Source organism: Pseudolabrys sp. Root1462 (genome assembly GCF_001426945.1).
In the GTDB taxonomy this organism is placed as follows: Bacteria; Pseudomonadota; Alphaproteobacteria; order Rhizobiales; family Xanthobacteraceae; genus Pseudolabrys.
Map to the genome: position 1 here is coordinate 1,515,741 of NZ_LMFS01000001.1, position 56,422 is coordinate 1,572,162.

At 64.4% G+C, this 56,422-nt stretch carries 53 protein-coding genes and 1 pseudogene (1 of these 54 running past the window's edge); 27 read left to right on the forward strand and 27 right to left on the reverse strand.

The features are described 5' to 3' along the window. The 7 genes and pseudogenes from ASD45_RS23980 to ASD45_RS07410 all read right to left on the reverse strand — a co-directional run. Positions 1–218: pseudogene (locus tag ASD45_RS23980) on the reverse strand (acetyl-CoA carboxylase, biotin carboxyl carrier protein); the annotation flags it as partial. A gap of 66 nt (positions 219–284) precedes the next feature. Next, on the reverse strand, positions 285–737 hold the full coding sequence (gene aroQ / locus ASD45_RS07385; RefSeq protein ID WP_056910891.1) for a type II 3-dehydroquinate dehydratase: 453 nt from the start codon (positions 735–737) through the stop codon (positions 285–287). Positions 738–883: 146 nt separating this feature from the next. Continuing rightward, positions 884–1,945, reverse strand: a complete 1,062-nt coding sequence (locus tag ASD45_RS07390) for a hypothetical protein (protein ID WP_056910892.1) — start codon at positions 1,943–1,945, stop codon at positions 884–886. Positions 1,946–2,068: 123 nt separating this feature from the next. Beyond that, on the reverse strand, positions 2,069–3,205 hold the full coding sequence (locus ASD45_RS07395) for a carboxylate-amine ligase (protein ID WP_056910893.1): 1,137 nt from the start codon (positions 3,203–3,205) through the stop codon (positions 2,069–2,071). Between the two features lie 60 nt (positions 3,206–3,265). Continuing rightward, on the reverse strand, positions 3,266–4,075 hold the full coding sequence (locus tag ASD45_RS07400; RefSeq protein ID WP_056912649.1) for a class I SAM-dependent methyltransferase: 810 nt from the start codon (positions 4,073–4,075) through the stop codon (positions 3,266–3,268). 159 nt (positions 4,076–4,234) lie between these two features. Beyond that, positions 4,235–4,957, reverse strand: a complete 723-nt coding sequence (locus tag ASD45_RS07405) for a DsbA family protein (protein ID WP_244485441.1) — start codon at positions 4,955–4,957, stop codon at positions 4,235–4,237. A 64-nt stretch (positions 4,958–5,021) separates the two neighbouring features. Then, entirely contained in the window at positions 5,022–6,344 is a 1,323-nt protein-coding gene (locus ASD45_RS07410) for a M48 family metalloprotease (protein ID WP_244485442.1), read from the reverse strand. Between the two features lie 329 nt (positions 6,345–6,673). Between ASD45_RS07410 and ASD45_RS07415 the strand changes: the two genes are divergently transcribed. Further along, entirely contained in the window at positions 6,674–7,846 is a 1,173-nt protein-coding gene (locus ASD45_RS07415; RefSeq protein WP_056910896.1) for an aminotransferase class I/II-fold pyridoxal phosphate-dependent enzyme, read from the forward strand. A 30-nt stretch (positions 7,847–7,876) separates the two neighbouring features. Here the strand turns inward: ASD45_RS07415 and ASD45_RS07420 are convergent, their stop codons facing one another. Beyond that, positions 7,877–8,548: a glutathione S-transferase family protein gene (locus tag ASD45_RS07420; RefSeq protein WP_056910897.1), complete on the reverse strand. Its 672-nt coding sequence runs from the start codon at positions 8,546–8,548 to the stop codon at positions 7,877–7,879. A 191-nt stretch (positions 8,549–8,739) separates the two neighbouring features. Between ASD45_RS07420 and phaZ the strand changes: the two genes are divergently transcribed. After that, positions 8,740–9,957, forward strand: coding sequence for a polyhydroxyalkanoate depolymerase (phaZ, locus tag ASD45_RS07425; protein WP_056910898.1), 1,218 nt, complete (start codon positions 8,740–8,742; stop codon positions 9,955–9,957). A 7-nt stretch (positions 9,958–9,964) separates the two neighbouring features. Here the strand turns inward: phaZ and ASD45_RS07430 are convergent, their stop codons facing one another. From ASD45_RS07430 to ASD45_RS07450, 5 genes are all read right to left on the reverse strand, one after another. After that, positions 9,965–10,222 carry a hypothetical protein gene (locus ASD45_RS07430; protein WP_056910899.1) on the reverse strand — a complete coding sequence of 86 codons (258 nt, stop codon included), beginning with the start codon at positions 10,220–10,222 and terminating at the stop codon, positions 9,965–9,967. A 30-nt stretch (positions 10,223–10,252) separates the two neighbouring features. After that, on the reverse strand, positions 10,253–10,699 hold the full coding sequence (locus ASD45_RS07435; RefSeq protein ID WP_056910900.1) for a hypothetical protein: 447 nt from the start codon (positions 10,697–10,699) through the stop codon (positions 10,253–10,255). A gap of 244 nt (positions 10,700–10,943) precedes the next feature. Beyond that, the gene (locus ASD45_RS07440; RefSeq protein WP_082540937.1) at positions 10,944–11,888 is read right to left on the reverse strand and encodes a hypothetical protein; all 945 of its coding nucleotides are present in this window, start codon (positions 11,886–11,888) and stop codon (positions 10,944–10,946) included. 139 nt (positions 11,889–12,027) lie between these two features. Next, positions 12,028–12,453, reverse strand: a complete 426-nt coding sequence (locus ASD45_RS07445) for a hypothetical protein (RefSeq protein ID WP_156380745.1) — start codon at positions 12,451–12,453, stop codon at positions 12,028–12,030. A gap of 122 nt (positions 12,454–12,575) precedes the next feature. Beyond that, positions 12,576–14,258, reverse strand: a complete 1,683-nt coding sequence (locus ASD45_RS07450; protein ID WP_056910903.1) for a methyl-accepting chemotaxis protein — start codon at positions 14,256–14,258, stop codon at positions 12,576–12,578. 237 nt (positions 14,259–14,495) lie between these two features. On the opposite strand from ASD45_RS07450, the gene ASD45_RS07455 reads away from it, so the two are divergent. After that, complete coding sequence (locus ASD45_RS07455; RefSeq protein WP_056910904.1) at positions 14,496–15,530, forward strand: trypsin-like peptidase domain-containing protein; 1,035 nt, start codon at positions 14,496–14,498, stop codon at positions 15,528–15,530. A 2-nt stretch (positions 15,531–15,532) separates the two neighbouring features. Here ASD45_RS07455 and ASD45_RS07460 read toward each other — a convergent pair whose 3' ends face one another. The 3 genes from ASD45_RS07460 to ASD45_RS07470 form a co-directional block, all read right to left on the reverse strand. After that, a complete protein-coding gene (locus tag ASD45_RS07460; protein WP_056910905.1) occupies positions 15,533–16,063 on the reverse strand; it encodes a hypothetical protein in 531 nt (176 codons plus the stop codon). Positions 16,064–16,122: 59 nt separating this feature from the next. Continuing rightward, entirely contained in the window at positions 16,123–16,431 is a 309-nt protein-coding gene (locus tag ASD45_RS07465; protein WP_056910906.1) for a PsiF family protein, read from the reverse strand. A gap of 135 nt (positions 16,432–16,566) precedes the next feature. Beyond that, positions 16,567–19,605 (reverse strand): Rne/Rng family ribonuclease, encoded by a 3,039-nt coding sequence (locus tag ASD45_RS07470; protein ID WP_056910907.1) that lies wholly within the window; start codon positions 19,603–19,605, stop codon positions 16,567–16,569. 671 nt (positions 19,606–20,276) lie between these two features. On the opposite strand from ASD45_RS07470, the gene ASD45_RS07475 reads away from it, so the two are divergent. Next, the gene (locus ASD45_RS07475; protein ID WP_056910908.1) at positions 20,277–21,521 is read left to right on the forward strand and encodes an N-acetylmuramoyl-L-alanine amidase; all 1,245 of its coding nucleotides are present in this window, start codon (positions 20,277–20,279) and stop codon (positions 21,519–21,521) included. Between the two features lie 127 nt (positions 21,522–21,648). After that, the gene (locus tag ASD45_RS07480) at positions 21,649–24,141 is read left to right on the forward strand and encodes a penicillin-binding protein 1A (RefSeq protein ID WP_056910909.1); all 2,493 of its coding nucleotides are present in this window, start codon (positions 21,649–21,651) and stop codon (positions 24,139–24,141) included. A 50-nt stretch (positions 24,142–24,191) separates the two neighbouring features. Here ASD45_RS07480 and ASD45_RS07485 read toward each other — a convergent pair whose 3' ends face one another. Beyond that, positions 24,192–25,259 (reverse strand): hypothetical protein, encoded by a 1,068-nt coding sequence (locus ASD45_RS07485; RefSeq protein ID WP_156380746.1) that lies wholly within the window; start codon positions 25,257–25,259, stop codon positions 24,192–24,194. Here ASD45_RS07485 and ASD45_RS23375 point away from each other — a divergent pair. Further along, entirely contained in the window at positions 25,254–25,667 is a 414-nt protein-coding gene (locus tag ASD45_RS23375) for a hypothetical protein (protein ID WP_156380747.1), read from the forward strand. The two genes, ASD45_RS07485 and ASD45_RS23375, sit on opposite strands and share 6 nt — an antisense overlap. A gap of 96 nt (positions 25,668–25,763) precedes the next feature. On the opposite strand, the gene ASD45_RS07490 is transcribed toward ASD45_RS23375, so the two are convergent. From ASD45_RS07490 to ASD45_RS07500, 3 genes are all read right to left on the reverse strand, one after another. After that, positions 25,764–26,030, reverse strand: coding sequence for a hypothetical protein (locus ASD45_RS07490; RefSeq protein ID WP_056910911.1), 267 nt, complete (start codon positions 26,028–26,030; stop codon positions 25,764–25,766). Between the two features lie 14 nt (positions 26,031–26,044). After that, the gene (locus tag ASD45_RS07495) at positions 26,045–26,578 is read right to left on the reverse strand and encodes an RNase A-like domain-containing protein (protein WP_056910912.1); all 534 of its coding nucleotides are present in this window, start codon (positions 26,576–26,578) and stop codon (positions 26,045–26,047) included. Positions 26,579–26,705: 127 nt separating this feature from the next. Beyond that, the gene (locus ASD45_RS07500) at positions 26,706–27,326 is read right to left on the reverse strand and encodes a hypothetical protein (RefSeq protein ID WP_056910913.1); all 621 of its coding nucleotides are present in this window, start codon (positions 27,324–27,326) and stop codon (positions 26,706–26,708) included. 335 nt (positions 27,327–27,661) lie between these two features. Here ASD45_RS07500 and ASD45_RS07505 point away from each other — a divergent pair, with 335 nt between their 5' ends. From ASD45_RS07505 to ASD45_RS07515, 3 genes are all read left to right on the forward strand, one after another. Then, entirely contained in the window at positions 27,662–28,225 is a 564-nt protein-coding gene (locus ASD45_RS07505) for a recombinase family protein (RefSeq protein ID WP_056910914.1), read from the forward strand. An 81-nt stretch (positions 28,226–28,306) separates the two neighbouring features. Further along, a protein-coding gene (gene prfB, locus ASD45_RS07510) for a peptide chain release factor 2 (RefSeq protein ID WP_156380749.1) occupies positions 28,307–29,438 on the forward strand; the annotation gives its coding sequence in 2 pieces (ribosomal slippage) (positions 28,307–28,375 and positions 28,377–29,438; 1,131 coding nt in all). 305 nt (positions 29,439–29,743) lie between these two features. Continuing rightward, positions 29,744–29,959, forward strand: a complete 216-nt coding sequence (locus ASD45_RS07515; RefSeq protein WP_156380750.1) for a hypothetical protein — start codon at positions 29,744–29,746, stop codon at positions 29,957–29,959. A gap of 67 nt (positions 29,960–30,026) precedes the next feature. On the opposite strand, the gene ASD45_RS07520 is transcribed toward ASD45_RS07515, so the two are convergent. Both ASD45_RS07520 and ASD45_RS07525 read right to left on the reverse strand, forming a co-directional pair. Further along, positions 30,027–31,379, reverse strand: a complete 1,353-nt coding sequence (locus tag ASD45_RS07520; RefSeq protein WP_156380751.1) for a M23 family metallopeptidase — start codon at positions 31,377–31,379, stop codon at positions 30,027–30,029. A gap of 187 nt (positions 31,380–31,566) precedes the next feature. Next, positions 31,567–32,103 (reverse strand): peroxiredoxin, encoded by a 537-nt coding sequence (locus tag ASD45_RS07525; RefSeq protein ID WP_082540706.1) that lies wholly within the window; start codon positions 32,101–32,103, stop codon positions 31,567–31,569. 467 nt (positions 32,104–32,570) lie between these two features. Between ASD45_RS07525 and ASD45_RS07530 the strand changes: the two genes are divergently transcribed. Next, positions 32,571–35,969, forward strand: coding sequence for an AsmA-like C-terminal region-containing protein (locus tag ASD45_RS07530; RefSeq protein WP_162249393.1), 3,399 nt, complete (start codon positions 32,571–32,573; stop codon positions 35,967–35,969). Between the two features lie 39 nt (positions 35,970–36,008). Here the strand turns inward: ASD45_RS07530 and tyrS are convergent, their stop codons facing one another. Further along, on the reverse strand, positions 36,009–37,265 hold the full coding sequence (gene tyrS, locus ASD45_RS07535) for a tyrosine--tRNA ligase (protein ID WP_056910918.1): 1,257 nt from the start codon (positions 37,263–37,265) through the stop codon (positions 36,009–36,011). A 68-nt stretch (positions 37,266–37,333) separates the two neighbouring features. On the opposite strand from tyrS, the gene ASD45_RS07540 reads away from it, so the two are divergent. The 3 genes from ASD45_RS07540 to ASD45_RS07550 all read left to right on the forward strand — a co-directional run bounded on the left by ASD45_RS07540 (position 37,334) and on the right by ASD45_RS07550 (position 40,741). Further along, positions 37,334–38,440, forward strand: coding sequence for an anhydro-N-acetylmuramic acid kinase (locus ASD45_RS07540; protein ID WP_056910919.1), 1,107 nt, complete (start codon positions 37,334–37,336; stop codon positions 38,438–38,440). 84 nt (positions 38,441–38,524) lie between these two features. After that, positions 38,525–39,679, forward strand: coding sequence for a hypothetical protein (locus ASD45_RS07545; protein WP_056910920.1), 1,155 nt, complete (start codon positions 38,525–38,527; stop codon positions 39,677–39,679). Positions 39,680–39,691: 12 nt separating this feature from the next. Continuing rightward, positions 39,692–40,741, forward strand: a complete 1,050-nt coding sequence (locus ASD45_RS07550; protein ID WP_056910921.1) for a hypothetical protein — start codon at positions 39,692–39,694, stop codon at positions 40,739–40,741. 15 nt (positions 40,742–40,756) lie between these two features. Here the strand turns inward: ASD45_RS07550 and ASD45_RS07555 are convergent, their stop codons facing one another. Then, positions 40,757–41,419: an alpha/beta hydrolase gene (locus tag ASD45_RS07555; RefSeq protein ID WP_056910922.1), complete on the reverse strand. Its 663-nt coding sequence runs from the start codon at positions 41,417–41,419 to the stop codon at positions 40,757–40,759. A gap of 247 nt (positions 41,420–41,666) precedes the next feature. Here ASD45_RS07555 and ASD45_RS07560 point away from each other — a divergent pair, with 247 nt between their 5' ends. The 11 genes from ASD45_RS07560 to ASD45_RS07610 all read left to right on the forward strand — a co-directional run bounded on the left by ASD45_RS07560 (position 41,667) and on the right by ASD45_RS07610 (position 51,290). Continuing rightward, positions 41,667–42,824 (forward strand): cysteine desulfurase family protein, encoded by a 1,158-nt coding sequence (locus ASD45_RS07560; RefSeq protein ID WP_056910923.1) that lies wholly within the window; start codon positions 41,667–41,669, stop codon positions 42,822–42,824. Positions 42,825–42,920: 96 nt separating this feature from the next. After that, the gene (gene sufB, locus ASD45_RS07565; RefSeq protein WP_056910924.1) at positions 42,921–44,444 is read left to right on the forward strand and encodes a Fe-S cluster assembly protein SufB; all 1,524 of its coding nucleotides are present in this window, start codon (positions 42,921–42,923) and stop codon (positions 44,442–44,444) included. Further along, positions 44,444–44,743 (forward strand): hypothetical protein, encoded by a 300-nt coding sequence (locus tag ASD45_RS07570; protein ID WP_056910925.1) that lies wholly within the window; start codon positions 44,444–44,446, stop codon positions 44,741–44,743. The genes sufB and ASD45_RS07570 overlap by 1 nt, the downstream gene beginning before the upstream one ends. 23 nt (positions 44,744–44,766) lie before the next feature. Continuing rightward, on the forward strand, positions 44,767–45,528 hold the full coding sequence (sufC, locus tag ASD45_RS07575) for a Fe-S cluster assembly ATPase SufC (protein ID WP_056910926.1): 762 nt from the start codon (positions 44,767–44,769) through the stop codon (positions 45,526–45,528). Positions 45,529–45,537: 9 nt separating this feature from the next. After that, on the forward strand, positions 45,538–46,851 hold the full coding sequence (sufD, locus tag ASD45_RS07580) for a Fe-S cluster assembly protein SufD (RefSeq protein ID WP_056910927.1): 1,314 nt from the start codon (positions 45,538–45,540) through the stop codon (positions 46,849–46,851). Between the two features lie 2 nt (positions 46,852–46,853). Continuing rightward, positions 46,854–48,095, forward strand: coding sequence for a cysteine desulfurase (locus tag ASD45_RS07585; protein ID WP_056910928.1), 1,242 nt, complete (start codon positions 46,854–46,856; stop codon positions 48,093–48,095). A 50-nt stretch (positions 48,096–48,145) separates the two neighbouring features. Next, entirely contained in the window at positions 48,146–48,526 is a 381-nt protein-coding gene (locus tag ASD45_RS07590; RefSeq protein WP_244485444.1) for an SUF system Fe-S cluster assembly protein, read from the forward strand. Positions 48,527–48,531: 5 nt separating this feature from the next. Next, positions 48,532–48,948 carry a VOC family protein gene (locus tag ASD45_RS07595; RefSeq protein WP_056910929.1) on the forward strand — a complete coding sequence of 139 codons (417 nt, stop codon included), beginning with the start codon at positions 48,532–48,534 and terminating at the stop codon, positions 48,946–48,948. 98 nt (positions 48,949–49,046) lie between these two features. Next, positions 49,047–49,436: a Fe-S cluster assembly scaffold SufA gene (gene sufA, locus ASD45_RS07600; protein WP_056910930.1), complete on the forward strand. Its 390-nt coding sequence runs from the start codon at positions 49,047–49,049 to the stop codon at positions 49,434–49,436. A 14-nt stretch (positions 49,437–49,450) separates the two neighbouring features. Continuing rightward, entirely contained in the window at positions 49,451–49,930 is a 480-nt protein-coding gene (locus ASD45_RS07605; protein ID WP_056910931.1) for a TfoX/Sxy family protein, read from the forward strand. A 73-nt stretch (positions 49,931–50,003) separates the two neighbouring features. Then, positions 50,004–51,290: a hypothetical protein gene (locus ASD45_RS07610; RefSeq protein WP_156380753.1), complete on the forward strand. Its 1,287-nt coding sequence runs from the start codon at positions 50,004–50,006 to the stop codon at positions 51,288–51,290. Positions 51,291–51,311: 21 nt separating this feature from the next. On the opposite strand, the gene ASD45_RS07615 is transcribed toward ASD45_RS07610, so the two are convergent. Further along, positions 51,312–52,376: a GGDEF domain-containing protein gene (locus tag ASD45_RS07615; RefSeq protein ID WP_056910933.1), complete on the reverse strand. Its 1,065-nt coding sequence runs from the start codon at positions 52,374–52,376 to the stop codon at positions 51,312–51,314. Between the two features lie 175 nt (positions 52,377–52,551). After that, complete coding sequence (locus tag ASD45_RS07620) at positions 52,552–53,955, reverse strand: DEAD/DEAH box helicase (RefSeq protein WP_056910934.1); 1,404 nt, start codon at positions 53,953–53,955, stop codon at positions 52,552–52,554. Between the two features lie 217 nt (positions 53,956–54,172). Between ASD45_RS07620 and ASD45_RS07625 the strand changes: the two genes are divergently transcribed. The 3 genes from ASD45_RS07625 to ASD45_RS07635 all read left to right on the forward strand — a co-directional run bounded on the left by ASD45_RS07625 (position 54,173) and on the right by ASD45_RS07635 (position 55,986). Beyond that, positions 54,173–54,874, forward strand: a complete 702-nt coding sequence (locus ASD45_RS07625) for an alpha/beta fold hydrolase (RefSeq protein WP_056910935.1) — start codon at positions 54,173–54,175, stop codon at positions 54,872–54,874. Continuing rightward, the gene (locus tag ASD45_RS07630; RefSeq protein WP_082540939.1) at positions 54,843–55,361 is read left to right on the forward strand and encodes an isoprenylcysteine carboxylmethyltransferase family protein; all 519 of its coding nucleotides are present in this window, start codon (positions 54,843–54,845) and stop codon (positions 55,359–55,361) included. Before ASD45_RS07625 ends, ASD45_RS07630 begins: the two co-directional genes overlap by 32 nt. A 109-nt stretch (positions 55,362–55,470) precedes the next feature. After that, a complete protein-coding gene (locus ASD45_RS07635) occupies positions 55,471–55,986 on the forward strand; it encodes a hypothetical protein (RefSeq protein WP_156380754.1) in 516 nt (171 codons plus the stop codon). Between the two features lie 113 nt (positions 55,987–56,099). Here ASD45_RS07635 and parE read toward each other — a convergent pair whose 3' ends face one another. Continuing rightward, a protein-coding gene (parE, locus tag ASD45_RS07640) for a DNA topoisomerase IV subunit B (protein WP_056910938.1) crosses the window boundary here: on the reverse strand, positions 56,100–56,422 show its end. Its footprint extends 1,747 nt past the window's final position; the window shows 323 of its 2,070 coding nt (coding positions 1,748–2,070); its start codon lies off the right edge, out of view; its stop codon occupies positions 56,100–56,102.

Below are 56,422 nucleotides of genomic sequence, written 5' to 3' on the forward strand. Positions count from 1 at the left end.
TCAAGCGGCGCGGCAATGGATTCCGCGATCGGCTGCGGCGCGGCGGCGCGCGGGACCGGGGCCGGCGCGGCGGCAACGGCGACGCTGCCGCGAGCAACGCGGATGCGCTGGCCGTCCTGTTCGATTTCGATCTCGGTCAGTCCCGTCTCGTCGAGGAGCTTGGAAAGCTCCTGAATGAGTTCGCGGTCGACCAGTGTAGTTTTCGGCGGTTTTGCCATTCAAACGGTTCCGACGTTGTGTGCGATGCCGGCGCGGCGCCGGGCAGACGCATAGCTTGGGATATCTTACTTTTCTTTTGCGCCGATGATGCCGGCGAGACCCTGGATCGCCAGCGCGTAGCCCTGAATACCGAAGCCCGCCATGACGGCCTTCGCAGCCTTCGACACGTAAGAGTGGTGACGGAAGGGTTCGCGCTGGTGGACGTTGGTGATGTGGATTTCGATGACCGGTAGTTCGGTCAGCGTCAACGCATCGAGGATGGCGACCGACGTATGGGTATAGGCGGCCGGATTGATGACGATGCCGGCGGCCTTTTTCAGGCGCGCTTCCTGGATGAAGGTGACGAGCTCGCCCTCGATGTTCGACTGGCGGAACACCATGTCGAGGCCGAAGCGCTTGGCGGTGTCACCGCACAGGCGCTCGACATCGGCCAAAGTCGCCGAGCCGTATTTCTCCGGCTCGCGCAGGCCCAGCATGTTGAGGTTGGGTCCGTTGAGGACATAGATCGTCTGGGCCATTGCAGTCGGTCGTCCGGCAGGGCTGGAGTGCAGTCGTTTCAGCGCAATCGCGCGGCGTTTTATCGATAGGGACGCTTTATAGGTGGCCGCAGCCGTCAGGGGAAGCCCGCCGTCAAAGCCCTTTTTGTTGTCCTAAGTATCTGAAACTATTGAGATAATGTCGTATTTGCCGCGGGCGTCGCCGAGCGCATCTGGACGGCCGAGGCGACGAAGAACGGGATCAGCGGGACGAAGATACGCGGCTCGTAGATGATGCCGAAGCCCAGCATGGCTGCGATCAACGCCAATTCGACCGCGAACAACGGCAACTGGCGCTGCGGATCGCGGCGCGACAACGCGGCACCGAGCCAGACGGTGGTGCCGAGGAAGCCGAGAACGAGCAGGGCGGCCGGGCTGAAAAACGAGTGCCGCAGAAACTCGATGTTGATCGGCAGCACGAAATTATAGCGGTAGCCGGCCGTGACCGGATTGTTGGGGAAGTATTTGGGCGCCATCTCCTCGATGAGCAGATTGCGCCGCAGCAGCTCGGCGATCGCCATTCCGGCGGCGATGCAGAGGACGCCGGCCAGCATCCGCCGCCAGTCGAGTGCCGGCATGATGCCGTCGCTGAGGCGCTGACGGACAGCGCGGATCACCGGCTCCATCACCAGCCAGAGAGCGATGAAATTGGCGCTGTCACGATTCCAGGTGGCAACCGCGAACAGGCCGATGAACCAGGACAAAGGGCGATTGGATAAAACGAAGCCGATGAACAGCGTGAAGACGATCAGATCGACGAAGTCCCAGCTATAAAGGCATGGCGCGCGCAGCAGCGCGACAAAACTCATGACGAACAACGCCAGGGCAAACAGCCCGCTTTGATCGTTGCCGCCGATCTTTCGGCCCAGCCGCCACAGCAGGAAGGCGGCGACTGCGACTGCGACGAGCTGGAAGATCATGTGCATGGCGACGTAGTGCGCCGCCGAACCGAACGCCATCGCCTTGATGATATAGGGTGCGAGGACGCGGCCCTGGAAGGTCTTCCAGACGGGATGACCGGTGGTGACGCCGAACGACGCATCCACCGACTGCAGGTAATCCGCCCGATCAAAGACGAGAAAGACGATTGCGAATAATGCGACCGAAACGATTACGGCCAGCGTTGCGCCAAGGATTGTGGAGCGGATCGCCGGAGCCATTCGCAGCCGCTCGATGTCCTGCACGGTCATGGGGCCGGGGCTCGCATCAGGGCAGCGCCCCACGGACGGCGCGCCGCTTCAGGCCGGATGTCTAGCGCGCCTCTCGTAAACCGCCGGTTAAGCGATGCTTCGGTTTGTCGCCGAGTCGCGCGATCAAGCAGCGCTGGCGAGGTCGTTGGCGGCCAGAGTTTCGGCTGCGGCCCAGTCGATGACGTCCTTGATGGCGCTCAGCCGGGCGGCGCCCGCCGCGGTGGCCTGTTGGAAGATTTCAATCTGGCGGTCGCCGCTGGTACCGCCCGCGACGATGCGGTCGAGGTGGCCGATCTCGGCGCGGCAGCCGAGGATATCGATCTCCGGGGCGATGATGTCGCGGACCTGACCGAGCCACCGCTCAATGGTGAGGGGCGCGCGCGAGAACGGATCGATGAAGGTTGCGCCGACGCCGTAACGTTGGGCGTGCCACTTGTTCTCGGCCGTGATGGCGCGGCCGACACGGTCGAAGTCGGCGTTGAGTTCACGGTTGCGGTCGAGCGCGCGCACCAGGCAACGGAACAGCGCGGCGATCGCGATCGCATCCTCGACGCGGGTGCAGCTATCGGCGACGCGCAGTTCGATGGTCGGATGGCCGACCGACGGCCGGATCGCCCACCAGATGTAACTGGCATTGGGAATGACGCCGGCGCCGACTAGCGCGGCGATGTATTCGTCGTAGTCTTCCTTGGTGCGGAACAGTTCGGGCAATCCGGTGCGCGGCAGTTCGTCATAGGCAGCGAGGCGATAGCCGACCAGGCCGGTGAGATGGCCCTGCCAGAACGGCGACGAGGTGGACAACGCCAGGAACAGCGGCAGGTAGGGCGTCAGCCGTGTCATCAGATTGACGCGTGCGTCGAGGTCCGGCACCGCGACATGGACGTGCATGCCGCACATCATGTTGCGCGAGCCGATCATCTGCAGGTCGTCCATGATGGCGCCGTAACGCGCCTTGCTGGTCGGCGTCATCTCCGGCCAGAAGGCCAGCGGGAAGGTACCCATCGCCGCGACGCCGAGGCCGTGCACGGCCGCCGCATCGCCGAGCGTACGACGCATGCGAACGAGGTGAGCGCGTGCATCCGCCATCGTCTCGCAAGGCGGGGTGATGATCTCGATTTGCGACTGAAGCATTTCCGTTGAAACGCTGTCGCCCAGCCGGTCCTTCAAGCCCGCGAGGAAACGCTTATCGAGACGCCGCACCGCACGGCGCGTCGTCGCGTCGAAAACGAAGAATTCCTCTTCCAGTCCGATCGTGTACATGCGCCCAATAACCCGCCCGGGTTGATCGGGTTCCCGCGCCTTTTGGACGCTTCGTGTTTGTCAGGCTTTCGCCGCAATTACACAGGCCCGGATGCGGCCTTCGATCGGACCGGCGCCGAATTTCTTCGTCAGTGCCTCGGTCGCCTTGCGCGTCGCGTGCTCGAGACCGCCGGGATCGCGCGCCTCGATCTCGTTGCGCAGCGGCGTGCCCTGGCAATAGGCGATGGCGACATCGAGCGGTGATGCGGCCTTGCTGACGGCTTCGACCCAATCGCATTGCACATCCGTGAAGCCGGAGGCTCGCAGTTCGCGCTCGATCTGCGCGGCGTCGTGATAGCCATGCGGGGTCCGGGCGAGGAAGCGCGGCGGGTCGCCGGGAAATTGCGCGGCGAGAGCGGAGGTGACGACGTCGGCGAAGTCGTTGTGTTCGATACGGTCCCAGACGTTGAAGAGATACGTGCCGCCGGGTTTGAGCACGCGCCGCGCTTCGCGGTAGCCCTGCTGCTTGTCGGGAAAGAACATCGCGCCGAACTGGCAGAGGACGATGTCGAAGCTGCGATCCTCGAACGGCAGCGCCAGCGCGTCCGCCTGCCGCCATTCGATGCGGCCGGCGTGGTCGTGATGCAATCGCGCGAAATCCAGCATCGGCTGATTGAGATCGGTGGCGACAATGCGCGCGCCGCCGAGGACCTTGTCGAGCGCGCGCGTCACGACGCCGGTTCCGGCGGCGACTTCGAGCACGGCGGCCGGACGCTGCGCCGCCGCGCGGCGCGCGAGGTCCTGCGCATAGCGCTCGAAGATGAGCGGCACCATCAGGCGGTCGTACAGGTCGGGAATAGAACCGGCGAAGACGGCGTCGCTGGCAGGCATGGCCATGCTCCTTGTCGGACCGTCGAAGGCGCGTCACCGATCTGACGACAGTCGGCGCCGGACTTTCAAGCTGTTTATTCGCGGCCGGGGCGGTCGGCGCGCAAAAAAAAGAGGCGCATGACCATGCGCCTCTTTCCGGTTGCCGATGTCGTGGAACGTTCAGCAGGTCGCCTTGCCGCAGCGCGCCATGCTGACCTTCTGGCGCAGGGCGTCGAGGCCGACGGCGCCGACGACGACGTCGTTGCCGATGACATAGCTCGGCGTGCCGTTCATGCCGAGCGTTTCGGCGAGCTTGAAGTTCTCGGTCAAGGTCGCCTTGACCTCGGGGCTGGCCATGTCCTTCTCCAGCCGGGCCATGTCGAGACCGGCTTCCTTGGCGGCGGCCATCGCGTGCGCCTTGTCGGCCTGACCGCGGCCGCCGAGCAGCTTCTGGTGGAAGTCGAGATATTTCTGGCCGGTCGGATCCTGCATGCGCACCGCGACCGCGACCTGCGCAGCTTCGACCGAGCCCGGTCCGAGCACCGGGAATTCCTTGAGCACGACCTTCAGGTTCGGGTCCTTCAGCAGCGCCAGCATGTCGCCCATGGCGTGCTTGCAGTAGCCGCAGTTGTAATCGAAGAACTCGACGAAGGTGACGTCGCCCTTCGGATTGCCGAGCGTCACCTGGTTGGGCGAGGAGAACAGCGCCTTGGCGTTGTCCTTGACCGCGGCCTGATGCTTCTCGGCATCGGCGGCCTGCTGGCGCTTGTCGAGTTCGGCCATCGCTTCCTGAAGCACTTCCGGATGAGCGATCAGATATTCGCGGACGATGGTGCCGATCTCGTCCTTCTGTGTGGGCGAGAATTCGGCGGCCGAGGCGCTTTGCATCAGCGCCGAAGCCATAAGGGCGGCGCCGATGGCGGCGAGGCGCAGTTTGGTGGTCATAGGGGAGGGTCCTTGTCGGTGATCAGTTGCGGGCGTTGTTTTGCGGCTTGTCATTGGTGATGTCGTTGGCCTGTACCCACGGCGGCGAGCCGACCGCAAGGCGTCCCTTGGCGCGTGCGGCAATTTGCCGGGCCGTTTTTAAATCACCGCGGTTAAGGGCAGCTTGCGCCGCGGCCAGATCGGCACGGCCGAGATCGCCCTTGCGGCCATAGGCCATGGCGAGCTGGTCGTAGGCTTCGGGAATGGTCGGTTCGCGGGCCAGCGCCGAATTGAGCAGGCCGACGGCCTCTTCGGCGCCTTGCCGGTCGTTGCTGTTGATCAGCGCTTGCGCCAGCAGGACCTGGATCAGCGGCGCGTTGTTCGACAGCCGCACCGCCTGGCGCAGCGGCGCGATCGCGTCGTTGGCGCGGCCGGCCTCGAGCAGGGCCTGGCCCTTGAGCTCTTCGAAGAAGGGATTGCCCGGCTGCGACTGAATCAGCCCGTCGATCTGCGCCATGGCGTTGCGAATGTCGGAGTGACGATAAGCGGCGATCGCCCTCGCGTAGCGTGCCGGAAGGCTGTGGTCGGTCAGCGGATAGCGCCGGGCGACGGTGTCGGGCCGGTCGAGAAAGCCGGACAGTTTGGCGCGCATCATGTCGTGGCGCGCCTGCAGCGCCGGCGAATCCTTGGCGTCGAAATACGGACTGGACTTGGCGATCACTTCGAGCGCGGCGACGCGCTCGGCCGGCATCGGATGGGTCTGCAGATAGGGATCGACATTGCGCGAGTTGAACAGCGCTTCGTTGCTCAGCCGCTTGAACAGTTCGAGCATGCCGCGCGCCGACTGATGGGTTTCCGTGAGAAACTTGACGCCGGCGTGGTCGGCCTGATCTTCCTGGGTGCGCACGTAGGCAAGCAGCGAGCGCTGGATGGCGGCCTGCGGCGCCAGGATGCCGGCCGCGCCGGCATTGGCGCCGCCCGCGACCGCGGCGCCGGCGCCGATCAGGAGGCCGATGATCGAGGCGGTCTGCGCCCGCGCCAGCTGTTCGCGCAGGCGCTGCAAATGGCCGCCGGCAAGATGGCCGGTTTCATGGGCAAAGACACCGATGATTTCGTTCGGCGTCTTGGCATCGAACAGCGCGCCGGCATTGATGAAGATGTGGCGGCCGTCCATGACGAAGGCGTTGAAGGCGCGATCGTTGAGCACGACCACGCGCACGTTCTGCTTGCCGAGCCCGGCGGCGCGCAGCACCGGCGCGGCGTAATCGCGCAGCAGGTTTTCGATCTCGGTATCGCGGATGACCGGCATGCCGCGATTCTGGGCCTGCGCCGGCGCCGTCCACGGACCCGCCACCACCGCGGTCACGGCGGCGGCGAAGGCGAGCGTGCGGACGAAGCCGCGGCGGCGTCCGGCGGCTGGCGCAGCGCATTCGCTCCTGATAGGTAGGCCCGTCAATTCCATGGTCAAAACGCTGCTATTGGCCGGTTCGGCTTCTCTTGCGATTGGCGCGGAACTTAAGAGACGCCGGCAGACGCGGTCAACGCGAACCCGGCCGTTTCTCGCGGTTCTTAAGGACCCGGGCCATCACGAACTGGCGAGATTGGACGCGAGTCACCACCACCAGGTCCGTCTGCCACGCAACCCTTTGAATGCGGCAGCAGCGGGGCGGGTGGCAGCCCGGCAGGAACCCCGACATGCTCGACAAGGCGAAAATGCTGCTTTCTCCCTCCCGGCGCAGCAACGTACCGCCCTTTATCGTCATGGATGTCATGGCGGCGGCCGCGCAGGCGGAGGCCGCCGGCCGTCACGTCGTCCACATGGAAGTCGGGCAGCCGTTTCAGCCGGCGCCGAAGACTGCGCTCGAGGCGGCGCGCGCGGCGCTAGGCAGCCGCATCGCCTATACCGAAGCGCTCGGCATGCCGTCGCTGCGGGCCCGCATCGCGCGGCATTATGCCGACACCTACGGTCTCGACCTTGATCCCGGTCGGGTGGTGGTGACCACCGGATCGTCCGGCGGCTTCATGCTGGCGTTTCTCACTCTGTTCGAACCCGGTGACCGGGTGGCGCTCGCCAATCCCGGCTATCCGCCATACCGGCACATTCTCACCGCGCTCGGCTGCGAGCCGGTTTTGATCGAGACCTCGGCGGCAACGCGCTGGGTGATCTCGCCAGAAGCGCTGATCGAGGCGCACCGCAAGACGCCGCTGAAGGGATTGCTGGTGGCGAGCCCGGCCAATCCGACCGGCACGATGATGGACGCGCAGGCGCTGGCGCGGCTGATCGCGGTGGCGGAAGCGGAAGGCATCAAGGTGATCTCCGACGAGATCTATCACGGCCTCGATTATGCCTTCGCGGCAGAGACCGCGGCGAAGCTGTCCGACAACACGGTGATCATCAATTCATTCTCGAAATATTTCTGCATGACCGGATGGCGCGTCGGCTGGCTGGTGATGCCGGAGCCGCTGGTGCGTCCGGTCGAGCGGCTGCAGCAGAACTTCGCGATCTCGGTGCCGGCTTTGTCACAGATCGCGGCGGAGGCAGCTTTCGACGGCCGCGACGAGATGGAGGCGGTCAAGCACGTCTATGAGGCGAATCGGCGCATCCTCGTCGAAGGTTTGCCGAAGGCAGGGCTCGACAAATTCCTGCCGGTCGACGGCGCGTTCTATCTCTACGCCGACATCTCGCGCTTCTCCAATGACAGTCTCGATTTCGCCAAGCGCATGCTCAACGAAGCCAACGTTGCCGCGACGCCGGGTATCGATTTCGATCCGGTCAATGGCCACAACTTCCTGCGCTTCTGTTACGCCGGGTCTGGCGCGGAGATGCACGAAGCCGTGCAGCGCATCGGGGAGTGGCTCAAGCGCTAGGCGAAGCGAGCGGCAGTCAGATCGCCGGTGTCAGAACTCGACGTCGAGTTCGACCACTTCATCCGGCTCGGCGAGCGCGCCTTCGACCCATTCCTTCACCGCCGGCAGGTCCATGATGGCCTGGCAATAGGCGGCGCAGTCGGAATCGAGCTTGACGTCGTAGGTGATGAAGCGCGTCACCACCGGCGCGAACATGGCATCGGCCATGCCCGGCGTGGCGCCGAATAAATAAGGCCCGCCGCTCTTCGACAGACATTCGCGCCAGATCGAGATGACGCGGTCGATGTCGGCCTGCGCGCCGGCCCAGACCTTGAAGCCGGGATGCCGCGCCTTGAGATTCATTGGCAGCGCCGAGCGCAGATTGGTGAAGCCGGAATGCATTTCGCCGCAGATCGAGCGGCAGTGTGCGCGCGCGGCGCGGTCGTTCGGCAGCAGGCCGCAGTCGGGGAAAGTCTCGACGAGATACTGCGCGATCGCCAGCGTGTCCCACACCTTGACGCCGTCATGCGTCAGGCAAGGCACCAGAAAGGAAGGCGACAGCAGCAACAATTCGGCGCGTGTCGAGGGATCGTCGCTGGCGACCGGCTGCTCGTCGAAGTCGAGGCCGGCGAGCTTGCACAGCAGCCAGCCGCGCATCGACCACGAGCCGTAGTTCTTGCTGGCGATGGTGAGTGAAGCCTTGGCCGGGGCGAGCGAGTCCATGAGATGAACATCCCTTTGAACGCAGCCCGGCTTCGTCACTGTAGACGAAAGCTCAGGCGGATCAATAGTTTCCCGCCGGGTCCTGTGAGCGGTTGTCCCCGGCACCCCGGCTTGCCAAGAATTATCTCGCAGTGCAGCATGAAATGATCTAGCGTTGCAAGATGGGTTCGCCGGGACCCACCGGGGATTGGATGCTGTATCAGGCCTATCAGGCGCATTCGGATTTTCTCGATCCGTTACGCCAGTTTGCCTCTTTCGCCGCGGAGACGGTGGGCGCGCGCCTCAACGGCGCACCGCGCCCCTCCATGCTCGGCAATATGACGGCGGCGTATGAACTCATCGCGCGCGCCCGGCTGACCCACACCCGGCCGGATTACGGCATCGACAAAGTCACGGTCGGCAATCAGGAAGTCGGCGTCACCGAAGAGGTGGCCGATGTGACGCCGTTCGGCACGCTCCTGCATTTCAAGAAAGACGTCGAACAGGCGCAGCCCCGGGTGCTGATCATCGCGCCGCTGTCCGGTCATTTCGCTACGCTGCTCCGCGCAACCGTCCGCACCATGCTCGCCGAGCATGATGTCTTTATTACCGACTGGCATAATGCGCGCGACGTGCCGCTTTCGGCAGGGCGCTTCGGTTTTGACGAGTACACCAGTCATCTCATCCGCTTCCTGGAGAAGATCGGGCCGGGCGCGCATATGGTTGCCGTGTGTCAGCCGTGCGTGAGCGCGCTGGTCGCGGCCAGCGTGATGGCGCAGGGCGATCACCCGGCCCAGCCGCGCTCGATGACTCTGATGGCCGGGCCGATCGACACCCGGGTGCAGCCAACGAAAGTCAACGAACTCGCCAAGGGCAAGCCGATCGAGTGGTTCGAGAAGAACATGATCGCCACCGTCCCGGGGCGCTATCCGGGCGCCGGGCGACGGGTCTATCCGGGCTTCGTCCAGCTCATGGCCTTCATGTCGATGAACATCGATCGCCACGTCAAGGCGCATCGCGAGCTCTATCTCAACATTGCCCAGGGCAATGTCGAGAAGGCCGAGCAAACCAAGACGTTCTACGATGAATATTTCGCCGTGCTCGATCTCGCTGCCGAGTTCTATCTCGAGACGGTGAAGCTGGTGTTCCAGGATCACGCGCTGCCGCTCGGTCAACTGACCTATCAGGGTCGCAAAGTCGAACCGGCGGCCATCAAGCGCACCATGCTGTTCACGGTGGAAGGCGAGAAGGACGACATCTGCGCCGTCGGCCAGACTTTGGCGGCGCACGATCTGTGCACGTCACTGCGGCCCTACCGTAAGCGCCACCATATGCAAGCCGGCGTCGGCCACTACGGCGTGTTCTCCGGCAAGGCCTGGCAGAACCAGATCTATCCGCAGGTCAAGAACGTCATCCTGCAAAGCGACTGAGTGCGCTTCAGCGCACCCCGAGCAGGCGCTGAAACAGCGTGCCGCCGAGGAAGCGCGAGAACACAATAAAATACAGAACGATGATGCCGAACAGCGCGAAGGCGGGGGCGCCGTTCAGCTCGAAGCCGCCTTCGGTCGTGCCGCCGGCGAAGTGCGCGACGCCGTAGCCGGCGACGATGAAGATGAACAGGAAATCGAGAATTGCGGCAAACACCTTGCGCGCGGTCGAGACCTGTTTGACTGGCGTGACATCGGATTGCGACATGATGTGATCCTCCGGTCGGAAGGCGGGCGGCTATTTCTCCGACGCCGGCCTAACCTTGACGTTGATCGAGAGCGGCTTCCACTCTTCCTCGGAGACGAGGAAATCCAATTCATACAGCACGCGGCTCGGCTGCGTGTCGAAGTAGCCGCGCAGTTGCAGAACACCGCGATCGTCGATCTTGGCCGGCGTCGAGGCGACGGGCGTCTTGATCGCGACCACCGACAGATCGATCTGCTGGGCGGCGAAGCCCTTGAAGCCCGCTTTCAGCTTGTCGGGGGCGAACTGCGTGCGGAACGGCTTCGCCAGCTTGGCATGGAGGACGCTGTAGTTGCCGGTGAGGTTGGCGTCGTTCAGCGTCAGGATGCAGGTCTTGATCAGCTTTTCCTGAACGGCTTCGCTCGGCATGGCCGCTTGCGCCAGAGCCGGGCCGGCAAATAGCAGGCTGCCGAGCAGAGCCCAAATAAACCGGACACGCATCGCTCCCTCCGCGCTAGCCACCGATGCGCGGCGAGGATGCAATAAACAGGAAGCGCGGCTTTGCGCTAAATCAACACCAGAGGGGGCCAAGACAAGCGAAAGCCCGCCACGTCGTTAGACGGGCGGGCTTTGCTTTAGCGGACGTTTGCTCAGGTGATGCCGAGCAGCATCAACACGAGGATGAGGCTGATCGGAACGCCCAGGAGCCACAGAAGAATAGGCATAATCGTCTCCCTAGTTTGTGTTATTCGGCGGGCGTGGTGCGAACGACGCGGCTACCGGCAGGCAACCACCATTCGCGATTGCGCAAGCTTCCGCCTTCGATGGCCGCCAGCGAAGCAGAGAGCGCGCCGGCGAGAAGGGCAAAGGCCAGCCAGAAGGCAAACGCCGCCGATGACTTGCGAGCCTTGTCGGCGGCCGCCTTTGCCTGGGTGATGGTTTCATCGACGCGCTGCTGCGCCTGAGCCTGCGGCATCCCGGTGCGGGCCGCGACCAACTGCGCCAGATAGGTGCGGTCGGGTTCGCTGATGCTGCCGCCCTTCACCATGGCGGTTCCGAGGATGCGAGCGATCGAGGCCCGATCGACGGATTGCCCGCGCCGTTCAACCGGCAACTGGCCGCCCTGGAGCGAGGCAGCATTGTCGCTGGTCGGCGCCGCGGAGGTGGCCTGATCGGCCGCATTCGCCGGCGTGGCGGGCGCGGCTTGCGCGTTGCCCGGGTTGGTCCGCAGAAGCGTGTCGACATAGGCATCGACCGGCTGCGAACCGGCAACGGCCAGACCGGCGCCGGTAGCGCCGACGATGGCGGTGAGGGCGCTGGCGAGCACCGTCGCCACCAGACCCGTCGCCACGGCCCAGGTCACAAGACCATGTGCCGAGTCGCGGAAATAGCGCTCGTGCTCGTGCACGCTCGACCACATCGGCCGCAGACGACCGGCGAGATAACCGCCGATGGTGGACGACAGCATCGCCACCACGATCAGGAATATGCCGCCGGCGATGGTGAATGTGGTCGCGGAGATGCCTTGACCGCTCCACGGCGATACCACCGAGAAGCCGACGCCGACGCCGAAGGCGACGAGGATCAAGGTGATGGCCGCCGATGTCACGGCACCGGCAATGATGGCTTTCCAGCTGACCGCGGATTCCGCGTCGTCAGCGGTAACGATATCGATTTCTGTCATAGACATGAACCCAGCCTCCATGCACGCGGACGCGTGTCCACGTTATGGCCCGACAACCCGGCCTTGGCTGAATTGTTCCGATGGAGCGCTGTTTCACGCCGATGCCGCGCTGCGGCAGCGATGTCGTTTGAGGTAATTTCCGCGCCTAGCGGCGGAAGCCTTCAATGACGGTGCGCATGCGTTCGGTCGATCGTTCGGTCTGCGCCTTCTGCATCTTGGCGAGCCGCTCGTCGCAGTCGACGACGCTCTGGTAGCGGACGCTGCCCGACCAGTTGTCGAAGGCGTAGTCCGTGCAGGAGTCCGGATCGACGACCAGGATGGATCCCTGACGGTAGGCGAGGCGCGCCTCCGCGTTCTCGATCCGGATGCGCGCGGCGATTTCCGCCGGCGTTGGCACGGGCTCGGCGGGGCGGAATTTCGGCACGATGAACAGCAGGGCGGCGAGGGCGGCGATCAGCAGCGCGGCGCCGATGCCGAGCGCGACGATATCCGACACGCGGAACGGCTTGCGCTTGTGCGCCGGGGGCGAGCGCAGCGCGAAGCGCGTCATATGTGTCGCAGTGCGGGCCACGGCAGTCCCATTCCGGCGTCAACGAAGCCACGCACCATAGCCGCGCCGCGCTTGCGGTCGCTTGAAGAACTTCAATCAAGTTTGGCGGGTTCAGGGAAGGGAATCGGTAACCAAGACGCCGGCTACAGCGTATAGGCGGTGCGGAAGCCGCCCCATTTCTTGCCGAAAACCCGGATCGGCGCGCCGATTTCCCACATCATGACGATCTTGTCGCCCATGTCGCGCGGGTAGTTCTGGATGATGTAGGGCCGCACCACCCGGCCTGCCGACAGGCCGGCGCGGTCGTCGAAGATGCGACGGTTGCGGGCGTGCGCCGAATTCCAGATCGGATCGTTCGGCCGCTGGGGCTGCGAATAAACAGCGTTGTGCACGGGCAGATAGCCGTTGCGGTCGACCGCGGCGCAGAACACCAAGCGCGGATCGCTGGCCAGCATCGGCTCCTGGACGGCGGGCAGCAGTTCCTCGCACAGCGGCAGGAACTTGGTGCGATGCTGCTGCGGATTGGTGCCGGGGATCGGCACGTAATTGTTGTCGAACAGTTCCTCCGCCGAAATGCGCCCGGACCGCACGGCTTCCTCGAACAGGCCGGAGATGCGATCGGCGCCGGCAATGGCGCGGCCGATGAATTCCTGATTGGCGGACCGGATGGCGTTCAGCCGGCCATCGAGATGCGCCTTGGTCTCCGGCGTCAGCGGGCCGAACTGCAGATGCAGGCCGAGCGGCGATTGATTGACGAGATGCAACTGGCACGGCCCGATGCCGCCGATCTCCGCCGGCAGCACCGTGCCGGTGCGCAGCTCATGCGCCTCGCGCAGCCGCACCAGCAGCCCGCCTTCGGAAATGTCGGCGGTCCGCCCGCGCAACGGCGTGCCGCTGATCTGCAGCGTCACGTCGAGCTCGCAGGGCAGGCGTTCGTGACGGCGGCGGTCGCCGATGTCGGTGAGGCGCAGGAAGATGACGCAGCGCGTCTTCAACTGTTCGGCAAGGCGGCCGGCCTCGCGGCCGGACTGATCGACCTGCTCGCCATGCGCGGTGGCGTCGGCGGCGGCGTTCTTGATCTCGTTGGCGCCATCGGCGACGGCGCCGATGAAGACCGAGGTCTCGGTGGCGTTGTGCGACAGGCCGTCGGTGGTACGGACCTGGGCCTGCACCGCCTCGGCGATCGACGAAAACACCGGACGGACCGCCTGGGTCGCCGCCGAAATGCGATGCACCGCCGCGATCGACACCGCCGCCGCCTTCTGCAGCGTTTCGATCTTGCGCGTGATCTCCTCGGTCGCCGTCTGCGTGCGCACCGAGAGCTCCTTCACCTCGGCCGCGACAACGGCAAAGCCGCGACCGGCGGCGCCGGCGCGCGCCGCCTCGATGGTGGCGTTGAGGGCGAGCAGGTTCGTCTGGCGCGCGACATTGGCGATCAGATTGACCACCTTGCCGATGTCGCCGATCGAAGACTTGAGCTCGTCAACGCTGCGGTTGGCGGCTTCGGCGGCGGCCTCGGCGTCATCGGTCAACGCGCCGGCTGCGCGCACACGCTGGTCGATCTCGCCGGCGGATTGGGCGAGTTCGGTGGTGGCGGAGGCGACCTGGCCGGCGTCGCGCCGCGCATCCTGAGACTGGCCGGCGAGGGTCTCGCCGCGCGCGCGAATCGCGGCCAGTGCCTGGGCGGAAGCCGACGTGCCGCTGTGCACCGCCTCGGCGGCCTGCGCGACGTCGCGGATCATGGCGCTGAGGTCGAGCTCGAGAAGGTCGATCGTCTCGCGCACCGACGCCGCCGTTGCGCCGGCGTCGATGCCCGGGTCCGGCACCAAAGGCGGCGACGCTTCAGGACAAGCTGAAGCGTCTCGCGGCTGCGATTTCCTGAAGAACGATGACCCCGGCATTGCTTCCAGCATTAAGCAATGTGGTTAATTTGGTCTTAAATTCGGTTCGCCGTTACCGTATTGGCGGCGGCAACGCGCCGATCGAGCGGCCGGGGGCGGCCCTTCCATTAACCGAAGCGGATACCTACATCCGCATCCGATCGTCACAACAAGACAACAAACATGCTCGACTTCACGTCTCCTTCCGAACCGGAAGATGAGGGCGTGGGTGTGGCTGCGGCCGCCCTCGCGTCCGATCAGGACTATGCCGCCGACGCCGAGATCCTCGACGCCTATTCCCGCGCGGTGACCTCGGTCGCCGACGCGGTGGGCCCCGCCGTGCTGCGCGTGGAAACACGCAGCGCCGGCGGGCGCCCGGCCGGCACCGGCTCCGGCGTCACCATCGCGCCGGACGGTCTGGTGCTGACCAACTGTCACGTCGTCGAGGGCGCCAAGGGAATCAGGCTGCTCGATACCGAGGGCCGCGTCATGGAAGCGCGTGTCATCGGCGTCGATCCGGACACCGATCTGGCGCTGCTGCGCGCCGGCGCGGTGCGCGATCTGCCGCACGCCAGGCTCGGCAACTCCAAGGCGCTGCGCCGCGGGCAGCTCGTCGTCGCCATTGGCAATCCGTTGGGCTTTGAATCGACCGTGACCGCCGGCGTGATCTCTGCGCTCGGCCGCTCGTTACGGGCGCGCAACGGCCGCCTGATCGAGGACGTCATCCAGACCGACGCCGCTCTCAACCCCGGCAATTCCGGCGGGCCGCTGGTGTCGTCGCGCGGCGAGGTGATCGGCATCAACACCGCAGTGATCCGCGGCGCACAGGGCATCTGTTTTGCGGTCGCCGCCAACACCGCGGAATTCGTGCTGAGCGAATTGATTCAGCACGGCCGGGTGCGGCGCGGCTATGTCGGCGTGTCGGGACAGACCATCGAAGTGCCGCGGCGCCATGCGCGACTGGCCGGTATCGAGAATGCATCGGGCGCAATGATCTCGGCCCTCGAGCCGAACGGGCCGGCGGCCACAGCCGGGCTGATGTCCTACGACATCATCGTGCAGGCCGATGGTCTGCCGGTGACCGGCGTCGACGACTTGATCCGCCTGCTCAATAGCGAGCGCATCGGCCGCTCGATCGCGATCGATGTCCTCAGGCGCGGCACGCTGCGCAGCTTCGAGGTCACGCCCTCGGAGCGGCCGGCCATGAAGGCGGCTTAGGCTTATTTCGGAAACGCCGCGTCGCACATGGCGCGGTCGCCCAGCGGCAGGATGAAGATACGATCATCCGAGCCGCGGGCGCCGAAACTACCGAAATCCTTTTCCCCTTCGGCGTGGATGTCGGCATCGGCGCCGCCGGTCACCTCGAGGCGCAAGGCATTGCCGCGCGGCGTCAGCTTCAGCGTCCCGCCATCGGCCTCCAGGAAACACTCGACGTGATCGGCGACGGCCTTGCAGGACATGGCCTGGCCGTACCATTCCGGTGAGCGCTTGAGCATGAAGCCGATGCCGGCTTCGAAATCGTCCGGGCCGTTCTTGCGCGTCTCGTCGGAGCGGACGTCGACGTCGAAGTCGATGAAGATGCGCCTTACGGTCTGCCTGGGATGGCTCTTGAGATGCGCGTCGTCATAGACGCGCACATAGCAGGGCCGTCCGCCGGCGACGCCGGCGAAACTGCGGGTGTAGGGATCATCTGCCGCTATGGCGGGGGAGGCCGCGACAAGCGTTGCGAGGGACAGAGCGCGCCATGTCATGGCGCCACTCTCGCACGGCCGCGGGTGTAAGGATTGACCTAGGTCAGGCGAGGCGCAGCTTACTGCGCCTTCTCTTCGGTCTCGTCGTCGGCGGCGGGAGCGGGCGCTGCGGCGGCAGGCGCTGCGGCCGGCTTCTTGCCCTTGGCCTGCTTCAACGCATCCTTGCGCGCCTGCGGCTCGTAGTTGCCGGTTCCCATGCACTTCTTGATGAAGGCGGTGCGCTTGGCGCCGCTGAGGTTGTCATTGTCCGCGGCGAATTTGCAGGTTTCCATCTTCTGGTCCTTGGTCGCGGCGGCGGCAGGCTGCGCGGCCAGAACGACCGGCAGGAGACCGGCAAGCGCGAGAGCAGTGACCTTGAGATGCGGCATGGGAGTCGTCCCCTTGGCTTTCCTTGAGGCGCCGTGGATGCAGGCGGCGCCGTTGGCAATCTAGCACGAATTCAGCGGCTTGCACGGCCGGCCGCGGCGGTGAGCCGCGGCCCGCAGTGTGGCCGCCAATTGCGGCTAGCTCTTGTCGCCACCGAGCAGGCGTTTGGCCCACCAGCCGCGCTTCGGCGGCTCGGTGGTCGCTTCCGGCGCCGTTGAAGAAACGACGGGAGCCGGGCTCGCTGGCGCCGGCGAAATCGGCATCGCAATCGCTTCACCGCTGCCAACCGGCGCGGGCTCCCGAATCGTGGAACGGCGGCGCGGCTGCGTATCCGGCGGCGGCGATTCCTGCGCCGGCGGCTGGGCCGCGGACGGTGCGCTCGGCACCGGGGCTGGTTCGTGAACCGGCGTCGGCTGCGGGAAGGGCGGCGCCATCATGCCGGCATCTTCGTCGCTGAGCACCGGATGCGGCGCGCCTTCGGAGGTCTCGTGCACGCCCTGTTCGAATGACTCGACGCTCTCGGCGCCGGCTTCCTGGCCGTTGGCTTCGCCTTCGCGATGACGATTGCGACGCCCGCCACGCCGGCCGCGACGGCGACGACGGCGGTGTTCGCCGTTCTGCTCGCCACCTTCGGCCGCCACGTCGGCGCCCTCGCTGTCTTCTCCGCCCTGTGCCGGCAGACCTTCTTCGTCCGGCGAGCCGGCGTCGTGATCCTCATGCGCAACTTCATGCTCGCCGAGGTTTGCCTGCGCCTGCTGCGGCTGCGCTTCGTCGCGAGGACCGCCACGGCTGCGGCCGCGTCCGCGGCCACGCCGACGGCGACGTCGCCGTCCATTGTCCTGTTCGCCTTCGCCATTGGCGCCCGGGGCGGCTTCGCTTTCGCTTTCGCCTTCGTCTTCGCCGATTTCACCGGCGAGGGCTTCGCTTTCTTCCTCGTCGTATGCCTCGACCTCAGGCTCGACGTATTCTTCTTCCTCGATCGGAACGATCATCGCCGGTGCCGCGGCGGCAATCGCCTTGGCCTGGTCGGCGCTGTGCATCTGCTCGCCGCGCTCGACCGTGTAGGAGACTTGCGCGTTCACAGTCGGATCGGCGGAAATGGTGATGGTGATGCGGAAGCGCTCTTCGAGCGCGCGCAGATGCGCGCGCTTGTGATTGAGCACATAGAGTGCGACTTCCGAACGCGTGCGCACGATGAGATTGTGTGTGGCGCCCTTGTTCAACGTGTCTTCGATGGCGCGCAGCAACTGCAGCGAGACCGACGACACCGAACGCACATGGCCGAGGCCACCGCAGACCGGGCACTTCTCGGTCGATGACTCCAGCACCGAGGTGCGGATGCGCTGCCGCGACATTTCCAGAAGGCCGAAATGCGAGATGCGGCCGACCTGGATGCGCGCGCGGTCGTGCTTGAGGGCTTCCTTCACGCGCCGCTCGACGGTGCGATTGTTGCGGCCTTCATCCATGTCGATGAAATCGATGACGATGAGGCCCGCGAGGTCGCGCAGGCGAAGCTGGCGCGCGACTTCGTCGGCGGCTTCGCAATTGGTCTTGAGCGCGGTGTCTTCGATGTGATGTTCGCGCGTGGCGCGGCCGGAGTTGACGTCGATCGCCACCAGAGCTTCGGTCTGGTTGATGACGATGTACCCGCCGGAGCGCAGTTGCACGGTCGGCTGGAACATGGCGTCGAGCTGGCTCTCGATGCCGTAGCGCGTGAACAACGGTTGCGCGTCCGAATAGAGCTTTACGTTCTTGACGTGGCTCGGCATCAGCATGCGCATGAAGTCGCGCGCTTCCTTGTAGCCCGCTTCGCCGGCGACGATGACTTCGTCGATATCCTTCGAATAGAGGTCGCGGATCGAGCGCTTGACCAGCGAGCCTTCCTCATAAACGAGGGTCGGAGCCATCGACTTCAGTGTCAGGTCGCGCACCGTCTCCCACAGACGCAGCAGATATTCGAAGTCACGCTTGACCTCCATCTTGGTGCGCGAAGCGCCGGCAGTGCGCAGGATCACGCCCATGCCTTCCGGCACTTCGAGCTCCTGGGCGATTTCTTTCAGGCGGCTGCGGTCTTCACCGGAGGTGATCTTGCGCGAAATGCCGCCGCCGCGGGCGGTGTTCGGCATCAGCACCGAATAGCGGCCGGCGAGGGACAGATAAGTCGTCAGCGCCGCGCCCTTGGAGCCGCGCTCTTCCTTGACCACCTGTACCAGCATGACCTGGCGGCGCTTGATGACTTCCTGGATCTTGTAGTTGCGGCGGAAGCGCGGAGTGCGCTCTTGCGCTTCCTCGAGCGCGTCGGCGCCGCCGACCGATTCCACCGACTCATCGTCGGCATGGTCGTCGCCGTTGCCGTGCTCGGCGTCGCCGTTTTCAGCCTCATCGTCGTGTTCGTCGTCGTGGCCGGCGTGCGCTTCGACGGCTTCGGTTTCGTCGGTTTCGGCGGCCTGCGCCGACTGGGCGTCCGGCAGCAGCACCTCGTCGCCTGTCTCGGCATGATCGTCGCCACCTTCAGGTTCGACGGCGACCGGTTCATCGACGGCCGGCGCGGTTTCCGCGCGGCTCTCGATGATCGACGGAATATCGACGGGCTCCGACGGAGCCGGCTCTTCGGTCGTGGCGGGCGCGGCGTCAGCGACGAACTCGCTGTCGGCGATCGGCGCTTCCGACTCGGACTGCGGGACCTCGGTGCGTTCGGCTTCTTCCGGTGGCAGCCCGCCGAGCGCGGCTTCACCGTTCAGCTCGGCCTGCGTCTCCGAGGTCTCGCTCGAAGCAGCGACCGCTTCCGAGCGGCTGGGATCGCGCGAGCGATCGGAACGGCGGTGACGATTGCGGCCGCGGCCGCCGCCACGCGAGCGATTCTCATGGTCCGCTTCGGCCTGGCGAGCGTCATGCTCCTCCTGGGCGAGCAGCGCCTGCCGGTCCGCGACCGGGATTTGGTAGTAGTCCGGGTGGATTTCGGAGAAGGCGAGGAAGCCGTGGCGGTTGCCGCCGTAATCGACGAAGGCGGCCTGCAGCGACGGCTCAACCCGTGTAACCTTGGCGAGGTAGATATTGCCGCGGAGCTGCTTGCGGTTAGCGGACTCGAAGTCGAATTCTTCGACGCGATTGCCACGCAGCACGACCACCCGGGTCTCTTCCGGATGTGTCGCGTCGATCAACATTTTGTCGGGCATTGGAAAGTCTCACTGAGGCCGTGTGGCCCGCGTGCTCGCGCCGTGGCAACGGGTGCCATGACGACGCAGGCCCGCGCACAGAAAAGCTGTTCTGGCGGCGGAGCGGGGAGGCGGCCTGATTGGGTTTCAGGGAATGGGGCGCGCTTTCACGCCAAAGCAGGTCGAGGCCCATAGAAAAGCGCGCTGTCACGATGGCTTCGCGAAAGCGGGGGACGTCGAATGGCTTTTGCTGCAACCTTGGCAGCATAAATTGCGACCCGTAGCGCTACGGCCGCGCCCAAAACCGGCGCTGCCGAATTGTCAAACGCTGACGATCCGTTTGCGGATGACCACGATGGTCAGGCGCTGTTCCGGGTGTCCTTCACAAGGGTATCGGCTCGCTTCGCCGTCCGTTCGGCCTGCCTCCTCGAGGGACCGATCCAGGACTGGCGGGCCGGGGAGCCCGAACGCGGCACAACCGGAACCATAAACCGTCAGCAGTTACTATGTACGGCCGGAATCTCGGGATGGCAAGCAACGGCTTGGCCCGGTTCCCCGGTACGGGGTTCCGGGCGCGGCCCGGCCGACACAGTTCATGACCGAATGGCATGTTTTCGGGGCCAATCCTCAACTTCCGTTAACCGACACCCCCCGTAATGAGGTAGAACCCGCGTCCGAAAGGGTCGGAATCGGTGAGAAGCTGGACACTGCCAATTCTTGCGGTCCTGGCCGCCTCGCTGGGCGGCGCGCTCCCGGCTGCGCCGGTGCGGGCCCAAGCGCCGTCGGCCGTGCCAGTCCTGCCGTCGATCACGGCGGTTCGGGTCGGCGGAGACGGTCAAAAGACCCGCTTCATCATGGACCTGTCGCAGAAGCTCGATTTCGCGGCCTTCGCTTTGGCTGATCCCTACCGGGTCGTCCTCGACATGCCTCAGGTTGCTTTTCATCTCCCGGACAAGGCCGGCGAGCAAGGGCGGGGGCTCATCAAGGCGTTCCGCTACGGGCTGATCATGCAGGGCGGCTCGCGCGTCGTCCTCGACACCAGCGGTCCGGTGAAGATCGAGAAGGCCTTCGTTCTAGAGGCCACGTCCGACTTGCCCGCCCGGTTGGTCGTTGACCTGGCGACGACCGACCGCGCCAGTTTCCTGCGCGCCCAGACCCTCGATAATGGTCCGGAGCGGCGCACGAGCGCCAAGTTGCCCGACCTGCCGGCGAAGGCCGATGGTGATATGCGGCCGCTGATCGTTCTCGATCCCGGCCATGGCGGCATCGACCAGGGCGCCCGCGCCCAGAGCGGCGAACTGGAAAAGGACATAGTGCTGCAATTCGCGACTACGCTGCGGGCGCGTCTCGAGCAGAGCGGCAAGTACCGCGTCGCCATGACGCGAACCGATGACACCTTCATCCCGCTGTCGGAGCGGGTGCGCTTCGGCCGGTCGCATGGCGCGGCGCTGTTCGTCTCGATCCACGCCGACAGTCTGCCCAAGAACGAGGGGCAGGCCGAGGGGGCGACCGTGTACACGCTGTCGGAAAACGCCTCGGACGCCGAGGCGGCGCGGCTTGCCGAAGCGGAAAACAAGGCCGACGTCATCGCCGGCGTCGATCTGACCGCCGAACCGGACGATGTCGCCAATATCCTTGTCGATCTGGCGCAGCGCGAAACTAAGTCCTATTCCGCGCAATTCGCGCGCTCCGTGGTCGGCCAACTCAAATCCACGGCGCGGCTGCACAAGCATCCGCTGAAGTCGGCCGGCTTCAAGGTATTGACCGCGCCGGACGTTCCGTCGGTGCTGATCGAACTCGGCTACATGTCGACCAAGGACGACCTGAAGCTTCTGACCAACGGCGACTGGCGAGCCAAGACCGCCGCGTCGGTCGCCCAGGCCGTCGACCAGTTCTTTGCGCCGCGCCTGGCGCGCGGCAGCGCGAGGGCCAATTGATGCCGGACGCTCGCGGCTTTGCTGCTGAAAAGCGGCCTCAGTTTCAACATAAAAGCGGGCGATCAGTAAGCTCCGCCATGACCTTAGGGGACAGCGCCGCGTTTCGCGGGCGTTGCGTCGCTCGCTCATGAAATTCCTTCTGCGCTTCCTCGGCTTCCTGTTTGCGGCGGGCACGATCATGTTTGTCGTCGGCGTTGCCGCGGTCTCCGGCCTGCTGTGGCATTACTCCAAAGACCTGCCGGATTATTCGCAGTTGCAGGACTACGAGCCGCCGGTGATGACGCGCGTCCACGCCGCCGACGGTTCGCTGGTGGCGGAATACGCCCGCGAGCGCCGGCTTTATCTGCCGATCCAGGGCGTGCCGAAGCTTGTCATCCACGCCTTCCTCGCCGCCGAAGACAAGAACTTCTACGAGCACGGCGGTCTCGACTTCACCGGCATCGCGCGCGCCGGCTTGAGCTATGTGCAGAACCTTGGCTCCAACCGCCGCCCGCAAGGCGCATCAACCATCACGCAGCAGGTGGCGAAGAACTTCCTGCTGACCAACGAGGTGTCGTTCTCGCGCAAGATCAAGGAAGCGCTGCTCGCGCTGAAGATCGAGCGCACTTATTCGAAGGACAAGATCCTCGAACTGTACCTCAACGAAATCTATCTCGGCCTCGGCGCCTACGGCGTGGCCGCCGCTTCGCTGGTCTATTACGACAAGAGCGTCAACGAGCTGACCATTCCGGAAGCGGCCTATCTGGCGTCGCTGCCGAAAGGTCCGGCGCTATTCCATCCGTTCCGCCAGCGCGAGCGCGCGCTGGAGCGCCGCAACTGGGTGATCGACCGCATGGCCGAATCCGGATTCATCAAGCCGGCCGAGGCCGAGGCGGCTAAGAAGACAAGCCTCGGCGTCAGCACCAAGCCGACCGTCGCGCACACTTTCTCGGCCGAATATTTCGCCGAGGAAGTTCGGCGCGAGCTTTACGACCGCTACGGCGAAAAGAAGCTCTACGAAGGCGGCCTGTCGGTGCGCACCACGCTCGATACCAAGATGCAGGCGGTCGCGCGCAAAGCGCTCACCGACGGTCTGGTGAAGTATGACGAGGCTCATGGCTGGCGCGGCCCGGTTTCCAAGATCGACATCGCCGGCGACTGGGGCACCAAGCTCGCCGATGTGAAGACGCTCAACGACATCTCGCCGTGGCGCGGCGCGGTCGTGCTTGAAGTCACCGATCAGTCGGCCCGCGTCGGCTTGCAGCCGGCGCACGACCTGGCCGGCCGCATCGACCGCGCGCGTGACATCGGCATCGTGCCGCTCGAGAACATGAAGTGGGCGAAGGTGTCGGGCAAGGCGCCGACCAAGGTCAGTCAGGTGCTGTCGCCTGGCGACGTCGTCTATGTAGAAGCCGACGACAAGAAGGACGGTCAGTTCCGTCTGCGCCAGGTGCCGGAAGTGTCCGGCGCGATGGTGGTGGAAGATCCGCAGACCGGCCGTGTACTCGCCATGGTCGGCGGCTTCTCCTATGACCAGAGCCAGTTCAACCGCGCGACGCAGGCGTTGCGCCAGCCCGGTTCATCGTTCAAGCCGATCGTCTATGCGACCGCGCTCGACAATGGCTACACGCCGTCGTCGCTCGTGCTCGATGCGCCGATCGAACTCGACCAGGGCCCTGGCCTGGGCGTCTGGAAGCCGGAAAACTACGAGCAAAACTTCTTCGGCCCGTCGACGCTGCGCTTCGGCATCGAGCATTCACGTAACGTGATGACCGTGCGTCTGGCACAGGATATCGGCATGCCGCTGATCGCCGATTACGCGCGCCGCTTCGGCGTCTATGACAGCCTGCCGCCTTACCTGTCGTTCTCGCTGGGCGCCGGTGAAACCACGCTGCTGCGCATGGTCACGGCCTACGGCATGATCGACAATGGCGGCCGCAAGGTGAAGCCGACCTTGATCGACCGTATTCAGGATCGTTACGGCCACACCGTCTATCGCCATGACGAACGCGAGTGCATCGGCTGCGATGCGACGAAGTGGGAGAACCAGCCGGAGCCCTCGCTGATTGATCGCCGTGAGCAGGTGATCGATCCGATGACCGCCTATCAGATCACCTCGATCATGGAAGGCGTCGTCACGCGCGGCACCGCCGGCGGCGTCGGCTTTCAGAAGGAATTCGGCAAGCCGGTCGCCGGCAAGACCGGCACCACCAACGACTACAAGGACGCCTGGTTCATCGGCTTCACGCCCGACGTCGTGGTCGGTGTCTATTTCGGTTACGACAAGCCGCGCTCGCTCGGCCGCGGCGAAACCGGCGGCCGCCTTGCCGCGCCAGTGGTCAAGGATTTCATGAAGGCGGCGCTGGCCGATAAGCCGGCGGCGCCGTTCCGCGTGCCGCCCGGCATCAAGCTGATCCGCGTCGATCTCAAGACCGGCATGCGCGCCGGTCCGGACACGCAGAAGGCGATCCTCGAGGCCTTCAAGCCCGGCACCGCGCCGCCCGATAATTATTCGGTCGTCGGCTACGACGGCGGTCAGCAGGGCGGCGGCCCCGGCGCTCCGCCACCGCCATACTACGGGCAGGGCGTATCACCGGAGTCGGGACGCGCCGTCAGGTCCGGCACCGGCGGACTGTACTAACGCCATCATTCCGGTTCGCTCCTTCGGAGCGTCCCGAGGCGCCTTCGGATTTACGCGGCCGTCGCATGCGCCGGCCGTCGCTTTATGACGCGCCACAAATTTACGAGCAGCGAGCGCAGTGTTACCGGCGCATCGGTCGCCAGCAGCGCCGCCGCGAACACGATGGCGATAGCCGCGGACTCGCTGCGATAGGTGAAGTGCGAGTGCGTCTGTGTGTGGTTGTTGAGGATCTCGAACCACGCCATCGACACAAGAGTCGGCGAGCTCAGCAACAGGAAGCGTCGCCAGTCGAAAGCCTGCCAGTGCGTGCGCAGGTGCACGAACAAAGCCCCAGCAAACACCGCGACAACGGCGCTGCCGACCGAAATGAAGGCTTGCAGGATCATCGTCAGCGTCGGTACCAACGGATACATCGGCACCACGGAGTCAGCCTCGACGCCATAGAGCCGCAGCGTGATCTGCTTGATGATCGACAGGCCCTGCTGATGCGCGTCCGGCGACATCCACACGGCCAGACCCCACTCCGTCGCCCAGGTCAGGCCATAGCCGCCGAACCAGGCCAGCGCGGTGAAACCGGCTGCGATCACCGCCGGAACGACGGCCTGCCGCGTGATTGGCGCCGGTTGCGCCAACTCGGTAGCCATGACGATGAACGCAAACAGCATCGGCATCATCGGCGGGTTGATGAGGAAATCGACGTAATTGAAGATTGCGCCGGACAACGCGGCGACGACGATGGCCAGTGTCAAGTTGCGACGCGTCGGATACAGCCGGGCGAACAGTCCGCTGCCGGCGAGGATGAGCGCCATGCTTAGCGCGTGCGTGGTTATGTTCCACATGCGCCAGATGTCGGTGAGGCTGAGCAGCACGATGAAGAACGCGGCCGCTGGCGTCGCCCCGATGGCGCGACGCAGGCCGAAGAAGAAGTAAAGCGTTGCGGCCAGCAGCAGCACGGCGTTGACGAAGCGCGTTGTGCCGAGGCTGAACACACTGAGCATCGGCCACAGATAGACGCGATAGCCGTGCCAGTAGCGCGCATAGTCGGTTCGCTCGCCAGTCTCGATGCCCTTGGCGAGGCTTTCGACTTCGCCGCAGGGACCGACATAGCGCGAATGCATCACCGGCCGCAGGGCGGCTTTGAGCGGATCGGGCTCGGGGTCAATCGACACAAGAAGCCCGGTGCATTCGGTAAATTGGTGGCCGCCGCGGTGTATGAACTGACGCGGCGTTTCGTCTACCGACAACACGCCGTCGGCGAAGGCCTGCGTGATGTGCGCGCGGATCGCCGGCAGATCAGCGTGCTGGCGGGTGAGGACGAGGGCGCCGACAAAGAGCGGTTGCAGCGCCAAGGTGCCGGCCATCGCCAGGAATCCGGCGACGAGTATCCGCGCGAACAGTGCTTTGACCGGCAATTGCTTGATCCGTTTGAGATATTGGAGGGCGGCGCGCGAAATTGGCGGCAGTCTTTCGATTCGGCCAGCGAGCGTCAATCCGCCTCGGAAGAGGTTTCGCTTCCATCAGATTGACGCGAGCCGCCCGGCGCGAGGGGATGGGCAGGCGGCTCGCGTGGTCAACGACGGCAGGGAGGCACGCCGTCGCGTGACCAGCCGTGATGTCCGGTTTCAGCTTCTTTTCAGCGCCTCTTCCAGCACATCCATCATCCGCGTGAGCCAGCGGCGTGTCTGGCTTTCATTGCCAAAACGTCTGTTGGCGTAATCGGCAATCTTCAGCCAGTCGAACGAGGACGAAGCGAGGATGGCACGGCCTTGCTTCAATACGTCTTCGTAAGCGGCGCGTGTGTCGGGCGTTAGGCCGTCCACTGCTGCTTGGTCATTGGTCTGGCCGGCCAGATCGGCATCGGCGAACTGGCCGGCCAGATAGCCGTACAAGGCGTCGGTATTGCTTACGGACAAGCGGCTCCTCCGGGAGGCGTCGGGAAGGAGGTCAGAACATAGCAGTTGCCGCCGCCCGTTGCTCGCACGACCACCCGGAACGTGCACGTGTTGTTGACCACGGGCGCGGGCGGATTGGCGTTGTTCCAGGTCGCGACACGGCCGATCGTCGCCGGTGGCGCGGTGACATAGTTGTACGCCATCGTCGCGCCGGCATTGGCGTTCGCGGCCCAGTTATTGATCACGTTGCGATTGGCCGCGACACCGGCGGTGATCGTCGCTTGCGCGGCCGCCGCCGGATACGGAGCGCCCGAACTCGGATACGAGCCGACCGCGTTCAGGCCCTGGTTCTGGAGACGCGTCGTCAATTGCATGTCGGTCTGCCCGACATGACGGGCGATCGTGTGTCCGCCCGCGTTTTCCTGCTGCTGCAGCCAGTTGGCGGGGAAGTTGTTGGGGATGCAGACCGCTTGCGCCGTGATCGGCAGGGCGAGCAAACCGGTGACGATAGCGACCGTCGTGAGAAGTGTACGTGAACGTGACATGGGTGAGGCTCCGTTAACGAGATGATTGGGGGTGGTGCGAGCCCACCGCGCTGGCTGAGGCGACCGCACGGGGGCTCGCGGCGAGGTCGCCCCGGGGGGAGGCGGCGCTCGCATCGCTATCGGCGTGTCAGACCAGGCCCTGCGCGAGGGTCCAGTTGTTGCCGCTGTCGAGCGTGGCGGTCATGCCGTAGACGTTGACCGGGAAGTCGACCTGCTCGGAATTCACCATGGTCTGGGTGTCGACCACCTGGCCGGGCACGAACGATCCGAAGCTGATCCAGTATTCAGGATGCACGCTGAACACCGCCGCGAAGTTCGGCTCGGCCGGCACAACGTGAGTGCCTTGCCCGGACATGCCCATGCCGACCATCGCGGCGCCCTTCGGGATAGTGCTGTCGCAGTCGATCGTGAGCGAGCCGGCGGCGCCGCTGGCGTTCGGCGTGCCGAACTGGAACGCATCCTCGATGTCGGTGAAGGTGACGAGGTTGGCGCTCGTGAGGTCGGCGGGGATCACCTGCTGGGCTTTGAAGGTGATGCCGGGCTTGAGCGTGCCCTGTTCGGACCAAACGAACGAATAGTCGATGGTCCACATGAAATCGACGTCGACGCCGTTGGCGACCGGCTTGGCGAACCAAGCGAGAGTGTAGACGTATGGCGTGTTGACGTTGATGCCCTGCTGATAGCAGAGGAAGTCGTGCTGGCTTCCGCTGCGGTTCTTGAAGCGGAGCGTATAGTTCTGGGCAGCCATTTGCGTTCTCCTTTGAAGGGTTGGGCCGCGGGTTTGCGCGGCTTTCCGCTTCCGGCCCGGCGACGGACCGAAAGCGTTCCCTTTTGCGGAGGGGCGGGGAGGCGGCTGGCCTGACAGAGGAGTGCAACACCTCGTCGGCAAATGACACTGTAACCCTAGGTTGCAATCATAAAAACATGAGACAAAAGGCTGCAATTCTGCTTGACGTTATCCACAGGCCGTGTTCTAAAAAGGAACGTTTTCGAGACAATATTTATAAGTCTTCGGTTTATGTTTTAGTGATTTATGGAGAGAAACTAAGTATATATGGGCGATAGACTAGGTGTTGCGCAGTCATGCGTATCGGCTATGCGCGCGTTTCTACGGATGAGCAGTCGATCGACTTGCAGGTCGATGCGTTAGAGCGTTTTAGTTGCGAAATTATATTTAAAGACGAGGGCCATTCCGGCGCCAGTCGAAACCGTCCTGGCCTGGAACGCTGCCTGTCCCAACTCAAGGTCGGTGACGATCTGGTTGTATGGAAATTGGACCGGTTGGGCCGATCGCTCCAGCACCTGCTCGAGGTGGTGAACGATCTTGATCGGCGCCGTATCGGCTTGGCGTCGTTATCGGAGGCGATCAACACCGGATCGCCCGGCGGTGTGCTGGTCTTTCACATCATGGCGGCGCTGGCGCAGTTCGAGCGCGCTCTGATTTCCGAGCGGACCAAAGCCGGGATGCACTCGGCGCGGCAGCGGGGGCGGCACGTCGGGCGGCCACGCAAGCTCGGTGACGACCTGGTCATGGCCGCGATCGAGGAAGCCGATGGCAAGCCGGGCGGCATCGCCGACGCGGCCACGCGTCTCGGCGTTAGCCGGGCGACCGTTTACCGCGCGCTCAAGCGGGTCCACTGCGTCTGAGCGGCTGATCCTGTCCCGGGGTTGCGGGACTGCTCGCGGGAGGCTACATGCCCACCATATCCAGCATGGAATTCGGTTATTATGCGCGCAGAAACCCAGAATCTCGTCAGTGAGATCAAGCAGTCGGTCGGGCTGCTGAGGAGGCATCTTTGACGTCGATGCCGCGACGCAACGACTGGCCGAACTGAACAAGGCGGCCGAAGACCCCAATCTCTGGAACGATCCCGTCAAGGCCCAGAAGGCCATGCGCGAGCGCGACGCGCTCGAAGACCAGCTCAAGGCGCTGGCCCGCATCGAGCAGGACCTCGAAGACAACCTGATGCTGATCGAACTCGGCGAGACCGAGGGCGATAGCGCGACCGTGGCCGATGCCGAGGTGGCACTGAAGGGCCTCAAGGGCGAGGTGTCGCGGCGCGAGCTCGAAGCGCTGTTGTCTGGCGAAGCCGACGCCAATGACTGCTACCTCGAAGTTCACGCCGGCGCCGGCGGCACCGAAAGCCAAGACTGGGCCAGCATCCTGCTGCGCATGTATGTACGTTGGGCCGAGAAGAAGGGCTACAAGGTCGACTGGCTGGAAGAGAGCGAAGGCGATGGCGCCGGCATCAAATCCGCGACCGTTCAGATCAAGGGCCACAACGCCTATGGCTGGCTGAAGAGCGAGAACGGCGTGCACCGTCTGGTGCGCATCTCGCCGTTCGACGCCAATGCTCGGCGGCATACCTCGTTCGCCAGTGTCGTCGTTTATCCGGTGGTCGACGACAACATCAAGATCGAGATCAACGAGAAGGACGTGCGCACCGACGTGATGCGCTCGGGCGGCGCGGGCGGCCAGCACGTCAACAAAACTGAATCGGCGGTGCGTTTGACGCATGAGCCGTCGGGCATCGTCGTGAAGTGTCAGCAGGACCGGTCGCAGCACCGCAACCGCGCCATGGCGTGGGACATGCTGCGCGCCAAACTGTTCGAGCGCGAAGTGAAGAAGCGCGAGGCGGTCGCTGAAGCTGAACAGGACGCCAAGACCGATATTGGCTGGGGCCACCAGATACGCTCGTACGTCTTGCAGCCCTATCAAATGGTCAAGGATCTGCGCACTGGCGTCTCCACTTCGGACAGCGCCGGCGTGCTCGACGGCGACCTCGACCTGTTCATGCAGGCGGCACTGGCGCAAAAGGCGTTCGGCGGTGAACCTGTCGTCGTCGAGGACGTAGAGTAAACCCGTAGCGCTAACCGAGGCGGCGTTCGCGTTCTCTCCTTAATATCTCGCTATTTCATCCTGGCCGCTTGTGGCGCGGCGAGATCGATCGGGACGCGTCGCTGGCAGGCTGCGGTCGCGGGCTCCGGGGGATCGGCTAATTTAAAAAGTGGAACTGAATCAGGCCGCTGGGCGTTTCTGCGGCCGCTGTTGATTCGTGATGGCCAGCACAGCCGGGCACGGCCGCCGGCTCTAGTCTCGCAACCAATCAAGGCCACCGGCGTTAGTGAGCCGTGGCCGATAGAGACAAGAGACAGGAGAGTGTCGTGTTTAAGAATATGACCCCAGCCGTTATCGCGGCGGCTGTCATTGCCGGCATCTTCACCCTCGCCACCGGCTCAAGCGATACGCTCGACGCCAGTCCGATCGCCGAGCCGGGGCACAGCGCCATCAAAGCCTGCACGCAACAGGCGTGGCCTTATCTTGATTGCGTCGGCACACAGTTCAGCACGTCGAACGTGCGCGTCATCAAGATGAATTGATCGGCGGGCTATCCCGAAGCTCAGCGGCGCCGCATGCGGCGCCGCTTTTATTTTGGGTCAGGGCGGATCAGGTGTCGGCACCGAGAACGGTGGGGCCGAGCCGCAAGCCTGCTCGCAGGAACTTCTGCGGATTGACCGGCTTGTCGTCGATACGCACTTCATAATGCAGATGTGGACCCGTCGAGCGGCCTGTCGAGCCGATGCGGCCGATGGTCTGTCCCATGCTGACGTGCTGGCCGACTTTCACTTCTATCTTCGACATGTGGCCGTAACGGGTGACCAGGCCATTGCCGTGATCAACCTCGACCATGTTGCCGTAGCCGCCGGCCCACGCGGCGCGCGTGACGCGGCCGTTAGCTGTCACGCGCACTGGGTCGCCGGTGTCGCCGCGCAGATCAACGCCGGTATGGATCGCCGGACCGCCAAGGAACGGATCCATGCGCATGCCGAAAGGCGAGCTTTGCTCGACCTCGCCGTACACCGGCTTGCGGACCGGAACGGTGGCGAGTGCTTGCGTATAGCGATTGAGCTGAGCGCGGGCGATATTGATGCGCCAGATCTGTCGCTCGAACGGGCCGGAGTCGCCGCGCGGCGCTTTCAACGGCACATAAGGACCGCCGGTGCCGCCCGATCCCTTGCCGACGTTGATGCCGAGATCGGCGAGCACGGCACCGATGGCGCGCGCCTTGTTGTCGGCTTTCTCTTCCATGTTGGTGAGCGCTGCGACCTGACGCTGATCGATCTTGTCCAGTGACAGCGACACACGCGTCAGGATGCCGTCCAGGCTCGCATTGCCGGCAGTGTCGGCCAGGCGGGTGTTGGTATTGACCGGCTCGCGCGACTGCAGCCGCGCTTCCCGGTCGGGCGGCGCGGTGAAAATGACCGTATCGCTGATCGGCGACGGTTTGACCGGCCGCTCGCCGCGCAACTCAGGCAGCCGTTGCGGCTTGATCGAGCCGGTGGTGATGCCGAGATCGCCGGCGATCGAGGAGCTGCGCTGCTCGAGCACGGCCTGCCGACGCATCAGGGCCTGGAGCTTTTGTTCGAACTGCTCCTGATCGAGCATCTGCCGGCTGGTGATGCGGTCGACCTGGGCGCGCAGTTCGGCGATGCGATCCTCGTAGGCGAACTGCATCGAGGCCTGCCGCCCGATCAGGCCTTTGAGGACGTCATCGCGGAACGTGAAATAGGTGCCGGTGGCGATCGTCCACACCGCCATGATCACCAGCGTACCGACGACGATCCAGAAAGCGACCGGGCCAAGCCGCACCTGACGGCCGTGATGCACCAGCGTGTAGTCGTGGGCGTGCGCCTTGTTGGCGGCATGAGCGCGGTTGATGTGGCGCGAAACGCTTGCCGCAGAAGGGGTGCGGGTGGCGGAAGGGGATTGATCGTATTGGGAATAGGCTACTTGCGACATGAACGCTCCGCGCGATCACCGCCGCCCGGACGGGACCTCAGCGCCGATATCAGCCGCATATGGTTAAGAATGTCGTAAGTGGCGCGCAGCAGAGGACGAATTTCGCTGCCAGACCATGCCTTTGCGCCTGCGACCCGATGTCCGGGATGCTGTGTCCTGGCCGGCTGCAGTGGGACCGTTCGGGGCCTCAGAGAGCCCGGACCGCCTCCAGCACCTCGTCAGCGTGACCAGGGACTTTGACGCTTGGCCAGACGCGGACGATCCGGCCTTTGCCGTCGATAAGAAATGTTCTGCGGATGACGCCGAGGAACTTTCGGCCGTACATCGATTTCTCGCCCCAAGCACCGTAGGCTTCCAGCATCGCCGTCGACTCGTCGGAGGCGAGATCGATCTTGAGCTTGTGCTTGCTTTTGAACTTGGCCTGGGCCGCGACCGGGTCGGCCGAGACGCCGAGTATTTCCGTGCCGGCCTTGGCGAAAGCCGGGCGCAGGCGCGAAAAATCCATCGCTTCCTTGGTGCAGCCTGGGGTATCCGCCCGCGGGTAGAAACAGAGGACGAGATTGCGGTCCTTAAAGTCTTTCAGCGAAACGCTGGTGCCGTCGTCGCGAGTCAGTTTGAAAGGCGGAGCCTTGGTGCCGGCGGCAAGTTCTGAAGCTTTTACCGGGGGTTTGGCAGGGGACATGTGCCTTCCTTTCGTCGCTTTCGCGCGGTCAATCTCGCCCATGCCATTTGCATCGGGCGGACGCAACCGGCTTTGCGTTCCGAGGGGACCGAGGCCGTGCCAGGCGGGCCGCAGGAACAACAGACTGGCACACCGCCGGGGCGGTGGGAGGACTGGCGCGTGGTGATGCCGCTGAGGCCTCGCGCGCCCATACCATTCGCGAGGGCATGAACAGCAAGCCGCACCATCCCGGCCCGCGGGCCGCGCACCATGCCGACGCGCACCAGTCCGTAGCGCACGACGAGGTGCGCCATGAGGCGGGGCAGGAGCACGGGAAGGGTCACCGGCCGCACCGTGCCCACCATCGCGCCCAACCGGCGGACAAGGCTGCTACCCACGATGTCTCGCACGAGCGGCCGAGGCGCAGTGCAGCACGGCGGCGCGCGAAAAGATCCGCGCGCCGGCGCTGGGTCCGCTTGCGCCGCCGCGTTTTCCAGGTCCTGACCCACCGCGCCACCAAAAGGGTATTGTTGAGCCTGGCGCTGACCGCTGTTGTACTGACCGTTGCCGCCGGCGGTCTGTGGTGGCGGCTCAACAGCGGACCGATCGAACTAGACATCGCCACGCCCTGGCTGAAGCAGGCCATCGAGGAGAACTTCGGCGCCGGTGATAAGGTGACCGTTGGCGGTACCCAGATCGAACGCGATGAAAAGGGACGCACATCGCTGCGGTTGCGCAATATCGAAGTGCGCGATGCCGATGGGACGATAGTGGCGAGCGCGCCCAAGGCTGAAGTCGGACTGTCCGGCCTCGGCCTGCTGTATGGCCGGGTGCGGGCGCAAAGTCTCAATCTCGTCGGCGCGGCCATGTCGATCCGGATCGAGACCGACGGCAGGGTGACGGTGTTTGCCGGCGACAACAACCGTCCCATTGCCACGTCGCCGCTGCCAGCGTCGCCCCCGCCACAGCAGGACAAGGTGCCACCCAGTCCGGCTGAAGCGACGCTTGATACGCCGCCCGCCGCCGTCGCCGGGCTCGCCAGCATCATGACCTGGATCGACAATGTCGGCACCACCGGACTCGACGGTCACGACCTCCGCGAGATCGGATTGAAGGACGGTAGCCTGACCGTGGACGACCGCCGCAACGGCAAGCGCTGGATGTTTGACCGCATCAACGTCAGCCTGACGCGCCCGGCGCCGGGCGGGGTCGTATTCCGGCTCGAGTCACTCAATCCGCAACGACCGTGGATCCTGAGCGCGGCGATGCGGCCGCTGGCAGACGGCGTCCGCGCGCTCGGCATCGAGGCGCGCAAGGTCTCGACCCGCGACATGCTGCTGGCGATGCGCCTCGACAGCGACAACCTCGACGTCAATCTGCCGATATCGGCGTCGGTGCGCGCCGAGGTGGCGGCTGACGGTCGGCCGCGGGTGGTGCAGGGCGAGATCTTCGCCGATGCCGGCTCCATCGTCGATCGCGGCCCCAAGGAGCCCATTCACTATGACATCGATCGCGTCGATGCGCGCTTCAACTGGGATGCGCAGCGCGGCAACCTGATCGTGCCATTCCAGATCCATGCTGGTCCCAACCAGTTCACGTTGCGCGCGATGCTCGAGCCGCCCGCCACCGGCGACACAGCGTGGCAATTCAGCCTCACGCGCGGCGATCCGGTGATCGATCCGGTCATCCTCGGCACGACGGATAACAAGGACAGCAGCCTGGCGCTCAACCGCGTCAATATCCGCGCCCGCATCGATCCGACGCGCAAACGCATCGATGTCGATCAGGGCGATGTCAGCCGCGTCGACAATCGGCCGCTGTTCAATGTCGCGGTGGCGGTGACGGGCAGTCTCGACTTCTCGGGGGAGCCGCATATCGCCTTCGGCGTCGCCGGCACGCGCATGCCGATGGGAACTATGAAGAAACTGTGGCCGGTCTTCGCGGCGACCGATCTGCGCCGTTGGGTCGAGGACCACATCAACGACGGCATCGTCGAGCGCGTGGTGGTCGCCGGCAACGCGCCGCTCGCCAATTTCAAGGAGGGCGGTCCGCCTACGCCTGAGGACGGCCTGTCGGTCGATATCGAAACCAGCGGTACGACCATCAAGCCGGTTGATCACCTGCCGGAGATTCGCGACGCCGATCTCAACGTCCGTGTCACCGGCGGTACGGCGACCGTCAATCTTGGCCGGGGGACGGTCGAGGTGGCGGGCGGGCGCAAGCTCAACATCGCCGGCGGCGTATTCTCTATCCCCGATACGCACCGCAAGCCGGCGGCGTCGGTGACGACGTTCCGTGTCGATGGCGCCGTTCCGGCGGCGGCGGCGTTGCTGTCGAGCGACGGGCTGCGCGACAAGATGGGGCTGACCATCGATCCGGCGACCAGCCGCGGCACCATCTCGGCGTTGGTGACGGTACAGCAGCTCCTCGGCAAGGACGTGCCAGCGGATGCGACCCGTTATTCGATCGACGCCGATCTCGCGGGCTTCGCGGCCGACAAGCTGCTCCTGGGCCAGAAGATCGAGGCGCAGGCGCTGCGCGTCACTGCGACGAACAACGGTTACCAGATCAAGGGCGACGTCAAGGTCAACGGCACCGCCGCCAGGATCGACCTGCGCCGGGGCAAGGACGACGACGCGGCACAATTGACGATGACCGCTTCGATCGACGAGGCGGCGCGGCGCAAGCTCGGTCTGGATTTCGGCCGCGGCATTGTCGGCTCCATTCCGATGAAGGCGACCGGTTTGATCGGCGACAACGTCAAGGATGAGAAGCTCAATGTCGAGGCCGACCTCACGGCGGTCAAAATCGAAAATGTTCTGCCCGGCTGGGTCAAGCCGGCGGGCAAGGCCGCGCGCGCGACGTACACCATGGTCAAATCCGCCAACAAGACGCGCTTCGATGACATCGTCATCGACGGCGCCGGCGTCACCGTAAAGGGCGCGGTCGAACTCGATGCCAACAATTCGCTGACCTCGGCGAATTTCCCGACCTTCAATCTGTCCGATGGCGACAAGGCGTCGGTACGCGCCGACCGCGGCGATGGCGGCGTGCTCAAGGTGACGATGCGCGGCGACGTCTATGACGGGCGCAATTTCGTCAAATCCTCATTGGCCGGTGCCGACGATGACGCCAAGGAAAAGCAGACCGACCTCGACCTCGACATCAAGCTTGGCACGGTGGCCGGCCACAATGGCGAAACCTTGCGCGGGCTCAGCCTCAAGCTGACGCGGCGTGGCGGCCATATCCGCAGCTTCAACATGAACGCCAAGATCGGCCGCGACACGCCGCTGATAGGCGACCTCCGCTTGCGGTCCCGCGACAATCATCAGGTTGTCTATCTGGAAACCGACGATGCTGGCGCCCTGTTCCGGTTTACCGACACTTATCCGCGCATGTATGGCGGTCGCATGTGGGTCGCCATGGATCCGCCGACGCAGGACCAGACGCCGCAGGTCGGCACGATCGTCATTCGCGATTTCGCCGTGCGCGGCGAGGCGGCACTTGATCGCGTGGCCGGAAGCAGCGGCGCCAATGGCCAGCAGGGCGTGATCTTCACCGAATTGAGCGCCGGCTTCACCAAGACGCCGGGCCGCATGTCGGTACGCGACGGCGTGGTGCGCGGGCCGATCGTTGGCGCAACGGTGGAAGGGCAGGTCGATTTTGCCCGAAGCGAGATGCATCTTCGCGGCACCTTTGTGCCGCTTTACGGTCTGAACAACGTGTTCGGGCAAATCCCGATCGTCGGCCTGTTCCTCGGCGGCGGCAGTAACGAGGGCCTGCTCGGCATCAATTACGAGGCGGTCGGGCCACCGTCGGCACCGCGGCTCACAGTCAACCCGGTGAGCGCTATCGCGCCAGGCCTGCTGCGCAAGTTCATCCCGTCGCCGGGCAGCTTCGACCCGAAATTCGTGCCGGTGCCGCAGTAGCTCACCGATCTCATCCCTTGTTTGCAGAGGGACAAGAGATCAGACCGGCTTCAGCAGCACATGCTTCTTCTTGCCGAGCGAGAGCTTGATCGCTCCGTCGGCGGTCAGATTTTTCTCGTTCAGCATCATCTTGTCGTCGGTGACGGTGGCATCGTTTACTTTGAGGCCGCCGGCCTTGATCTGGCGGCGTGCATCGCCGTTCGACGAGACAAGGGCCGCGATCTCGGCAAAGGCGACGAGCACGCCGACGCCGGCCGCCAGCTTGTCGTGGGCGATTTCCACGGTCGGCAAATTTTCCGCAAAAGCGCCTTCGTCGAAGGTCTTGCGCGCGGTCTCCGCCGCTTCGTCCGCCGCGGCGCGGCCGTGCATCAGCGCGGTTGCTTCGGTGGCGAGGATCTTCTTGGCTTCGTTGAGTTCGGCGCCCTTGAGCGCGCCAAGCCTGGCGATCTCGTCCATTGGCATCACGGTGAACAGCTTGAGGAAACGCGACACATCGCCGTCCTCGGTGTTGCGCCAGAATTGCCAATAGCCGTAGGGGGCGAGCAGGTCCGCATTCAGCCACACTGCGCCGGCCGCGGTCTTGCCCATCTTGGCGCCGGAAGAAGTGGTGATCAGCGGCGCCGTGAGGGCGAAGAGGTGCGCGTTGTTGAGGCGGCGGCCGAGGTCGATGCCGTTGACGATGTTGCCCCACTGATCGGAGCCGCCCATCTGCAGCGTGCAGCCGTAGCGCTTGTTGAGCTCGGCGAAGTCGTAAGCCTGGAGGATCATGTAATTGAATTCGAGGAACGACAATTCGTGCTGGCGCTCGAGCCGCAGCTTGACGCTGTCGAAGGACAGCATGCGATTGACCGAGAAGTGCCGGCCGACGTCGCGCAGGAAGTCGATGTAGTTGAGCGTGTTCAGCCAGTCGGCGTTGTTGGCCATGACGGCGTTGCCGCCGTCGCCCTCGAACTTCAGGAACTTCGAGAAGGTCTTGCGGATCGAGGCGAGATTCTCGTTGATGACCTCGTTGGTGAGCACCTTGCGGCTCTCGTCCTTGCCGGACGGATCGCCGACGCGGGTGGTGCCGCCGCCCATCAATGCGATCGGCCGGTGACCGGTCTGCTGCAGCCAATAGAGCATCATGGTCGGCAGCAGGTGGCCGATGTGCAGCGACGGGGCGGTACAGTCATAGCCGATATAGGCCGTGATCTGGCCTTCGGCCGCCTTGGCGTCGAGGACGTCGGCCTCGGAGACCTGGTGGACGAAGCCGCGTTCGCTCAGAATGTTAAGGAAATCAGACTTATAGGTGCTCATCGGGGACCCGTTGGCGCATCGATTGGCCGTGGTGTAACAGGTCCGGCGAACGATTCAACGGGTGGCGCATGAGGGGTCTAGCGGTTGGGTTGATGAGCGGCACGTCGCTCGATGGCGTTGATGTGGCGGCGATCGACAGCGACGGCGAGCGGATTTTCCGTTTTGGCCCGACCGGCTACCGGCCCTATTCGGATGACGAACGCGCGCTGCTGCGCCAGGCCCTTGCGGATGCCAAGAACCTGACCCTCCGTCATGAACGGCCGGGCGTGCTGGCCGAGGCCGAGGCCTTCATCACCCGGGCCCATGCCGAGGCTGTGGAAGCCTTCCTCGACGCCGAAGGCATCGCGCGAGGCGATGTCGCCGTTATCGGCTTCCACGGCCAGACCGTCCTGCACAAGCCGGCCGAGCGGCTCACCGTGCAGATCGGCGACGGCATGGCGCTGGCGCAGCGGCTCGGTCTCACCGTCGCCTATGACTTCCGCGCCGCCGATGTCGCCGCCGGCGGGCAGGGTGCGCCGCTGGTGCCGATCTTCCATCAGGCGCTGGCGCGCGACCTCGACCGGCCGCATCCGATCGCCGTGCTCAATATCGGTGGCGTCGCCAACGTGACCTTCGTCAACGGCGGCGATCCGGTCGCCTGCGACACCGGGCCGGGCAACGCGCTGATCGACGACTTCATGCGCATGAAGACCGGCAATCCGCTCGACCGCGATGGCGATCAGGCGGCGCGCGGCAAGGTCGATGAACCGTTCATCGCGCACGTGCTGGCGCACCCGTTCTTCGACCAGCCGTGTCCAAAGTCGCTCGACCGCAACGATTTCGCGCTCGCCAATATCGGTCTGCCGGACATGTCCGTGGCCGACGGCGCCGCGACCTTGTCGGCGCTGACGGCAGCGTCGGTCGCCCGCGTCGTGTCGCGGCTGCCGGTGCCGCCGAAAGCGTGGATTGTTGCCGGCGGCGGTGCCCGCAATCCGACCTTGATGAAGATGCTGGCGGCGCGCCTGGCGCCGGCGACAGTCGAGACTGCCGATGCCGTTGGCTGGTCGTCGCAGTCGATTGAGGCGCAGGCATTCGCTTATCTGGCGATGCGCACCCTCAATGCGCTGCCGATCACGTTCCCGCTGACCACCGGCGCGTCGGCTGCAATGGCGGGTGGCATTGTGGTGCGTCCGTAGGCCACAGCGCGCGGGATCGATTGACCTATCGCAAGGCGGGCACCGGAGTTAGGCCGTGATGTAACGGCTCAACGATCGGGAGCCATGATCTTGCGCCCGCATAAGGCATGCGCCGCTAGCCTGCAGGCTGGTTTTCTGCTTCTGGCCTGGACGATCGCCGTGTCGGCCCAGGAACAGCCGTCGCTGCGTGCCGCGCCTGATCCGGGTGCGGTTGCGCAGGAACAGCGCGACATCGCGGGCCGCTGGCTCGGAGCGACTGACGCGGCGATACAGAGCGCCGGCAAAGCCGGCGGCACGCTGACCAACATCGCCACCGGCAAATTCGAGGGCCTTTCCAGGAGTATTTCGATCGCCGATGCAGCATCGACGCTAGGGGCGGCGAGTGCGCTTGACGTGCGCGGCACGGTGAGCGGCGCAGCCGCCATTGCCGTCGGCGGCAAGGTCACTGCGGGCGGCGCGGCCCTGTTCGGCGAGATCGGCGCTGTGACCGGTGGCGCGGTCGGTTCGTTCTTTCCGGTCATCGGCAACATCGCTGGCAGCATCGTTGGCGGCGCCGTGGGCACCGCCGCAGGCGGCTTCATCGCCGCGTTCGGCTACGACAAATACCTCAAGGACTACGTCACCAGCGGCACGACCGGCATCATGTCGGTGTTCGACAGGGCGCCGCTCAACGATGCGATGGAGGCCAAGCGTGCTTTCCTCTGGGCGACCATGGCGCCGGAGGAACGGGCGCAGTTGCAGGCCTTCAAGCCGGAAGAGGTGGCACTGCTCGATTTCGGCGCGCTGCCCTATGTGCCGGTGCTGAAACAACCGGTGCCCGGCGTGCCGGCGGCGCCTTCGCAACAGGAAGCCACGCTCGGCGATGGCGTTCCTGCGTCATTCGAGCTGAATCAAAACAGTCAGGTGAACTATCCGCTCGCGTGCACAGTCACCGGGGAGCGCGTGTCGTGCTTCGGGCGGCACGCCCAAGGGCCCGGTATGACCTTGACCATCACGCTCACCGGAACGCGCGCGGGCAATGTACTCGAGATGGATAACTTTACAGTTTTTGAAGCGACGACTGGATGCACCAGCCGCGCCGAATATCGCGGGCATGACACGATTGCGCTCGAAAAGGGCGGCCGCGCGACCATCCATGGTTCGCTGACGGCGCGGCAGACGCTGCGCGACAGTTCCTGCAAAGGCCCCCTGACCTGGGGCGGCCCCTATCAAGCCACGGGATCGTGGCGGGTGAAATAAGGAGACCGGAACATGATCAGTCGCAAAGTTGTAGTGACGATTGCTGCTGCGATTGCCGGCTTCGCGTTGTTTGGGCTGCCCGCGCTGCGCGCTGATCCCGCGCATCCGACCGCCAAGGAAGTCAACAGCGTGGTCGACATGCTGCGTTTCCGCAGCGGCATGCTGGTCAATCCAGCAAAGAGTATATCGGCCTATGCCGCCGGTGCGGCGCAACGGGAGTTCGCCGCCATCGACAAACAGATGACCACGGCGAGCGCTGGCGCGCCCGCTGGCTGGCGATATTTACTGGGGACGTCCGTCTTCACGGCAGCTGGCTTGAACGAGGCCCGCGCGCTCATCGTGTTCTACAATCCATTGCTCGATATCGCTGTCTTTACGGTCTGGGAGGCGCGCAAGGAGGGCCGGCGCATCGTCGATATCGGCTGGGTGCCGGGCGATTGGGTCCGGCAGCCCAATGGCGCCGTTGAACCGCGCCCGCTTTGGCTGCGCGGCGAAGTCTACCGGCCCCAGGCGCTGGTGGATGAAGTGGTGGCAACCGTGAAGGCGGTTGAGACACGCTTTGGTGACACCAAGCAAATCGCAACATGGCGCGACACGCTCGGCATCAAAGAGTCCAAGAGCTACAACAAGACTATCATGCCGATGCTTGCGGCGCGGCTGTTCGAAGCGCAGTTGCGGATCGGCGCACTGGCCAATCCAAAAGCCGGTGAAGATCCTCGCCTGGCGCCGCTACGAACGGCCGTCACGAACCTGATCAGGACAATCGGCAATGAAGGCTTCGCCAAGCCGCTTGCGGAAGCAAAGGATACTTCCGCACCGATGAAGGAGATGCTGGCCAAGATCAATCCCAAGACAATGCAGAGATTGGGACCGGTCGCATTTGTTGCCGGCGAGGGGCATGCCACGGTGTTTCTTGCATCGACACTGACCGCGGACTACGTGCTTTCCGCGCGCTTCGCCGAGCGTGTCTCAGGCTATGCGCTCCAACAGTTGGAGTTCATCCCTTACGCGGCAACATATCAAGCCACGATCAGCCAGGCGGCCGTGCCGGCGCGTCAGTAGTCAGCGCCGGCAGCTTTAGGCTGCCGGTTTGCGCTCGGGGGTCTTGAGGCGCTTGTCGAGATATTGCTCGACCGAGCCGAGCAGCGTTTCCACCTTGCCGTCGAAGAAGTGGTTGGCCCCGGCCACCACCTTCTGTTCGATGACGATACCCTTCTGGGTCTTCAACTTCTCGACCAGCGTGTTGACGTCCTTAGCCGGAACCACGGCATCCTTGTCGCCATGGATGATCAGGCCCGAAGACGGGCAGGGCGCCAGAAACGAGAAGTCGTACAGGTTGGCCGGTGGGCAAATCGAGATGAAGCCTTCGATCTCCGGGCGGCGCATCAGCAGTTGCATGCCGATCCAGGCGCCGAACGAGAAGCCGGCGATCCAGCAGCTCTTGGCTTCCGGGTTGATGGTTTGCGCCCAGTCGAGCGCCGCGGCCGCGTCCGACAATTCGCCGGTGCCGTGGTCGAACGAACCCTGCGAGCGGCCGACGCCGCGGAAATTAAAGCGCAGTGCCGAGAAGCCGCGGTGCACGAAGGCGTAGTACAGCTGGTAGATGATCGCGTGGTTCATCGTCCCGCCGAACTGCGGGTGCGGGTGCAGAATGATAGCGATCGGCGCATTCTTCTGCCGCGCCGGATGGTATCGGCCCTCAATACGGCCGGCCGGACCCGTGAAAATGACCTCTGGCATGGCGGTCTACCTCTTTAACTTTAAGACTGGGCTCCAAGCCATTGCGTTGTCGCGCATTTAGCGGCGCTCGGAACCGAACAATCCTTGTTTAGAATTGTTCTAATTATATGGTTTTCGCTGGTCAGCGCCGCAACAATGACTATAAGTGGCCCTGGCAGATGCCGGCTTCTACCACAAGCGCTAGGGCGAAAAGCAAGCTTTTTGCGAGGCCTAGCGCCGAGATGGTACTCCGATATTCGATGGTTCCATGACCGAACGGACCTACTTCGACTGGAATGCGACCGCGCCGTTGCGCGCGGAGGCGCGGGCCGCTGTGCTCGGCGCATTCGATGTCACCGCGACGGCCTCGTCGGTCCACAGTGAGGGCCGTGCGGCGCGTGGGCTTATTGAGCGCGCCCGGGGCCAGGTCGCGGCGCTGATCGGCGCCGAAGCTAAGGAAGTCGTATTCGTCAGCGGCGCGACCGAAGCCAATGCGCTGGCCCTGACGCCGGAACTGGTCGTCAGAGGACGCCAGGTCACTTGTGACCGCCTGTTTGTTTCCGCGATCGAGCACAGTTCGGTATTGAGCGGCGGCCGTTTCGCACCCGATCGGGTCGAGCGGCTATCGGTCTTGGCGAACGGCGTGATCGACGTGGCGGCGCTCAAGATCGCCATTGCGCAAGCCAAGACGCCTTTGGTGTCGGTGATGCATGCCAACAACGAGACCGGCGTGATCCAGCCGGTTGCCGAGATCGCCGCCATTGTCCACGAGGCCGGCGGTATTCTTCATGTCGATGCGGTGCAGACGGCGGGGCGCATTGCCTGCGATATGGCTGCGCTCGCGGCCGACATGCTGACGGTGTCGTCGCACAAAATCGGCGGCCCGCAGGGTGCTGGAGCATTGATCATGCGCGGCGTGCAGCCGGCGGCGGCGTTGCTCAAGGGCGGCGGGCAGGAGCGCGGATTTCGCGCCGGCACCGAGAGCGTGGCGGCCATTGCCGGCTTCGGGGCCGCCGCAGAAGCTGCTGCCTCGACATATGAGGCGGCCGCTGACCGCATGGCGGCACTGCGTGACCGTTTCGAGTCCCTGCTGAGGATCGCGACACCCCAAGCGATGGTTTTCGGCGCGGAAGTTCCGCGCCTGCCGAACACGTCCTATTTCTCGGCGCCCGGGGTAAAGGCGGAAACAGCGGTAATTTCCTTTGATCTCAATGGGGTAGCCGTCTCGTCGGGCTCCGCTTGTTCTTCCGGCAAAGTGACGCAATCACACGTTCTCACCGCGATGGCGGCCGATCCGGCGCTCGCCGCCGGCGCGCTTCGCGTCAGCCTGGGCTGGACTACCACCGAACCCGATATCGACCGGCTGATCATTGCTTGGAAGCGTGTGGCCGCCGCACTACTTAAGAGACAGGCGCAAGCCGCCTGAACCGACAAACACAGGACGATCGCGACGGCACACGCGAACCGACCATAACCGACTAAATCCAACCCGCGGTCCTTGAAACCGTGAGCGGAGGGAAGAATGCCGGCCGTACAAGAGACCGTCGATCGGGTCCGCCAGATCGACGTTGACCAATACAAATATGGATTCGTCACGGACATCGAATCCGAAAAGGCCCCAAAGGGTCTGAACGAAGATACCGTCCGTTTCATCTCGGCCAAGAAAAACGAGCCGCAGTGGATGCTGGACTGGCGCCTGGAGGCATTCCGGCGCTGGCAGACCATGCGCGAGCCGACTTGGGCGCGCGTCCACTATCCGAAGATCGACTATCAGGACGCCTATTACTATTCGGCGCCGAAGGCGTTCAAGGCGCCGAAGTCGCTGGCCGATGTCGATCCGGAATTGCTGCGCACCTATGAGAAGCTCGGCATCCCGCTCAAGGAGCAGGAGATCCTCGCCGGCGTTCGCAAGCAAAGCGAACCCTCGACGCTCGACGGCGACATGCTCGAAGGCATGCGCTCGTCCGGTCGCGTCGCGGTCGATGCCGTGTTCGACTCGGTGTCGGTCGCGACTACTTTCAAAGAAGAGCTCAAGCGCGCCGGCGTGATCTTCATGCCGATGTCGGAAGCGGTGCGCGAGCATCCCGACCTCATCAAGAAGTACCTGGGTTCGGTGGTGCCGACCTCGGACAATTTCTTCGCCACGCTCAACTCGGCGGTGTTTTCAGACGGGTCCTTCGTTTACGTGCCGGAGGGCGTGCGCTGCCCGATGGAATTGTCGACGTACTTCCGCATCAACGAGCAGAACACCGGTCAATTCGAGCGCACGCTCATCATCGCCGAGAAGGGCGCCTATGTGAGCTATCTCGAAGGTTGCACCGCGCCGATGCGCGACGAGAATCAACTGCACGCCGCCGTGGTCGAACTGGTTGCGCTCGACGACGCCGAGATCAAATACTCGACGGTGCAGAACTGGTATCCGGGCGACGCCGAGGGCAAAGGTGGCATCTACAATTTCGTCACCAAGCGCGGCGACTGCCGTGGCAAGAACTCGAAGATCTCCTGGACGCAGGTCGAAACCGGGTCGGCGATCACCTGGAAATATCCGAGTTGCATCCTGCGCGGCGACGGTTCGCGCGGCGAGTTCTATTCGATTGCGATCTCGAATGGTCGCCAGCAGGTCGATAGCGGCACCAAGATGATCCATCTCGGCAAGAACACGGTGAGCCGGATCATCTCCAAGGGCATCTCGGCCGGCCACTCGCAGAATACCTATCGCGGCCTCGTCACGGCACACCGCCGCGCCACCGGCGCTCGCAACTTCACGAACTGCGACTCGCTGCTGATCGGCGACAAATGCGGCGCGCACACCGTGCCTTACATGGAAGCGAAGAATTCCTCCGCCGTGTTCGAGCACGAAGCGTCGACCTCGAAGATCTCCGAAGACATGCTGTTCTACTGCCAGAGCCGCGGCATGTCGGCGGAAGAAGCGACCGCGCTGGTCGTCAATGGCTTCGTCAAGGATGTGTTGCAGCAACTGCCGATGGAATTTGCGGTCGAAGCGCAGAAGCTGATTTCGATCTCGCTTGAGGGGAGTGTCGGCTGATGGCTGACCGGAACAAGCTGAGAGCGGAAGCCGGTGCGTGCCTCGGTCAATCGAAGCCGGCGGGCGAACTGGTCGATTGCGTCAGCGCCCATTTTCCGGATGTCGAGGTCTTTCGCGAGAACGATGACCTCGTCATCAAGGGCGGCCACCGCTTCCTGATCGTGCGCCGCGCCGGGCCTGATTCATTTCGCGTCAGCGAGAACGTGTCGGTGCCCTCCACCAACCTGGTGGATGGCGGCGGCGGCGCAACGCGCACGCTGGCTCAATTAATCGATGAAATCGCCGTACTGGCCGAATGAGTTGAAAAGAGACGCTGAACATCATGTCATTGCTTGAGATCAAGAACCTGCATGTCGAGATCGAGGATGAGGGCAAGAAGATCCTCAACGGTCTCACTTTGACCATCGAGAAGGGCCAGGTCGCCGCCATCATGGGGCCGAACGGCTCCGGCAAGTCGACCCTGGCTTATGTGCTCGCCGGCCGCCCGGGCTACGCAGTCACCGAAGGCGACATCCTGCTCGACGGCGAGAGCATCCTCGACATGCAGCCGAACGAGCGCGCCGCCAAGGGCGTGTTCCTCGCCTTCCAATATCCCGTCGAAGTGCCGGGCGTCGCCACCATGACGTTCCTGCGCACCGCGCTCAACGCCCAGCGCAAGCTGCGCGGCGAGGCCGAGGTCTCGACGCCGGAATTCATCAAGCTGGTGCGTGAGCGTTCCGGCGAACTCGGCATCAACCAGGACATGCTGCGGCGCGGCGTCAATGTCGGCTTCTCCGGCGGCGAGAAGAAGCGCGCCGAAATCCTGCAGATGGCCATCCTGCAGCCACGCCTTGCCGTGCTCGACGAGACCGACTCCGGCCTCGATATCGATGCGCTGCGCATCGTGTCGGAAGGCGTCAATCGCCTGCGCTCGCCGGAGCGCTCGATGGTGGTCATCACGCATTACCAGCGGCTGCTGAATTACATCGTGCCCGATGTCGTGCACGTCCTGGCCAAGGGGCGCGTTGTGCGCACCGGCGGCAAGGAATTGGCGCTCGAGCTCGAAGCCAAGGGCTACGCGCAATACACGGACGAGGCGGCGTAAGGTTTGACGATGGCTGACGTAACTCCCATCAAGACTCCCGCCGAGCAGGCGCTGGCCGCCGCTTACGACGGCGCGCGCGGTAGACTGCCGGGGCAGGGCGCCATCGCCTCGTTGCGCGAGAACGCGTTCAAGCGTTTCGATGCGCAAGGCCTGCCGCATCGCCGCGTCGAGGAGTGGAAATACACCGATCTTCGCACGCTGCTGCGCGACGCGTTGCCGCTGGCGACGCCGCCCGATGCTCAAGCCAAGGCGACCGCCACGGGGTCCGGCGCGGTGTTCGCATCGCTCAATCCGCGCAAGCTGGTATTTGTCGATGGCGCCTTCGTGCCGGAGATGTCGGACCTGACGCCGGAAGCGGGCCTGACCATCGGTTCGATGGCCGAGGCGTTGCTCAAGGGCGATGCTCTTGTCGCGGTGCATCTCGGCAAGACCTTCGAGAGCGACGACGCGGCGCTGGCGCTCAACACGGCGATGATGGGCGACGGCGCGGTGATCCGCATCGCCGCCGGCACGGCGCTGGCGCGGCCGCTGCAGCTCGTCAATTTCACCGCCACCGAAACCTCGAACTACACGCGCTCGCTGATCGTCGTCGAGAAGGGCGCCAAGGCGGTCATCGCCGAGACCCATGACGGCTGCGCGGCGCAGGTCAACACCGCGCTCGAACTCGTCGTTGGCGATGAGGCCCAGGTCGATTACTTCAAGATCGTGGCGACGCGCGGCATCCATGTCGGCAGCCTGCTGATGAGCGTCGGCAGGAATGCGCGCTTCGATACGTTCGTGCTCAATCAGGAAGTCGGCATCGTCCGCAACCAGAGCTTCGTCCGCTTCGCCGGCGAGCATTCGACGGGCGCGATCCGCGGCGTCAATCTGCTGCGCGGCGAGGAGCACGTCGATAACACGCTGCTGATCGAGCACGCCGCGGCGCATTGTGCCGGCCGCGAACAGTTCAAGTCCGTGCTCGACGGCGAGAGCCATTCGGTGTTCCAGGGCAAGATCGTGGTCAAGCCCGGCGCACAGAAGACTGACTCCAAGATGATGACGCGGGCGCTGCTGCTGTCGGACAAGGCTGAGGCCGACAACAAGCCCGAATTGGAGATTTTCGCCGACGACGTGGTCTGCGGCCACGGCGCCACCGCCGGCGCGCTCGACCCGACGCTGAAGTTCTACCTGATGTCGCGCGGCATCGACGAGGCGCAAGCCGAGACGCTGCTGATCCAGGCCTTCATCGGCGAAACCGTCGAGGAAATCCCGCATGAGGGCTTCCGCGACGCCGTCATGGCGGCGGCGCTGGCTTGGCTGGAGACGCGCGAGGTCAAGCCATGAACATGCACGCAGCCATCGCCGGCGGCGACTACGACGTCGACAAGATTCGCGCCGATTTCCCGGCACTGGCGATGCAGGTTTATGGCAAGCCGCTGGTCTATCTCGATAACGCCGCCTCGGCGCAGAAACCGCAGGCCGTGCTCGATCGCCTGATGAAGGCCTATACGCGCGAATACGCCAACGTGCATCGCGGCCTGCATTACCTCGCCAACGAAGCGACCGAGGCCTATGAGGACGCACGCGAGAAGGTCGCTACCTTCATCAATGCGCCGCGCAAAGAGGAGATCATCTTCACGCGCAATGCCACGGAGGCGATCAACCTCGTGGCGTCGAGCTTCGGCGCGGGCCGGATCGGCGAGGGCGACGAGATCGTCATCTCGATCATGGAGCACCACTCCAATATCGTGCCGTGGCATTTCTATCGTGAGCGCCACGGCGCGGTGCTCAAGTTCGCGCCGGTCGATCAGGACGGCAATTTCCTGCTCGACGAATTCGAGAAGCTGCTCACCCCGCGCACCAAGTTAGTGGCGATGACGCAGATGTCGAACGCCCTTGGCACCGTGGTGCCGGTGAAGGATGTCATTCGTATCGCCCACGCTCGCGGCATCCCGGTGCTGGTCGATGGCGCGCAGAGCTCCGTGCACATGGATATCGATGTGCAGGATCTCGATTGCGATTTCTTCGTTCTGACCGGCCACAAGTTGTACGGCCCGACGGGCATCGGCGCGCTGTATGGCAAGACCAAGCATCTCGAAGCGATGCGGCCGTATAATGGTGGCGGCGAGATGATCCGTGAGGTGTTCGAGGACCGCGTCACCTATGGCGAGCCGCCGCACAAGTTCGAGGCCGGCACGCCGGCCATTGTCCAGGCGATCGGCTTGGGCGCCGCGCTCGATTACATCCAGTCGGTCGGCAAGGATCGCATTCGCGCGCATGAGGCTGAACTCGTCAAATACGCTCACGAGAAGCTGGGTGCGATCAATTCGCTGCGCATCATTGGTACGGCCAGAGACAAGGGCCCGATCGTCTCCTTCGAAATGAAGGGCGCGCATGCCCACGATATCGCCACCGTGATCGACCGTTCCGGCGTCGCCGTTCGTGCCGGCACCCATTGCACCATGCCGCTCCTGGCGCGGTTCGGCGTCACCGCCACCTGCCGCGCCTCATTCGGCATGTACAACACCAAAGCCGAGGTCGATGTCCTGGCCTCTGCCCTGATCAAGGCTCAGGAGTTTTTCGCGTGACCGAGAATCCGACAGACGATGACGTCCAGCAGGCTGCCGCGGCGACGGCGGTGGCCGAGAGAGCTCCGGAGATCAGTGAGCCGAACGCTGCCGTGTCCGGCGCCTCGGCGCTGCCGCAGGAAGAGCTCAACCGGCTGACCGACGAGATCATCGCCGGCATCAAGACGGTCTACGATCCCGAAATTCCGGCCGACATCTATGAACTCGGCCTGATCTACAAGATCGACATCGGCGACGACCGCACGGTGAAGGTCGATATGTCGCTGACCTCGCCGAACTGCCCGTCGGCGCAGGAACTGCCGATCATGGTGGAGAACGCCGTCTCGGCAGTGCCCGGCGTCAAGGAAACCAAGGTTGCCGTCGTCTGGGATCCGCCGTGGGATCCAAGCCGCATGTCGGACGAGGCGCGTCTGGTCCTAAATATGTGGTAACTCGAATGCCTAAACTGGCTCGCGTGCTCGAAACCTGCTTGTACGTCGACGACCTCGAGCGTGCGTCCCGATTCTACGAAGAGGTGCTCGATCTGCCGCGGATCGGTGGTGATGACAGCCGCTTCTGCGCCTACGACGTCGGCGGCCAGAGCGTATTGCTGCTGTTTCGCCGCAGCGGTACCCTTGAGGCGGTGGATCTCCCCGGCGGCACGATTCCGCCGCACGACGGCCGGGGCCCATTGCATTTCGCCTTCGCGGTCGATGCTGACGAACTACCGGCGTGGGAGCGGCGCCTGAGCGAGCGCGGCGTCGCGCTTGAAGGCGACGTGGACTGGCCGCGCGGCGGCCGCAGCATTTATTTCCGCGACCCGGACGCCCATGTGATCGAACTGGCGACGCCGGGCTTGTGGACGACCTACTGACGGAGCGCGGCGGTTAAGGACTTAAAGACGGCAAAGCCGTCATTATCTACAGGTTGCGATCCGCCGGGTCTTGCCCCCGGCTGGAAAAGGAGAGCGGAATGGCCACTGCACGACCGAGACCCCAGGTGATGCGGCTGACGGAAGCCGCTGCCGATCGCATCAAGGCTGTCATGGCGAAAGCCGACAAGCCGGTCGCCGGCCTGCGCGTCGGCGTCAAGAACGGGGGCTGCGCCGGCATGGAATACACCATGGAGTATGCCGACGCGGTGAAGCCGACCGACGAGGTGATCGAGGACAAGGGCGTCAAGATCCTGGTCGATCCGAAGGCCGTGCTGTTCCTGCTCGGCACCGAGATGGACTTCAAGACCGAGAAGTTGTCGTCGCAGTTCGTGTTCAACAATCCGAACCAGACCTCGGCCTGCGGCTGCGGCGAAAGCGTCCAACTCACGCCCGCCCAGTTGTCCGGCGAAGAGAAGACCGCGCACTAAACCGGAGCGGTTCCGTGGAGCGGGACGACCTTGCCGAGCTGTTCTCGTGCTACGGTCCAGTCAGCGTCAAACGCCTGTTTTCCGGCTTCGGCGTCTACGCCGAGGATGTCTGCTTTGCGGTGTTCCTTCGCGGGGAACTGTTTCTCAAGGCCGATCCGTCGTCGGTCGCGCGCTTCGAGGCCGAAGGCTCGACGCCGTTCAGCTATAGCCAGAAGCGAAGCGGCAAGGTCATTCACGTCAATTCGTGGTGGCGCCTGCCGGCGCGGCTCTATGACGAGCCGGACGAACTCGCCGAGTGGACCCGCGCCGCGGTGGCGGTTGCCCATGCCCTGAACGCCAGGAAAAAGTCCGGCAAGCGCAAGACCAAAGCCGGGGCCAAGAAGCCGGTGATCAAAAAACCAGCCGTCAGGAAACGGGCGACGGCAAAATCCAACCAAAAAAAATCCGGCAGGGCTAGAACCGCGCCGCGAAAACTCAACAGGAAGAAGCGCTAGGCCGCGCCCCCGCGTCTTGACTCAACTCCGGCTTTGCCGACGAATGAGGTCGGTTGCAGGGGCAGGGGAAGTCATGACGTCGCGTTGGGTTGTGGGGGCCTGCGCCCGAATTTTGTGTCTTCTGCTCTTGGCCGTCGCGGTTCCGCTCGCAGGCGCCGCGCGCGCCGAACCCAAGGGCGGCGCGCCGAAAAGCGCCAGCGCTGCAACCTGTCAGAACGGGAAAACCGACAATCAGAACGGCGGTGACGAAGACGACGGCGGCGATGACGACGACGAGGGCGTACGCTTCGCGGTCGGCGACGGCTGCGGCAAGGTGACGGCCGGCGTCTCTTACACCTATCAGGGCACCAAGCAGACCGCCGGCGTGCCGCGCATCGTCAATCGCAACGGCACGGTGACCCAGAACACCATGTCGCAGTCCGTGACTGCCAGCAGCGGGCTCGAGTACACGCGGCAGACCTCGCTCGGCGAATTCAAGTCCACCATCGCCGGCGAGTGGTCGAAATCGACTGACGATGGCACCACCAACGGCAGTGCCTATTTCACCGGCTGGAGCGTAGGGCTGGGTGGATTGACGGTCGGCTATACCGGTTCACTCATGAGCTTCTGGGAGGGCAATTTCCTCACCAGCGCGAGTTCGCCGGCCCGCTCGGCGACGACCGTCGTATACGAGCAGGCGCTCGACAACGCGAGCAAACTTGCGGTTGGCGTTGAGTCGAACCTGCCGACATCGCCGAATGCCGACACCAATATCTGGGAATTCGATTTCTCGAATCCGATCTACTCGCTACGTTGGCGCCGCGAGACAGAAGCGCTGACGACGCACCTGTCGGGCATCGTGCGCCGCGCCGATTTTTCCAATTCACCAATCCTGCCGCTGCTTCCCAACACGGCGACCGAGCGGACCGGTTGGGCGGCCTCGTTCGGCCTCAAGGTGCCGACGAAATTCATCGCCGACGGCGACGAAGTGAGCTTCCAGGCGACATACGCCGTCGATGCCTCGTCCTATCTCGGCACCACCAACGATCTCGTGGTTTACCAGAGCATCGTGCGGTCGATCGGTCCCACCGAAGGCTGGAGTGCGGTCGCATCGTATCACCATGAGTGGTCGGACGCGTTCGAATCCAATGTCTTTGCCAGCTTCGTCTCGGTGAAAGCCGATCTGCTGCTCGCCAAGCCGGAAAGCGAGACGTTCCGGACGGCCGTCAACCTGTACTGGAAGCCGGTCCAGCATCTGAAGTTCGGCGTCGAGCTTGGCTATGTCGATATCGCGATTACGCCGAACGGGGTGGGCGGCTATTTCAACGGCAACAGCGGCCGCGCCTATATCGGCACGTTCTCGGTGTCGGCGGAATTGTAGGCGGGCAGGGACGACGCTCGCTCAGGCGACCTGCATGGCTTCGTCCGGCGTCAGTTCCGGATCGCTCTCGCAGATCACCCGGTTGCGGCCATTGCGCTTGGCGGCATAAAGGCAGGCATCGGCGCGGTCGATCAGCGTCGCGGCGGTGTCGCTCGGCTGGAGGGATGCAACGCCGATCGAGATGGTGACGCGACCGAGATGTTCGCCGGTGGAGCGCTTCATCAGTTCCTTGGTCATCACCGCGCGGCGGATGTGGTCAGCCACGGTGATGGCGGAGCGCAAAGCGGTGTTCGGCAGGATCACGGCGAATTCCTCGCCGCCGTAACGCGCCGCGGTGTCCTGGCCTTTGACGTTCTGTTTCACCGACATGGCGACCAGACGCAGCACTTGGTCGCCGGTGAGATGGCCGAAGGTGTCGTTGAACTTCTTGAAGTGGTCGATATCGGTCAGCATCAGCGCCAGCGGCTCGTTGCTCTCGCGGGCGAGAGCGAGGGCTTCATCGAGCGTCGTGTCGAAGAACTTGCGGTTGGCGAGTTGCGTCAGCGGGTCGGTCAGGCTCTCGGTACGAACCGCTTCGAGGTTGACCTGAAGCTCGTTGATTTCCTGCTTGGAGGCGCTGAGGCGCTCTTCCAGCTTCTGGTTCGACTCTTCCATCTCCTTGGCGGTCGCCACCAGTCCCTCGACGATGGCGCGCAGCCCCTCGCGATCGGAGGCGCCGATCTTCTCGCTCATGCCAGCGAGGCTCTCGGTATAGCTTGAGGCGCTGCCGGCGGCGGCGTCGATCATCGCCATCACCTGTTCGATCTCGCCCATGACCTTGGAGCCGACCGTGTCGATGCGCTCGGTCAGGCGGTTCGGAGCCAGGAATGTTTCATAAATGCTGTCGAGATCGGCGTCAGACAAGGTGCCGTGCTCGCTCAGCGTCTCGTTGATCTTCTGATTGAGCGAGGGGTGATAGCCGGTGGCGTACGAGTACCAGATCTCGTAATTGCGCGGAGTCGCAGCCTGACGCAGCGCCTTGATCTGGCCGAGCGCGATGTCGCAGAACGCCATCGTGCGTTCATGTTCGTCGCTTTCGCCACTCATCGCGAAACAACCCCCTGGAGGCAGCTCTGCCCGTGGGTTTCCAGCCGCGCGCCAACATGGCCCGCGCTACGTCCCCGGCGAGAACGGTATTCCAGGTATATGAATGGTGAGTAAATGCGGAACTGGTTGCAGCGGCAAAATTGCCACCGTAACGCGCGACGTTACGATGTTACTCTTAAGCCTTGATATTGACGGGCCGAAGCAGGAACGCCGGCAGGTGACTGGTATCCGGCTCGACGTTCTCTCGCGGCGCCCGCTCTCGATAAGGTTGTGGGTCGCGCTGCCGTACCGGGGCCGGAACCGGGGCCTCGGCACGGGGTGAAGCCTGCTCGCGCCGCTGCTGCGGTTCGCGCGGACGGGACTCCTGCGGACGCTGACCGCGCGGCTGACGGCTGCGACCGCCGCGGCCGCGTTCACCTTGGCGGGCGGGGCGTTCGCCCGGCTCACCGGCGGCCACCGGCTCTCCCATCCATGGAATGGTTGTGCCCATCAGCTTCTCGATGGCCGCCACCGACTTGGTGTCGAACGGCGCCACCAGCGAGATCGCGGTACCGGTGAGACCGGCGCGGCCAGTGCGGCCGATGCGGTGGACGTAGTCATCGGGGTGATGCGGCACGTCGTAGTTGAAGACATGGCTCACGGCCGGAATGTCCAGGCCACGCGCCGCGACATCGGACGCGATCAGCAGCTTGGCCTCGCCCTTGCGGAAGGCATCGAGCGCGGCCGTCCGGGTCGTCTGGTCGAGATCGCCATGCAGCGCCACGGCGTTGTAGCCGTGCTTGACCAGCGATTTATGCAGCGCCGCGACTTCGAGCTTGCGGTTGCAGAAAATGATGGCGTTCTTGAAGTCTTCGGCGCTGTCGATGAGATGGCGCAGGGTGGCGCGCTTCTCGTAGTCCTCGCGGCCGGTCGCGACCTGAAGCTGTGTGATGGTGGTTGCGGCAGTCGCGGGTTTCGAGACCTCGACGCGCACCGGATTGTGCAGGAAGTTGTCGGCGATGCGCTGGATTTCCGGCGGCATGGTCGCCGTGAAGAACAAAGTCTGACGCGTGAACGGTACGAGTTTGCCGATGCGTTCGATGTCGGGGATGAAGCCCATGTCGAGCATGCGGTCGGCTTCGTCGATAATTAGCAATTCACAACCTGACAGCAGCAGGCGTCCGCGCTCGGAGTGATCGAGCAGGCGGCCCGGGGTCGCGATCAGCACGTCGACGCCGCGGACAAGCTTGGTGTCCTGGTCGCCAAAAGAAACGCCGCCGATCAGAAGGGCGACGTTGAGTTTGGTGTTCTTGCCGTATTTTTCGAAGCTTTCGTAGACCTGGGCGGCGAGTTCGCGGGTCGGCTCGAGGATCAGGGTGCGCGGCATGCGGGCCCGCGCGCGGCCTTTCTCGAGCATGGTGATCATCGGCAGGACGAAAGCGGCGGTCTTGCCGGTGCCGGTCTGCGCGATACCCAGGACATCGCGGCGGGCGAGGACGTGGGGGATGGCCTGGGCCTGGATCGGGGTGGGGGTCTTGTAACCGGCCGCGTCGATCGCGCCCAGAACCTTGTCGGACAAACCGAGATCAGAAAAGCTCATGAAACCTCAAACGGCGATTGATCGCCAAGCGCCGCGCCGGACGTAAAACCAGTTATCAAAACCGGGTACAATGCGCGGGAGCACGGTCGAATCTGATTGTGGCTCGCACCGGCTGCCCGGAACATAGGGAGGACGGGCGCAAAGTCAATCCTTCCGCAGCGCGGTAAGGCTAATTTTGGCTGATTTTTCGGGCTTTTTGCCCTCTGGAGGCTCTGGAATGCCGACTTCACTCCCGCTCGTGCTGGTCCCGGGGCTGCTGTGCAGCGCCCGCCTTTACAGCCCTCAGGTCGAGGGTCTGTGGCCGCTGGGCCCGGTCACGGTGGCCGACCACCGCCGTGACGCTGACATGGCGGCGATCGCCGCGCGAATTCTGGCCGACGCGCCGCCGCGCTTCGCGCTCGCCGGATTGTCGATGGGCGGCTACATCGCCTTCGCCATGCTACGGCTGGCGCCGGAGCGGATCGCCAAACTGGTGCTGCTCGACACCTCGGCACGACCGGACACCGACGAGCAGAAGGTGAACCGGCAGAAGTTCATCACCATGGCCGAGGACGGCAAGCTGATGGATATCGTTGAGATGCTGGCGCCCAAGTTCCTGCACCGGAACCATGCCGGTGACGAGCGGTTGAAGGGTATCGTCCACGCCATGGCCCGCGAGACCGGCAAGGATGCCTTTGTAAGGCAGGAGCGGGCGATCATGGGACGGCCGGACTCACGCGGTCTCCTGGCCTCGACCAAATGCCCGACCTTGGTCATCGTCGGCGACGGCGACGAACTGACGCCGCCCGATCTCGCCCGGGAAATCGCTGCCGGCATTCCGAACGCCAAGCTCACCATTGTGCCGGAATGCGGGCACCTCTCCACCATCGAAAAGCCGGAGCCCGTCAATGCCGCGATGGTTGAATTTCTCAGCCCCTGATGATCCGCTCGCGGCCGATACGGCCGGCGTCATCGCGCCGCCCCCCGTGTTGCTGTTGATCGCGGTGCTGCTCGGTCTCGTCCTCGACTGGCTGCTCCCGGCCTACATGCTCAGCGTCATGCTGTCGTGGGGCACCCGCATCCTGCTCGGTGTCGAACTGATGGCCGCCGGCGTCGCGATGGTGACGATGGCCGAGCGCGCCTTCCGCGCCGCCCACACCGAGGTGAGGCCGTGGCGGCCGTCGACCGCGGTCGTCGTGACGGGCATCTTCGCCTGGTTGCGCAACCCGATGTATGTCGGCGGCACGGTGGCATTGCTCGGTCTCGCCATCCTTCTAGCCTCGGACTGGATGGTGGTGATGGCAGTTGTCACGGCGGTCGTCCTGCATTTCGGGGTGATCAGGCGTGAGGAGCGCTATCTCACCGCGAAGTTCGGCGAGCCTTACGTGCGTTACCTGCAAACGGTGCCGCGTTACGGTTTGCTTTGAGCGTGGCCTGGCTCGCCACAAAAAACCTGCGACTTTGACGTAACGCAGATTGTCGCGACCGGACCGGTTGCTATGCTGCTCAAGGGCAGCGGGGCATCGGGAGTCGGGATTGTTGTTCAAAAGGTTTGCGGTCTGGGGGCTACTGGCCGCAACGCTGTCTGTCATGCCGGCTGTCGCCGCCACCGAGCCCGGGGCCGGCAACGCCGAGCTCGCCCGGCCATCCTTCACCGCCGAACCGGTGTTCCGCGATCTCAACCTGCTAGGCAACTGGGCGCTCGATTGCCGCGCGCCGGCCAGCCCGCAGAATCCGCATGTCGCCACCACAGCGGCTGGCGATGGCCGCGTTGTTGAGACTCACGATGTCGGGCCTGAGTTCGCCAGCAATCTTTATCATTTCGTCGCTGCCCACCGGCTCGACAAGGATTCAGTCGAGGCGCGTGTGTTGTTTCGGCCGGGCCTGGAAGGCGAGGAGGCGCAGACTCTGGTGATGCGGGTCGGCAAGGACGCCAAGGGCGTCGAGACGCGGCGCACGATTTACAATCGCGGCGACGATGGCGTGCGCGTGCGCAACGGCGTGGCGCTGCGGAGCGGATTGAAGACGCCTGTGTTGAGGAGGTGTGGCTGACCTGCCTCGGGGAGACGCGCGCGCGTTAGCGCGCGTCTCGAAGCATGCGGGCGGCCTCGATCCTTCGAGACGCGTTGCTTCGCAACGCTCCTCAGGATGAGGCCGGTCAGGGGTTACACGTCGAGAAGTTCCTCGCTCGCAAACTCCGCCTTCTCCTGAATGAACTCGAAGCGCGCTTCGGCCTTGTTGCCCATCAGCCGCTCCACAGAGCTTGCCGTGGCCTTTTCGTCGCCTTCGGACAGCGTCACCTTGAGCAGGGTGCGCTTGTTCGGGTCCATCGTCGTTTCTTTGAGCTGCGCCGCCATCATCTCACCGAGGCCCTTGAAGCGCGAGACCTCGACCTTGGCATTGGCGTTGAACTCGGTCTTGAGCAGGTGATCCTTGTGCGCCTCGTTGCGCGCATAGGCGATCTTGCCGCCGTGCTGCAGTCGGAACA

Excerpts from the sequence above, each read along its gene's own strand:
- aroQ (WP_056910891.1), bottom strand. The coding sequence starts at position 737 with ATGGCCCAGACGATCTATGTCCTCAACGGACCCAACCTCAACATGCTG.
- ASD45_RS07390 (WP_056910892.1), bottom strand. The coding sequence starts at position 1,945 with ATGACCGTGCAGGACATCGAGCGGCTGCGAATGGCTCCGGCGATCCGC.
- ASD45_RS07395 (WP_056910893.1), bottom strand. The coding sequence starts at position 3,205 with ATGTACACGATCGGACTGGAAGAGGAATTCTTCGTTTTCGACGCGACG.
- ASD45_RS07400 (WP_056912649.1), bottom strand. The coding sequence starts at position 4,075 with ATGCCTGCCAGCGACGCCGTCTTCGCCGGTTCTATTCCCGACCTGTAC.
- ASD45_RS07405 (WP_244485441.1), bottom strand. The coding sequence starts at position 4,957 with ATGGCTTCGGCGCTGATGCAAAGCGCCTCGGCCGCCGAATTCTCGCCC.
- ASD45_RS07415 (WP_056910896.1), top strand. The coding sequence starts at position 6,674 with ATGCTCGACAAGGCGAAAATGCTGCTTTCTCCCTCCCGGCGCAGCAAC.
- ASD45_RS07420 (WP_056910897.1), bottom strand. The coding sequence starts at position 8,548 with ATGGACTCGCTCGCCCCGGCCAAGGCTTCACTCACCATCGCCAGCAAG.
- phaZ (WP_056910898.1), top strand. The coding sequence starts at position 8,740 with ATGCTGTATCAGGCCTATCAGGCGCATTCGGATTTTCTCGATCCGTTA.
- ASD45_RS07430 (WP_056910899.1), bottom strand. The coding sequence starts at position 10,222 with ATGTCGCAATCCGATGTCACGCCAGTCAAACAGGTCTCGACCGCGCGC.
- ASD45_RS07435 (WP_056910900.1), bottom strand. The coding sequence starts at position 10,699 with ATGCGTGTCCGGTTTATTTGGGCTCTGCTCGGCAGCCTGCTATTTGCC.
- ASD45_RS07440 (WP_082540937.1), bottom strand. The coding sequence starts at position 11,888 with ATGTCTATGACAGAAATCGATATCGTTACCGCTGACGACGCGGAATCC.
- ASD45_RS07455 (WP_056910904.1), top strand. The coding sequence starts at position 14,496 with ATGCTCGACTTCACGTCTCCTTCCGAACCGGAAGATGAGGGCGTGGGT.
- ASD45_RS07460 (WP_056910905.1), bottom strand. The coding sequence starts at position 16,063 with ATGACATGGCGCGCTCTGTCCCTCGCAACGCTTGTCGCGGCCTCCCCC.
- ASD45_RS07465 (WP_056910906.1), bottom strand. The coding sequence starts at position 16,431 with ATGCCGCATCTCAAGGTCACTGCTCTCGCGCTTGCCGGTCTCCTGCCG.
- ASD45_RS07470 (WP_056910907.1), bottom strand. The coding sequence starts at position 19,605 with ATGCCCGACAAAATGTTGATCGACGCGACACATCCGGAAGAGACCCGG.
- ASD45_RS07480 (WP_056910909.1), top strand. The coding sequence starts at position 21,649 with ATGAAATTCCTTCTGCGCTTCCTCGGCTTCCTGTTTGCGGCGGGCACG.
- ASD45_RS23375 (WP_156380747.1), top strand. The coding sequence starts at position 25,254 with ATGCATCACCGGCCGCAGGGCGGCTTTGAGCGGATCGGGCTCGGGGTC.
- ASD45_RS07485 (WP_156380746.1), bottom strand. The coding sequence starts at position 25,259 with ATGCATTCGCGCTATGTCGGTCCCTGCGGCGAAGTCGAAAGCCTCGCC.
- ASD45_RS07495 (WP_056910912.1), bottom strand. The coding sequence starts at position 26,578 with ATGTCACGTTCACGTACACTTCTCACGACGGTCGCTATCGTCACCGGT.
- ASD45_RS07500 (WP_056910913.1), bottom strand. The coding sequence starts at position 27,326 with ATGGCTGCCCAGAACTATACGCTCCGCTTCAAGAACCGCAGCGGAAGC.
- ASD45_RS07505 (WP_056910914.1), top strand. The coding sequence starts at position 27,662 with ATGCGTATCGGCTATGCGCGCGTTTCTACGGATGAGCAGTCGATCGAC.
- ASD45_RS07520 (WP_156380751.1), bottom strand. The coding sequence starts at position 31,379 with ATGTCGCAAGTAGCCTATTCCCAATACGATCAATCCCCTTCCGCCACC.
- ASD45_RS07525 (WP_082540706.1), bottom strand. The coding sequence starts at position 32,103 with ATGGGCGAGATTGACCGCGCGAAAGCGACGAAAGGAAGGCACATGTCC.
- tyrS (WP_056910918.1), bottom strand. The coding sequence starts at position 37,265 with ATGAGCACCTATAAGTCTGATTTCCTTAACATTCTGAGCGAACGCGGC.
- ASD45_RS07540 (WP_056910919.1), top strand. The coding sequence starts at position 37,334 with ATGAGGGGTCTAGCGGTTGGGTTGATGAGCGGCACGTCGCTCGATGGC.
- ASD45_RS07545 (WP_056910920.1), top strand. The coding sequence starts at position 38,525 with ATGATCTTGCGCCCGCATAAGGCATGCGCCGCTAGCCTGCAGGCTGGT.
- ASD45_RS07550 (WP_056910921.1), top strand. The coding sequence starts at position 39,692 with ATGATCAGTCGCAAAGTTGTAGTGACGATTGCTGCTGCGATTGCCGGC.
- ASD45_RS07555 (WP_056910922.1), bottom strand. The coding sequence starts at position 41,419 with ATGCCAGAGGTCATTTTCACGGGTCCGGCCGGCCGTATTGAGGGCCGA.
- ASD45_RS07560 (WP_056910923.1), top strand. The coding sequence starts at position 41,667 with ATGACCGAACGGACCTACTTCGACTGGAATGCGACCGCGCCGTTGCGC.
- sufB (WP_056910924.1), top strand. The coding sequence starts at position 42,921 with ATGCCGGCCGTACAAGAGACCGTCGATCGGGTCCGCCAGATCGACGTT.
- ASD45_RS07570 (WP_056910925.1), top strand. The coding sequence starts at position 44,444 with ATGGCTGACCGGAACAAGCTGAGAGCGGAAGCCGGTGCGTGCCTCGGT.
- sufC (WP_056910926.1), top strand. The coding sequence starts at position 44,767 with ATGTCATTGCTTGAGATCAAGAACCTGCATGTCGAGATCGAGGATGAG.
- sufD (WP_056910927.1), top strand. The coding sequence starts at position 45,538 with ATGGCTGACGTAACTCCCATCAAGACTCCCGCCGAGCAGGCGCTGGCC.
- ASD45_RS07585 (WP_056910928.1), top strand. The coding sequence starts at position 46,854 with ATGCACGCAGCCATCGCCGGCGGCGACTACGACGTCGACAAGATTCGC.
- ASD45_RS07595 (WP_056910929.1), top strand. The coding sequence starts at position 48,532 with ATGCCTAAACTGGCTCGCGTGCTCGAAACCTGCTTGTACGTCGACGAC.
- sufA (WP_056910930.1), top strand. The coding sequence starts at position 49,047 with ATGGCCACTGCACGACCGAGACCCCAGGTGATGCGGCTGACGGAAGCC.
- ASD45_RS07610 (WP_156380753.1), top strand. The coding sequence starts at position 50,004 with ATGACGTCGCGTTGGGTTGTGGGGGCCTGCGCCCGAATTTTGTGTCTT.
- ASD45_RS07615 (WP_056910933.1), bottom strand. The coding sequence starts at position 52,376 with ATGAGTGGCGAAAGCGACGAACATGAACGCACGATGGCGTTCTGCGAC.
- ASD45_RS07620 (WP_056910934.1), bottom strand. The coding sequence starts at position 53,955 with ATGAGCTTTTCTGATCTCGGTTTGTCCGACAAGGTTCTGGGCGCGATC.
- ASD45_RS07625 (WP_056910935.1), top strand. The coding sequence starts at position 54,173 with ATGCCGACTTCACTCCCGCTCGTGCTGGTCCCGGGGCTGCTGTGCAGC.
- ASD45_RS07630 (WP_082540939.1), top strand. The coding sequence starts at position 54,843 with ATGCCGCGATGGTTGAATTTCTCAGCCCCTGATGATCCGCTCGCGGCC.